Consider the following 57671-nt stretch of genomic DNA (forward strand, 5'->3'; position numbering starts at 1 on the left):
TCTTTAAAATGTAATCTACAGGCCTCCTCGTCCCCGAAATGAGCACTAAACGTAAATAAATTCATAAGCCAAGTGATTTAGGTTCAGTCAAATATAATAAATTATGAGTAATTACGGATATTCAATTATTTTTTAAACCCCGTGAATGTTAACATACTATTATTCACTTTTGAATGGCTACCTTCGGATTTAAATACTTTACTATAATTTTTATATCTATTGAAAAGATTAATTCTCCACTTAAAACACATTTTACTCAATGTTCTTTTTACAAGACAAATTAATTCGATTCTTATTTTGTTTTAATCTTCTCATTCTTGAAATAAAAAAATTTTCCTTTTTGGCCTTCAGTTTATTATAAACAGTTGAGTCAAATGTGATTAACATCCATCAAATTGCACATGTTAGAAATACTCAAAACATCTTCCTATCTTCTCGTATATCCTTATAGAGAGTGCTTCTTAAAAAAACAGTTATTTTTTCAACGCCCCGCTAAAATCTAAAATAACCTTATTGTCAAGCTCATTTAGATTTTTAAATTCTTTGTGAGCAACCAAAATTGCAATAACATCTGCTTCTTTGACTGCAACTGAAACATCGGTTAGTTTAAATACATTGTGATCATCAATATTAGGCTCAACAATATAATAATCCTCGTTATTGGCATCTTGTAAGACACGCTGAACTATGTATTTGGCAGGGGACTCCCTTAAATCATCAATGTTCGGTTTAAAGGCTAAACCTAAAAGCGCAACTTTTGGTTTTCTGCCATGACGTAATTCAAATTCTAGTTTGGTTGAAACAATTTTTTCAGCGCACCAGAAAGATTTATAATTATTTACCTCTCTTGCTTTTCCAATTATTCTAGATTCCATAGGATATTCGGCAACTATGAAATATGGGTCAACGGCAATGCAATGTCCACCAACGCCACATCCAGGTTGTAATATATTTACTCTTGGATGTTTATTGGCCAAGTTAATTAATTCCCAAACATCAATATCGGCCTTATCACAAATAAGAGAAAGTTCATTTGCAAAAGCAATTTGCACATCCCTTGATGAGTTTTCTACTAGTTTACACATTTCTGCGGTTCGAGCATTAGTTTCATGCAATTCTCCGGTAACGTATTTACGATAAAAATCTACAGCTTTTTTTGTACTCTTATCATCTATGCCTCCAATAACACGGTCGTTATTTACAAGTTCATACATGACATTACCAGGTAAAACCCGTTCTGGACAGTATGCAATAAAAATCGCCCCTTTTAATTCGGGTCTTTCCTCATAAATCAAGTTCATCATTTTCTCAGTAGTGCCTACTGGGGAAGTTGATTCTATGATGTATGTGTCACCTTTTTTTAATAGGGGTATTATATTCTTGGTAGCAGATTCCACATAGGAAATATCTGGTTCATGGTTATTTTTAAAAGGGGTAGGTACTACTATCAAATAAGTGTTTGCTATTACAGGTTCGGTACTTGCCTTTAAAAATCCATTTGAAACTGCTTGCGAAACAGCTTCTCCTAAATCGGGTTCTACGATATGTATTTCTCCCCGGTTTATGGTATCTACCACATTTTGGTTGATATCTACACCATGAACTTTTGTACCACCTTGAGCTATTAGTGCCGCAGTTGGCAATCCAATATAGCCTAAGCCAATCATTACTACTTCTGGTTGTTGCATTATGTTAAGTTTGTTATAAATTCTACAATTTTTTTACAGGCTTTACCATCTCCATAAGGGTTATGTAATTTACTCATGGATTTATACCTTTCTACGTCGTTTAGCAAACTATTGGCCTCGCTAACGATTTTATGAGTGTCTGTTCCTACTAAGATAACGGTGCCGGCATCAACTGCTTCTGGTCGCTCTGTAGTATCTCTCATTACCAATACTGGCTTTCCTAAACTAGGTGCTTCTTCTTGTACGCCACCGCTATCGGTAATAATAAGTTCTGCTTTGTTCATTAACCAAACAAAGGCCGGATAAGCCAATGGTTTAATTAGTTTTACATTAGACAGATTTCCTAAAATTTCATGTACAGGTTTGAGTACCTTTGGGTTTAAGTGAACAGGATATACGATTTGCACTTCTGGGTTACTGGCAACAATTTCTTTTAAAGCATTACAGATATTTATAAAGCCTTGTCCATGATTTTCACGTCTATGCCCAGTAACCAGCACAATTTTTTTATCAAAATCTAAGGTTTGTTTTAACTCTTCTATTTCCTTATCCTCCAAGTTTTTCACTTTTGAAGAACTTTCTAAGAGCGCATCAATAACCGTATTTCCGGTAATTAAAATAGATGCTTTAGTTATATTTTCTCTCAATAGGTTCTCTTGAGAAGTAGTAGTAGGGGCAAAGTGGTAGTCTGCAATTCGACCAGTAATTGATCTGTTAATTTCTTCAGGGAAAGGAGCATATTTGTTAAAGGTTCGCAGCCCAGCTTCGACATGGCAAACTTTTGCTCCTGCATAAAAGCCAGCGATACTTGCAGCCATGGTAGTTGTTGTATCTCCATGTACATATACAAAATCTGGCTTAAACGATTCTAATACCGTCTGTAGCTCTGTTATTATTGCTGCTGTTAGTCCGTAAAGATTTTGCCCGGGTTTCATTAAATCTAAATCAAAGTCTGGCGTAATTTCAAAAAAATCGAGTACTTGATCTAGCATTTCGCGGTGTTGCGCTGTTACACAAACCTTAGTTTCAAAAGCATTAGATTTCTTAAACTCTTTTACTAAAGGAGCCATTTTAATGGCTTCTGGTCGTGTTCCAAAAATTATAAGGTTCTTTTTTTTCATGGATGAAAGATTTCTTTTTCTTTTACTAAGAGTTTGTTTTTATTAGTTCTTTTAAACACTATTTTATTTGCGAGCTACTTTTTTAATTTCATTTAAATACTTAAGCGCCAATTTATCTCGATCAAAATGTTCTTTGGCATGATTATATCCATTTAAACCTTGTTCAGTCATATCGTGTTCCCCTCTAAGATAACTTCGGATTTTTTCTGCTATATCATTAGCATTTTCAGGTTCTGCAAAAACACCACATTGCGCATCTTCAATGAGTTCTCTAGAAACACCATCAATTGCCAAAAGGATAGGCCTTTTACAGGACATATAGTCAAATGTTTTGTTTGAATAAATGGTCTTAAAAGTATCAACCTTCTTTAATACTGCGGTACCTAGTTCAGATGCAAGTATATATTTGAAAGCCTTTTCTTTATCTACATATCCTATAAAACGAACATTTTTTAAGTTTCTCTTTTTAACTTCTTTAATTAATATGTCTTTTGTAGGTCCTCTTCCAATAAGTTGTATGAGTACATTGGTGTCAGTAAGCTTTTCAGCTGTGTGAATAAGTTGAATTAAATGGTTTGCGAGACCATGTGCGCCAATATATGTGATTACAAACTTGTCGTCAATCCCCTCTTCTTTTCGGAATTTTTCACGGTTAAAGTTTTGTGCAACTTTTTCTGCTAAACTGAAATCTGCAGCATTGGGAATATAAATTATCTTCTCTTTAGGTATGCCCTTCTTAATTAATTTCTCTCTAAAAGCAGGTGTAAGAACATTGATTAATTTTGAGTTGCGATATATGAAAGCCTCAAATTTATAAGAGAACTTTATTAAAGCAGAATTACTTATCACGCCTGTGTCTATGGCAGATTCCGGCCATAAATCTCGCACTTCAAAAATCAATGGGATTCTTTTTAACTTCGATAATATATAAGCAGTGATTCCTACAAAAAGTGGAGGAGAGGTGACCACAAGGGCATCATATTTACCTTTTACTAAAAATAAACCTGCCCAAGTACTTGAAAAAACGAAAGAAAAATATGCCCATAACCTTCCCAAAAAATTCACATCATATTGCTCTGATACATGACACCTGTAAACGTCTATATTTTTTTCAAAATCTTTTTCTAGATAGAAAAATTTTCCTTTATATCTTGGATCTACTTTTTTTGATCCTTCTAACATCCCAGCTATAACGGATATTTGATGCCCTTCCTCTGCCCAAATTTTGGTCATTTGATTAAACCGGACACCTCCACCTTCATTTTTTCCCAAAAAATATTGATGTATTAATAATATCTTCATTTTGACTTAATTTCAATTGTTGTTTCAAAACTAGTTTCTGACTTATAGGTGTGCCTAATTGAAGATTCTATTTCTCCATAGTAATTAGAACACCATTTTTCTTCAATTATTGGATTAAGAAGGTTTCCATCATAATCTTTACAAATAATATCAATTTGACTATATGTTTTGGGATTGAAATGCCAATAAAGTTGTGCGGTTAAATTTTCAGCATTTTGGAATGAATCTAAAACAGTCCATTTACTCTTACCCTTATTTTTACTTAGGGACCTTTTATGAATAATCTTATTTCCCAATTCAGGGAATCCTTGGAATTGACCAGTAAATGAATAGGAGTTAGTCGATTCTGAAAGGCTAGCCTTTGCTTTTTTAGTCCAATAATTCCAAATAAACCTAATTCCCTTTAACATCTGATTCTTGCCATTAATTGATACTGTATTATGTCCATGGCAACTTGAGAAAAATTGGCTAAATTCTTTTGTGGTATTGTATTTATAGGATCCTGTATCCCAAATATAATTTTCACCATCTACCCATATATCGACGTGCAAATTGTCAGCATCTCCTGGCCTGTCTTTGTATTGTGCACATTTTAGAAAAGTCTTGGTAGAACCGTCATTTATAACAAAATTTCCACCTAAAGGAAAAGAGGCCAAATTGTTATATTCTTGGGTAATTACTTTTGAATTATTCACTCCATACCACTGCTGACTTTCATCATGTTTTGTAACTTCATTATAGAGTATAGCACTTAAATCATTCAATTGTGATGTGTATACCCGGTAATCATCACTGGTTAGCTTGAAAAAAAGTGCGCCATCATTAGCCCCATAATTAGGAAGTTTTCCACTTTCAATATCTTGACATTGCCTTAAAAAGTATAAGGACTTCTTAGCCCTGTCGTAAACAGTTGAATTAAGCCGAGAATTATGAATTTCACCAAGCTTGATTCCCCAGGTGAGTAGTTGAATGGCAACCCGATGGTAATTCATGGAAAACTGCAGGAATGTCCCATCCTCATAAATCTGATAAGCGATTTCTTCTTGTAACCACTTTTTACCTTTTACGGACCATTTTTTGGTATCAGGCAAAAACGGAAATAGTATACCTCCCAAAAAGAGCATAAGTGTTTCGGTTAGAGCGTGGTTATTTCGCACAGCAATTCTAGAGAAGTTGATGTTGTTGTATACATGATGTAACTGCCAGTAGATAGCATTCATGATTGCATTAAATCTTTCCTCTGTTAATTCTTCAGAATTTCTGTAATAATATAGCGCAAAAGTCCAATTGAGAATCCTTAAACTTATCTCCTGACTGCACCTATAGTTGGGCCCCAAATTTATCGGATTATGAACCAGAAATGATTCAATTTCGCTGAATACCAATTTGGAACAGTCTTTATCAAAATGATAATCATAACGAATAATGTCGTATAAGAAAGAAAATCGCGCCTTCTCCCAAACGTATTTAATATCTCCTGCCTGTTTAGAAAGGTCTACTATTTGGGACCAGTGCTTTAATTCATATTGATATCCTGTATCGGGATTAGTAATCCAATCATAGTCTTTTCCCAATGTTAATTTTGTTCTGCTAAAATAAGTGTAGGTGTTATTATGAATTTCGTTAAAGACTTCCTTAAGTTTAGAATGCGGATTCTTAGTAATTTTCAATGATTCTTTAGACTCAAAGAAAAATTTTGGAGCGTTCTTTTTCCATTCATCCAAGGTTACCGAGCAATTAACGAATTCAGGTTGTGTAGGAAATCTGGACTTTAAAAGTCCCGTTCTCCTTCGAAATTCATAGGATGATCGGAATAGGGTATAGCGCATACCCATATTACTAATAGTATTAATTAATGATGAAATTTTCACAGTTTAGGAGATACTTTTTAAAGTTTATTATTTAGTTCATTAAAAAATAAGTGTAAACTTAATTCGGATATAATTAATAACTTAAGAAAACAGATAATAACTTCAAAAAGTTAGATAAACTGATGCGTTTGAACATCAAAACGATAGTTTAGTCTTATATATTGTATAATTTGCTTAGCTCTGAGACAGCTTTTCTTTAAAAAGGAAATTAGATATGGTATTGAAAGGACGAGGAATTTAGAATTAGAAACATATAGTCAAATAGCTTTACAATAAAATTTTATCTGCACGTAATTTATAACGTGTTTAAAGTCCTATCTACTTCAATGATTTGTCATCAGTGGGATTGGGATAAGGAATTTTTTTTTACTTGTTATTAAGAAGTATGGTATTTATTAATTTGGCCTGATATTCGGCATTGTATTTTTCCCTTATAATTTTATTGCAATTACTTCTCATTAATTCTTCTGGTGTGTCTCTATTTTCAATAATCCATTGCTTAGTTTTTAAAGCTAGATCGGAAATAGAATTTCTTTTAAAAAGCATACCGTTAATGCCAGGCTCAATAGATTCATATTCAGGCATTTGATAATTGAAATCATCATGGGACAGAACAGGGATTCCATTACCTAATGCGGACATTGCTGTTAATCCTACTTCACCTGGAGATACACAAAGACTACTTATATTAAATAATAGTTCAAGTTCTTCTTTCTTAAAAGAAGCTCCATAAAAATGGCAATAATTCGTAAGATTTAACTCTTGAGCTAAGCTTTCTAAGTCCTTTCGGGCCTCGCCTTCTCCTACAAAAAGCACATTAACTTTAAAGTCTTCTTCGACCAAAATATGAGCCGCTTGTAGAATCTGATTTAATCTTTTGACATAGGTAAGCCGGCCTACAAATATGATTATAGGCAAATTTGGATATTTAAATAGTTGCTGTTTAGTATGGTTCCTTGTTTCAATAGTAATTTCATTTTTTTTAATCAAATCATCAATTCTTCCCGTTGAGTTGTATATGACATGTAGCTTTCTTTCAGGAAAGCCATTTTTGACCATAACCGCCTTGGCTTTATGACCATATAAGAGAATCCCATCACTAAGTCCATAAAAAACCTTCCTAAGCTTCCATTTCCAATCCTTTTTTGTGGTTATCACGCCATGGGTCCACTGATAAACTTTTTTACCTGTCAGTTTAAGATAAAAGATTGCTAACCATGTAGAAAGGTAGTATGCGTTACCTAAGAAAATAACGCTATCGAACTTTTCTTTACTCAAAAGCGAGAATAAGCCAGATTGCCAAAGAATAGCCTCTTTATATATCCATCTGTTTTTAACAAATTTCCAAAGGAGACCACCATCTTCTATATTTTTACTTGCTAGATCCGGGTTTATTTTCTTAATATCGTTTCCGGAATCAGAGTCTGAAATCAGCGTATATCTAATATCAGTCGATTTCATAAGTTCTTGTAAGACGGGTAATCTATAGTGGGCAAAATAAGGATATATTATCGCCACATTTTTTATTGATTTGTCCAAATGGTTCATGTTTTGGCATTGGTGTTTAAAAGATTAAGACCTTCACAGTTCCTATAACTAAAAACATTCGCAATATAATTATTCAAAATAAAAAGCACATGATAATATATTTTCAAATCCATATTTTTATTGTTTAGGTTTAAGTAGAAAACAGTTTATTATCGTTTAAATTGTAAGAATTCAGCTGTATTTTTCTTTCAAGTTATTTCCCAAAAAGTCATTACTTATATGAGTATATAGCATACAGATAGTATTTTAGAATTGTATTAAAGTAGGTTGAATTAGTTTAATCTTCTTTTGTTCGATAAAACTAGTTTTTAATCTATTAAGTCGGTGTTTCTACCTATTTTTTAATTTATTTTGCATCTTCGATGCTTAATGCCCTTAAATAAATTATGATAAGGACTCTCAATATTATCAATGATTATTCATTATATCTTCTTGTATTTTCTGTTACGTTTGAGACTTGGGACCCCTTTCAATTAGTTGGTACGGTTTCGGTCACATTTCTAACAACAATATTATATTTAGGAACTTGGGTTCCCTTAATATCTAGGAATTTCGACTTTTTACCTTTTAAAAGGTTTGTTATCCCCCTTTTTCTGCTAATCGTGTTTGGTTTTATTTGCTCCGCCATAAACTCGGAGTATATAAACTCATTAATATATGCCTTCAACTACAGAACACTTCTTTTGATTGTATTAATGACATTTATTGCCGCCCATCTCTATTGTAAACCCGAAATTTCACCGATAGTATTAAATACCTACATAGCTAGCATGCTTTTGGTTTTTTTATTGGTGTCACTGGGACAAGGTGTAACTTATTCCAATGGTAGATTGTTGTTGTTTGGTGAGAATCCCAATATGATGGGGGCAAAAGCTGCTATAGCTTTCTTGATTACTATTTCAAAATTGATAAGTGATTTTTCTTTTAAAAGGGCCATAATAATATTGGGCATTTGTATCCCATTTATAAGTCTTACAGCTATTTCTGGCTCGCGTGGTGCTCTTGTATCTATGTTTTTGGGACTTTTTGTTTTGTTGTATTTTAGAAGAACAAGTGTTGTTAATAAATGGGCACTGCTAATTTTTGCTTCGCTAGTCTCCATAATGCTCATAACGTATTTATTGGAAACAAATCCTATTATGGCCGAACGTTTCATGAGTACCGTAGAAACAGGTGATACTGGAAGAAATGGACTATGGGATGCAGCGTTTAATATAATTAAGGATAATATTTTCATTGGCGCTGGTTTTGAAGGTGTCAAGCCCATGATGTTAGCCTATTCTGGAGCGTCTATGAACCCTCATAACATCTTTCTCTATATATTTATTGCATGTGGCCTTCCTGGAATAATTTTATTTCTAATTTTTTTGATCCGTTTGGCAAAATTGCTGTTCTATCATTTTAAGAAGAGCGGAAATTCCTTAAACCTTGTTTTATTTATCATTGTCATCTTTAATATGTCTAAACAGGGTGGGAGCATAGGAAAAATATTGTTCTGGTTCTTTTTTGCAGTTTTAATTGGTTCCACTGTGAACATGTTATCTATAAATGAACTTAAAAAAATACGGAATGAAGATATTAGTAGTATCCAATAACTATCCATCGCTGGAGAACCCTACTCGGGGTGTATTTGTTTACAATTTGATACAACATTTTTGTAGGCTAGGGCATGAGGTATCTGTGATTTGCCCAAAGAATATTTTATCCGAGGGGTCCAAAAAAGTTGAATCGTATGGTATAGAAAGCTGCAAAGTTTATCGCCCGTTTATCTTTTCCGCCTCCAATAAGCAAATAGGCTCCTTCAATACCTATCAGGTTACTGAGTTGGTGCAGATTAAAGGTGTACAAAGGACTGTTAGAAAGCATAATCTAAAATTTGATTTTGTATATGCTCACTTTATGATGAATGGTATTATCGCTGTAAATGCACTTCAAAAGTATAATAAACCTATTTTCGTAGCAATTGGTGAAAGTGATTTAATTGGATTAACTAAGATGTATCCTGAAGATTACTTCAAAGAAAACATCAAAAAAATAAAAGGTTTTATTGCGGTTTCAAATAAGTTAAAAGATCAATTAATTGGTTTTGGGATTTCTCGCAATAAAATATTTATGAAACCTAATGCAGTTGATCTTACTAAATTCTACCAAAGGGATAAAGCGGAAATGAGAAAGAAATATAGGCTACCCACGGAGCTTAAATTAGTTGCATTTGTAGGTAGGTTTTTGCCTCACAAGGGACCTTTACGTGTATTGAAAGCTGTTGAAAATTTAGACAATGTTGGAGTACTTTTTATGGGTACTGGACCTCAGGAGCCGATTGGTTCTTCTGTTGTTTTCAACGAAAGTGTGCCTTCTTATCAAATACCCGAATTATTATCGGCGGCTGACATTTTTGTTCTCCCTACTGAAAGAGAAGGATCATGTAATGCAATTGCAGAGGCTATTGCTTGCGGATTACCTGTTGTGTCTTCAAAAATCCCGGAAGTAATGGATCAATGTCATTCTTCTTTTTCTATTTTGGTAAATCCCTTGGATGTAAAAGCTATAGAAATGGCTATAGATTCGATTCTAAGTGATGAGGAAAAAAGAGAAGAAATGTCTAAGAACGCCTTGGAATACTCAAAGAATTTTGAAATTGGTGAAAGAGCCGCAAGCATTCTCAACTTTATTAAAGAAACAATTGAAGCATAAAATAAACGGACATTAGGTTAAAGAGTTAATAAGACTTTTGGATTAATCACACAAAGCATACTTAATAGCAATTAAATTATAAACGGCTACATACTAGCGCCGTAATTTGAAACGATTTTTGTGTTTATTTGGTCATAGTCTCATTAAAAAGAACTAACTAGTATAAGATAAATTGATATAGCACGTTTATAATGATGTAAATGTAAAAAATGTACTAAACGGATTTGATATTCTCAAGAATTGTTCCAGCATTATTTTTTTAATTACCTCATATTTTAAAGCCTAGGAAAAGGTGAAAAACTTTAAAAATAAAGAATCAAGAAAACCTTATGGAGGAAAGAAAAACTATCATCTATATCATGTCTAATGAACGGTCTGGATCTACTCTTATTGAGAATATACTTTCAAAATCTTCCCAAATAGTTTCGGTAGGGGAAACATATCTTTTAAGTGGCTATATTCATAAAATAGGACCTGGAAGTACTTGGGATTGGAATTGTTCTTGTGGAGATAGTTTATTAGAATGTGATTTTTGGAATAAGGTATATCGAAAACTGAATATTTTAAACCCTCTAGATATAACAAATACTAAGATTGTATACCCTAAATGGAAGAATAAGGATAAGCAAAAATCAGATAATTTCCGGGCTGTTTCTTTGATGAACCAGATTTATAATGCCGTCTTTGAAACCACAAATTGTAACATATTGGTCGACTCTTCAAAGAAACCATTTCATGGTAAATCTCTTTATAAAAATTCTCCCTTTAATTTTAAATTTATCTATTTAAAAAGAGATTTGCGTGCGGTATCAATTTCAAAGCAAAAATGGTGGAAAAGATATGGAAGAGAACATATAAGTCTACTAAGTTTTCTAAAATCTAACTATAAACATCGATTGAAATGTTGGTTGATGCTAAAAAAAGTAAGGAAAGAAGATATTTTCTATCTGAAATACGAAGATTTTTTTGTAAGTCCGCAAAAAGCCTTGGATGATATGTCAAATTTTTTTGGTTTTGATGCATTTGAGATGCCTAAATTTATGGAACTAAACAATGATCACACTATAGCCGGTACACTTAACCGCTTTAAGAAGAGAGAGATTAAATATGATAATCGATGGCATGATATCTCCAAAAAACGTCCCCTCTTTAATTTTTTAGGTTATATGCTTAACAAAATCGGATGAGTGTAAACAGTAAAATTAAGCACGCAGGTAAATGGCAATCTTTCTCCGTCCTTTCCCAAAGTGTTCTTCAGCTACTTTACTTTTCTATAATGACAAGGCTATTATTTAAAGAAGATTATGGTCTAATGGCTATTGTCAACGGAATCATTGGAATTGGGAATATTTTTATTCTAGGAGGTATGGGGGCTGCGTTAATACAGCGTAAAGAAATAAACAACAAACATATTAATGGTGCCTTGCAAACTAGTATTCTAATAGGAGTCCTGTTATATGCCGGATTTTATTTTACATCACCATTTATTGCTTCTGCGTACAATGACCCGAGGTTGGTTGATCTTGTCAAAGTCTCTTCTTTGAATTTCCTTTTGCTAGCACTTAGCAATATTTCGGTCAATTTACTTGTCAAGCATTATTACTTCAAGAACGTTGCACTCGTTTATATTAGTTCAAATATAATTGGCTATGGTACGGGTGTTTATTTAGCTTTAAATGATCACGGGGTATGGTCTCTTGTTATTGCAACCCTTTTGTCATCTTTTCTAAGTGCTATTGCCTTGTTTTACTTAGCACCAATAAAAATAAGCCTAAGGATTCATTACAAAGAAGCTCGTGAGTTGTTTGGGTTTGGTTCTGGAATGATGTTATTGACCTTCAGCAATTTTTTATGTAATAGAGGATTAAATTTAGTTTTCGGGAAAATTTTTGTACAAGATGTATTGGGTATCTACGAGAGAGCCTCTAGGATAAAGGAAATACCCAGTCAATTTCTTGCAAGGATTATTAATAAAGTAATGTTTCCTGTGATGTCCGAAATCCAGGATGAGAAGGAGAGGTCGATAAAAATTTACCAATTTGGCTTGGGCTTAAGCAATTCCATTATGATTCCGACTACAGTGCTACTAGTTTTTTTTTCAGCTGAAATTGTACAAATTCTGATGGGTGCAAATTGGACAGAAGCTGTTGCACCCCTTCAAATTATGTTTCTAATTCTGACGTTCAGCAATTCTGGAAAAATGACAGATGCAGTTATTAGGGCGCAAGGTTTGATTTATAAAAACGTTACCCGTAAGTATATTTTTACGGTAATCATTATAGTACTTTCGGGTACCTTAGGGTATTTGTACGGAATTAAAGGCGCGGCAGTTGGAATAGTTATCAGTCACTTTATTAATTATTTCATGATGATTGTTTTAGTAAAAAATGTTTTTGAAGGGTCTATTGGAGAATATTTTTACAAGCCCTTTAAAGAAGGGTTAAGACTGGGTCTCTATATTGGAATTCTCATTCTCGCATATAAGTATATATTCAATTTATGGGGAAAAACTGATGTTACTATGTTTATTGTATTTGTAGTAGGTTTGCTGGCAGTATCTGCTGGTTTGTTAAAGGTTAAACCTTCTGTATTTGGGCGATATTTAGAACTGGCAATTCTAAATGTGTTGAAAAAAGAGTAAAGTTCTTGTTTGAAAAATAAAAGGATTATAAACATATTGAGTTTTAAATATGAAAGAAAACACACCAATTAATTTCTGGGGCATAGGAGCTCAAAAAGCTGGCACCACATGGTTACACTATAATTTGTCCAAAACACCGGGCTTTGCAATTCCTCCGGTAAAGGAATTTCACTATTTTGACAGGGATGCCAAATATCCCTCACCAAATAAGCTATCCGAGACGAAGCTCAAGAATAGGATTACCAAGGTGACTTTCTTAAAAAAAGCCTCAAGGACAATCATTTCCTCATTGTTTAAGGGAAAAATGAAAGATGTGGCATTTAATTTCAAATGGTACTTTTCAGATTATAGTGATAAATGGTACATATCAATTTTTGCCCCATTTAAGGGAATAAAAGGCGAGATAACACCTAGTTATTCTATGTTAAGCAAAGAAGATATATCTAGAATGTACGCGATGGCTCCCGACGCTAAATTAGTTTTAATGCTAAGAAATCCGGTAGATAGGGCTTGGTCCCATTTTAGGCATACAAAAAAGCGTATTAAAGGATTTACTCTTGATAGCGTTGAAGACAGTGAAATCATTGCATTTATGCAAAGTGAAGGTCAGGAACTAAGATCAAATTATGTGCGTACTATTAACAACTTTACTAGTGTTTTTCCTAAAGAGCAACTGTTAATCGGTTTTTTTGATGCGATAATGGATGCTCCAGAGCAATTGCTTGATGAGGTTATACAATTTATTTCTTCCAATAATAAACCTGAGGAAGAGTCGAAAAAATTATCGAATGTTGACGATTCAGCAATAAAAAAGGTGGTGAATAAATCTATAGAACTAGATTGTCCCCCCGCAGTTTTGACCTTATTAAAGGAAAAGTACCATGATATGAGTTTAGACCTTGCTAACCAATATGGAGGCTATTTTAATAAATGGTATTTTGAAACTTATGGTAAGCCTTGTGAAAATAAGGATGATAGGTTGTTTCCAACAATTCTTGTTTCATAACGGTTGACTTAAATCGAATGATACGTTTTTACAAACCTCATTCGAAGTATTTACTCCCGAATGGCTTTTTTGTTAGAAGAAAGCTTGACATGCCATAATATTCATGAATAAACTCAAAGTTATTGATAAAAAGTATGGTATATTTCATTTGATCATCGTAGTGAAAGCCTTTACCATTCTAATACATTAGGAATGCAACAAGGATTTTCTAATTTTTCTATATTTTAAGACTTACCTGTTGTCCTAACAGGTTTAAATTAAAGAAATCACATTTTACTGACCAGAGTGTTGGCTCATTCCTCCTTCATATTTTAATAATTTGTTAAAGAATTGTGCAGTTCATCGAATAAATAAAACGGCGAAATCCAAAAGTATGATTCATTACGTTTAAGATTTAGTATTAAAAAGGTATTTCGTCGAAAAACCGCTACAATTTGTCGTTTATTATTGAAATTAGGATATTTTTATAATCCAAATCTTATTCGTTAAAATTATATGCTTAACATTATGAAATCTTATGCCCCAAGCTCCCTAGTTATGTTGTTTGTTTTTAGTATTCTGTGCTTTATTTCTTGCAGTAAGGATTCAGATTTATTTGCCGAAGCCATCCTTTTAGATGAAGAAGAAATAGAAGCTATAGAAGAAGCTGGCAGTGATAGTACTGATGGAACAGATGGTTCTGATGGAAGTGAAGCGAAAGAAGGCGATGGTACTAATTTAGTGCGCAATGGAACTTTTGAAAATGACGACGAATGGGTCTTGCGTAATGGTAGTACAATAGATAATGGGATTTTAACAATTATAGCTAACGGTAGTGTTGGCAGTTCAAGAAACAACTGGTCTGCAGAAGTTCAGAACGTGTTAAGCATTCAATATTACGGCACAAGAAGATTTAGATTTACCTTTGATGCCAGACAAATTAGCGGAAACGGGGAATTTCAAATAGGGCAAAGAAACAATGCAGCTTTTGAGCAAGTTATAACAAGTGATTGGACTACATATACGGTTGAAGTTGATGGGAATGTTCCTAACGCAGGAAATGACATTAATATAGGTGGTAGGGATGTAGGAGATGTTTTTGAAGTCGATAATTTTAAGATGGAAATTATTGGGGACACTTCAAACCACAACGTTCCCCAAAAAGGAGGTCAGTTTACTTTCTTTACGGACTTTGAGTTTGAAACGTATGGTTATGACCAATGGACTTCAAGCGGTGGACAAACGCGACACGCAAATGACTGGGAAGTAGACCACGGTTTACCAAGAACTACCGCTCACCCGAATTCGCCCTTAACAACTGGGCGAGATGGCACAGGCTCGGCCATTTGGCTTGGGTCTTATAACAACGACCAGCGTAGAAATGAGGTAGGGAGGGATATTGCCATGGACTTTGAACACGCTATCAGTTTTTCATTTTATGTTCAAAACGAATTGCCTCCCTCAAGACTCTTACTTCAAAATAGAAACCTAGCTCCGGGCGGTAGTAGCACTGTTAACTCAATTTCAATTAGACAGGCCGATACGCCAGGTAAAATGTTCTTTAGTTTATGTACTGACGTTAATGCTGTTGACCAAAGCGCAGCAACACTAGGGGGATGGAACGGTGCAGGTACAGGGACTACATCAGTATATTTTGATTATAATTACCGGGCTTGGAATGATGTTGTGATACTTTATAAAGGCGCGTTCGGGGCAAATTACACAGGGCCCAGTACCTCAGAGTTGGCAGAAGTTTTCGGTTATGACCCTAGGAGTGATGGCTACATTGAAATTTGGGTCAATGGAAATAAAATAGTGGACCACGTCGGAACGACTCTTTATCGCTATGAAAGAAGGGGCGGTGAGATTCGCTCTGGAATTACCCCAAAAATAGGAGCCTATTGGGGTGGTGCCTTTGATCCACAAGGTGATATTTACTATGACAATTATGGGATTTGGAATGGCCCAGATGCAACTTTCTCTATTATGGACCCAAGTAAATAATGCAGGATAATGAGTTATTAAGTAACAACATAAAAAATCCTAACAACGTTGTTAGGATTTTTTTTTCATTGTTTTAAATTAATATTACCAATTAGCAAGATAGTAGTTCTTTAAAAAATGTAATTTGATTTCAAAATCGGTAAGGATATACCATGTAACAAATAATGTTTCTTAAGGTATATCTAGAAAGCCTTAACCGTAATATTAACAATTTTAATATTCTATGATTATTTTTTACCTATTTGGAAATATTCAAATCCATTGGCATGCATTTTTTCAGAATCGTATTGGTTTCTACCGTCAAAAACTATAGCATTTTTTAGTTGTTTTTTCAATTCCTCAAAATCGGGAGATCTAAACTCTTTCCATTCGGTTAGTAATATCATGGAATCAGCACCGGATAGCGTTTCGTATTTAGATTCAAAATATTCCACATTGGGTACATCCTTGAGGTAAAAGTGTTTGGCTTCATCAATTGCCTTTGGGTCATAAGCATTAATTTTTGCTCCTCTCTTGGTTAATTCTTTTATAATATAAATTGCTGGTGCTTCTCGCATATCATCAGTTCCTGGCTTAAATGCAAGTCCCCAGATTGCAAAGGTTTTTCCAGTTAAATCTTCACCAAATCTAGAGATGACTTTTCTTGCAATCACTAATTTTTGAAGATCATTAACATCCTCCACCGCTTTGATTAATTTAGGAGAATACCCATTCTGTTCGGCCGTCTTTTTTAAGGCTTTTACATCTTTGGGAAAACAGGAGCCTCCATAACCACTACCTGGATAGATGAAACTATACCCAATTCTGCTATCTGAACCAATTCCGACACGAACTTTATTTACATCAGCATCCACCAATTCACAAATATTTGCAATCTCATTCATAAATGAAATTTTAGTAGCCAACATGGCATTAGCAACATATTTGGTCATTTCTGCCGATCTCACATCCATAGTAATCAGACGGTCTGTACTACTCCTAAAAAATGGAGAATAAAGGTTCCTCATTATTTTTGTAGCATTTTCGCTATCAGAACCTACTACCACCCGATCTGGTTTCATAAAATCATTGATAGCATCTCCTTCTTTTAAGAATTCAGGGTTGGATACCACGTGGAACTCAATTTCAACTTTTCTTTTTGTTAACTCTTTCGAGATTGCATCCTTAACCTTGTCAGCAGTTCCAACGGGAACAGTAGATTTATCAACAATAACTAATGGAGTAGTCATATGCATTCCAATCTCTTTTGCAACCCCAAGGACATATTTTAAATCTGCAGAACCATCTTCTCCCATAGGAGTTCCTACGGCAATAAAAGCGGCATCACATTTATCTAGATTTTCGGATAGTTTTGTGCTAAATTTTAAGGTGTTGTTTTCAACATTACGTTTCACCATTTGCTCTAGGCCAGGCTCATATATAGGGATAATACCCTCCTTTAGTTTGTCTATTTTATTACTATCAATATCTATACACGTGACTTCATTACCCATTTCAGCAAAACAAGTACCACTTACTAAACCAACATATCCGGTTCCAATTACTGTTAATTTCATTGCTTTTTATTGAATTTATTTCGTTTCTAGATTATTTTATATGTTTCTAATAAAAGGAGACTGCTAATTCCAGTACCATTTTAAATTATAAATATTTCATTGGTATTATTAAAGGCATTCAATGGCTTTAATTGCCAAAATGTTCGTTTTCAAAATTTTAAGCCGCAAAGTTGCGAAAGTTTTTTGTTCATCAACTAAAACAACCATAACAATCCATAAATAACGATGAAATGTAATTTTTACTTTGGGTTCCTACTAAATACGTTGTAAGGAAAAGGGACCAAAATTCAGAGTCATTGTTTTTATGTTTTGTAGAAATTTTTGTACCAGTTAATGAATTCGGCAACCCCTGTTTTAATTGGTGTGCTGGGGGAATATGCATAGTCCCTAATTAATGAATCAACATCGGCCCAAGTTTTTTCGACATCTCCAGGCTGCATAGGCATAAGATTCTTATCTGCCACCATTTCCAATTCATTTTCTATGGCTTCTATAAAATCGTTTAACTTAACGGATTTATTATTTCCTATATTATATAAATTATATTTTTTGCTGCTGTCGTAGGAAGAAGTGTGTTTATTTTCTAGTATCCTGACTACACCTTGAACAATATCATCAATGTAGGTAAAATCCCTTTCCATAGCACCTTTATTAAACACGTTTATTGGTTTTTTATTAAGTATGGCTTTGGTAAATAGAAACATTGCCATGTCCGGGCGTCCCCAAGGACCATAAACCGTAAAAAAGCGTAAGCCCGTGGAACGAAAATCATACAAATGGGAGTAGGTATGGGCCATGAGTTCATTACTTTTTTTGGAGGCAGCATATAAACTTATTGGGTGATCTACGTTATCTGCGGTCGAGAAAGGAACTTTTTTATTCATTCCATAAACACTTGAGCTGCTAGCGTATACCAGATGTTCTACTTGGGAATGTCTGCAGCATTCCAAAATATTTACAAACCCAACAATATTGCTATCAACATAGGCTTTTGGATTTTCTAGGCTATATCTAACACCTGCTTGCGCCGCTAGATTACAGACTACATCAAAACGTTCCTCCTCAAACAGATTTCCTAATGTATTGTCATCCGTTATATCGCTTCGTATGAACCTAAAATTTGTATAATTCTTGCTCTTAACAATCGAGTTAAATTGTTCCGCATTTTTTCGAGTTATTCCCAATTCCTTAATTCGTGCGTACTTTAAATTAATATCATAGTAATCGTTGATATTATCCAGGCCAACTACGGTATGTTTCGAATCCAATAAACTTTTTATCACGTGAAAACCAATAAAACCTGAGGCACCGGTAACCAATATTTTCATTTCTTTTATTTAAAGGTTAGATTCAAGATTATACTCCTTTTTGTAAAAGGTCTCCTTAAACTTTTCCATTTATGATAATTTATAAAGTTTATAATAGGTATTCAAACGATTTTTTTTACTGATTTGCCGAAATATTAGGTTTATTTTATTCCAAATCGGTATTTCAGAGTAATTTTGATTTTAGAACTTGAGCAAAGATACTCGTAGTCTTATTAATTTGAAATATAAATTTGTTGAAATTCTGGAACTCTAATAATTAATCCCAAATTGAATGGACATTAACCTGAAGACCAAAATACAAAGTAAGATTTGGCTTTCCTCTCCGCACATGGGGGAGATGGAACAGTCTTTTGTTAAAGAAGCTTTTGATACGAATTGGATAGCTCCGTTAGGGCCAAATGTTTCAGGTTTCGAGTCGGACCTTGAAGATTACTTGGATGAAGGTGTGCATGTTGCCGCCTTAAGTTCTGGTACGGCTGCCATTCACTTGGGGCTTAAACTTTTAGGTGTAGGTAGGGGAGATGAAGTTTTATGTCAAAGTTTTACTTTTTCGGCATCCGCGAACCCAATAACATATTTAGGTGCTTTACCAGTCTTTGTGGACAGTGAGAAAGAGACTTGGAATATGTCTCCAGACCTTCTTGAAGCTGCCATAATCGATAGGGCCTCTAAGGGAAAAACACCAAAGGCCATAGTTGTGGTTCATTTATATGGTATGCCATATAAGGTGGATGAGATACATGCAATATCTAAAAAATACAATATTCCTATTTTAGAGGATAGTGCCGAAGCTTTAGGTAGTACTTATGAGGGAAGAAAATGTGGAACTTTTGGAGATATTGCAGTTCTTTCATTTAACGGAAATAAAATTATCACAACTTCTGGGGGAGGTGCTCTGGTTTCGCCTAATAAATTTCATAAAGAAAATGCCATCTTTCTAGCTACCCAGGCTAGAGATGATGCACCACATTACCAACATTCTAAAATAGGGCATAACTACCGAATGAGCAATGTTCTGGCGGGAATTGGAAGGGGTCAAATGAAAGTCTTGGATAAAAGGGTTGATGCTAGAAGAAGAAACTATGACTACTATCAACAACAACTCCATGAATTACAAAATATTACTTTTCTTCTGGAACCAAAAGAAATGGTTTCAAATAGATGGCTAAGTTGTATTTTATTTGAAAGTTACGAATTAAGGGAAAAAGTTAGAATTGCCTTGTTGGAGGAGAATATTGAATCACGACCTTTATGGAAGCCAATGCACTTGCAACCAATTTTTGAAAACGAGCTCAGTTTTACAGATGGAACTTCGGAAGATTTATTTCAAAGGGGTTTATGTCTCCCAAGTGGGTCTAATCTTTCTTTGAATGATTTAGAACGCGTAATACACATAATTAAATTTACCTTAGAATGATACAAAGCTATCTAACGAATAAGGTTGAACGATATGCTTCAAAGTGGCTGGTATTGATAATTGACGTTGTCATCGTATTGATATCCTTTGTTCTATCGTACTTAATTCGATTCAATCTTACGTTTAATTTCGACGTTGAAAAATTATTTGTACAGATACCTTGGATAGCTCTGATGTTTCTATGCTCTTTTTTGGTTATCGGTTCCTATAAAGGTGTTGTCCGACATACTGGTGTTCAAGATGTATACAATCTATTCAATGCTATTTGCCTCGCTAGTATTTTGATTATTTTTTTAGTTATTGTTAATAAAGAATATCAGATAGTTGAAAATTTTACTATTCCACTCTCAATAATTATAATTAATAGCCTAATAAGCTTTATTACCTTAATAACTTCAAGATTTCTTTTTAAGACTTTGTTCCTAAATATTTTTAATCAGCATGGGATTAATGCATCAAAAAACGTCCTAATTTACGGCGCAGGAGAGTCAGGTATTTTGACATATGGTACACTTACTAATCACTCCAAGAGTAATGTAAAGATTTTAGGTTTTGTCGATAATGATAAAAAGAAAATAGGCAAAGTAATAAATGGAGTCACCGTTTATGCTCCTGAGGTATTGACCAAGGATTTTATTGTTAGAAAAGGAATATCAGAAATCATATTTTGTATACAAAGTATTTCCCACAAAAGGCTTCAGAATCTTGTTGAAGGATTGGTAGACTTTCCGGTATTGGTTAAAATAGTTCCTCCCGTAGAAGATTGGATTAATGGGGAATTGAAAGTTTCTCAAATAAAAAATATCCAGATTGAGGATTTATTAAATCGTGCACCAATTGATCTCAACAATTCGAATATAGAAAGGGAATTACGCGATAAAACTGTTTTAGTGACTGGGGGAGCGGGTTCCATAGGTAGTGAACTGGTTAGACAAATTTGCAATTTCAAGTATAAATCTTTAATTATTATTGATCAGGCCGAATCGGCCTTGTATGATTTACAGCAGGAGCTAAAACAAAAGGGTTTTCACAATTTCGTTCCTATAGTAGGAGATGTCAGGGACAAGAAAAGAATGGACATGCTTTTTGAGGAATACAAACCAAATATGGTATTTCATGCGGCTGCATATAAGCATGTTCCTTTAATGGAGCAAAATGCTTATGAGGCAATCAAAATAAATATTGCAGGAACCAAAAACATCGTAGATATATCTACCGAACATAAGGTGGATAAATTTGTGTTGGTTTCAACAGATAAAGCAGTAAATCCAACTAATATAATGGGGGCCAGTAAACGTATTGCTGAGATTTATGTGAGCTGTCTTCAGCAGCAGAATGATGATACGAGTTATATTATTACAAGATTCGGGAACGTTCTAGGTTCCAACGGTTCGGTTATTCCATTATTTAGAAAGCAAATCGAAAAGGGTGGACCACTTACACTTACCCATAAAGACATAACACGTTATTTTATGACTATTCCCGAAGCTTCTCAATTGGTTTTGGAGGCTGGTTCTATGGGCGTTGGTGGTGAGATTTTTATTTTTGACATGGGAGAGTCAGTTAAGATTTTCGATTTGGCCAAAAACATGATTAAGCTTTCTGGTTTGAAATATCCAGAGGATATAGATATTATTATTACAGGATTACGACCAGGAGAAAAATTATACGAGGAATTATTGGCAAATGGAGAGAATACACTTCCTACGTATCACAAGAAAATTAAGATTAGTAAGACTAGGGAATTAGAATACGAAAAACTTAAATCTCTAATTGACGAGCTCTGTATTGCCAATACATTTTTCGGTGAGAACACTGTAAAACTGATGAAACATATTGTTCCAGAGTATATATCAAACAACTCGGAATTTTGCGAATTGGATAGGAAAGAAAGTGTTACTTTTGAGGGAAATCAAAAAATTCAATCAGATCAACCCCACAGCGCATTAAATTTATAAGTTTATATTCTTTTTATGAAAAAAAATGATTCGATATTTTTAGTTAAGGCAATGCTTGTATGTATTTTGCTTGTGCTTTCTTCTTGTGCTTCCAGAAAAGATGTGGTCTATTTTCAAGATACCGGAAATTTTGAAACTTTGGTGAACGATAATACTTTTGTTTCAAGGTTTAAAGTTGATGATTTAGTGTCCATTCATATATCTTCATTGAATCCAGAGGCCAGTGTACCTTTTAACCTTTTTAGAGGCGCTTCTGAAGGAGGTTTTAGAGCGGAACAAGTAGATTATTTAGTAGATCAAGCAGGGGAAATTGATTTTCCAGTGATTGGAAAACTGAAAATTGAGGGACTTTCTCCAGACGAATTGCGTGTCCTTTTAAGAGATCGATTATCAGACTACCTTAAAGATCCCATTATTAACATAAGGTTAAGCAATTTTACTGTAACTGTTTTGGGAGAAGTTCTTAGACCTGGCACGTACCCGGTCAATGGAGAACAAATAACAATTTTGGAAGCTTTGGGTCTTGCTGGTGATTTGACCTTAAGAGGAGTTCGAAACAATGTCCTAGTGATTCGGGATTTTAATGGTACCAAAGTATATACCCGAGTTGATTTAACATCTAAGAATATTATAAAGTCGCCGGTGTTTTATTTGACTCAAAATGACGTAGTTTATGTAGAACCCAACAAATCGGGCATTAAAGAAACTTCTCTTGATGGAAGGGCTACAATCTATCTTTCTATTGCAACGACGCTAATTACCTCAACTATTATTTTAATCACACGAAATTAAATTGTGTTTTAACATGCAGACCGAAAAGCAAGTTATCCCCAATAATAACGCCGACCTAAGTAACTTGATCAAACCATATTTGAAGAATTGGAAATGGTTTGTAACTTCAGTTATTCTTGCCATAATCTTTGCCATTTTCTATTTACGGTATACGGTACCTCAGTATGCCATCCGTTCCAAGGTTAAAATATTGAAAGATCAGAATTCTACTTCAGAACTAGGTGCATTCACGGATTTAGGTGTTTTGGGCGGTACCAGCAATAATGTTCAAGATGAGATAGAATCCATAAACTCTAGAACAAACCTTATCGAGGTGGTTAAAGAACTTGGATTAAATAAAAGGATAATAGCTATCGGAAACATTATAAATACGGGATTATATGATAACCCACCATTTAATATTAACTTTTTAGGACCAGACTCTATTGTTCAAAAAACCGAATATGAATTTTACATCAGACTGATTTCAGATACCAAATTTGAATTTGCCAATATTGAGAACGATACGTTTAAAGAATATTCTTTTGGAAAACCGTTACCTTCTTCCTTAGGCGATTTAATTATTACCCCTAACTCCACGTTAGATATTAGTACCTACAGCGAGAGAGAGTATGAAGTCAAAGTCAGTCCACTGGCAATAAGAGCAGAATACTATCAAAAAAAAATAGCAATAACCACTGCAAATGAATTTTCCAACATAATTTCAATAACTCTAAATGACGCTATTAAGCAAAGGGGAAAAGACATAATCAACGCTTTAATAGATAAGTACAATCAAAATGCTGTTGATGATAAAAAAGCAATTGCCGATCGAACCTCTAGTTTTATCAATGATCGAATAACCGATATATATGGAAGTTTGTCAACGGTAGATAAAAGTGCAGAAGACTTTAAATCAGGAAGAGGAATAACAGATATTGCAGCTCAAACGAATGTTAATTTGAATGTCGGAGCGGCTAATCAACAAGAATTGCGTAATTCGACAGTTCAATTGGATATCGCTGCTTCGATGAAAGACCTTGTCGATAATCAAGATGGTTATGAATTGCTTCCAGCCAATGTAGGATTGGCAGACCAAACTATCGCGAACACAACCGCTAGGTATAATGAATTGGCTTTAGAGAGAAAAAGACTTCTCGAAAGTTCGAATGAGAAAAACCCAATCATTGTAAATCTAGATCAACAGTTGGATGGTTTGAAGCGAAGTATGAAATCGAGTTTGAATAGCGTTACCAATAATCTATCGCTTCAAGTTAATAGTCTAAGCAATCAAGTCTCTAGGATTAATTCTCGTATCTATTCTGCCCCTAAAAATGAACGTGCACTTAGAGATATCACACGTAAGCAACAAACAACGGAGTCATTGTATCTATACTTGTTACAGAAACGTGAGGAGTCGCAGATTACATTCGCATCGGCATCACCTAAATCAAAGGTTATTGATAGAGCTTATCTTCTAAGCAAGGACCCAGTCTCTCCTAAGAAACCAATTGTGCTTTTAGCCTCCATTATTCTGGGTTTGTTGGTACCTTTTTCCGTAATATATGCCAAGGATGTTTTGGATAATAAGATCCATAATAAGGTTAATTTAGAAAAACTAACGGGAGATGTTCCGGTCTTGGCCGAGCTGCCCAAAATTTCTAAAAGAGAAGACTCTTTAATAAAGTCTGATGAGCGAACAGTTTTGGCTGAATCTCTCAGAGTTTTGAGAACAAACTTGGATTTTATCCTAAAATCCCGGAAGAATATCAATGAGAAATATGGAAAAACCATTTTTGTAACCTCTAGTTTACCAGGAGAGGGTAAGACTTTAGTTTCCTTTAATCTTTCTATGATTTATGCCAACGCTGGTAAAAGAGTTCTTTTATTGGGTGCGGATATTAGAAATCCTAAAATCTATGATTTTTATAAAGGGGACAATGTTGGAAAATTGTCAAAGTCCACTATGAATAGTGAGAATAGGGGATTAACCGATTTTTTGTCCAATGAATCTTTGAAACCAAAGGAAATAATTTCTTCAATATTAGTGAACGATCAGACTATCGATATAATTTTTGCTGGGACCATACCACCTAATCCTACTGAATTATTAATGGGTGAAAGAACGAATGAATTATTTGAAGCAGTCAAAAATAAATATGATTATATCATTGTTGATACTGCTCCGCTGATGGTGGTTTCCGATACTCTACTTATAAGCGAAAATGCCGATCAGACCCTTTATGTAACTAGAGCTGGGGTTACGGAAACCAATGTTGTTGATTTTCCTATAAAGTTACAAAAAGAAGGTAAGTTAAAGGGATTATCTTTTATTGTAAACGGTGTGAAGTCCTCCAATTTAGGTTATGGCGGAAAGTATGGTTATGGTTACGGCAATAATAAGAAGAAATGGTATCAAGTATTTAGTTAAGTTTATCCCATACTAAATAGTGTTCTATTGTTATGGGTTAGGTACAATAGTTTGGTTGAATAGCGCTTTTTAATTCTAATAGATTTTAAAGACTGTATATGCGTCATGTTGTGAGCATCACTCCCCAAAAAGTCGTATAAATTATTCTCTAATAGTTGCAATGCAGTTTTCTTAACATCCGGGCCATAATATCCCCCAAGGGATAGTAAGTTGAGTTGAAATTTTAGTCCTTGAGACTTTAATTTCTCATAGTTTTTTAGGTTATTATTTAAATACTGGTAGCGTTCGGGATGGGCAAACACTGGGAATATTCCTTTTTTTATAATTTTATCGACAGATTGATTAAAATTGATACTTGGCTGTAAATATGACATTTCAATCAAGATATGATTTGAATTTAAAGATAAAACCCCATTATTCTCTAATAGATGTTCAAAATTATCATCGATCATGTGTTCCGCAGCATAACTTATTTCTATATTATCGATATTATTATTTTTTAACTCTTTTTTTAGAGTCTTAAAGGATTTTTTGATTGACTTAGGAGTGTTGTCATAGTAGTTATGCATGACGTGAGGTGTACATATTAATTTATTTACACCTAACTCTCTAAAACCGTTTATAAGCTCTATTGATTCTTCGACATTTTTTGCTCCATCATCTATTCCTGGCAAAATATGATTATGCATGTCTATAAAACCATTTAAATGGTCAACCAAGAATTCTTTTCTCGTAAAAATATTTAACATATTTATTTTAGTAGATAGCAAAACTAAGTAGAATTATTTTGCCTTTTATAAAGTATTTTGAAATTTGAAGACAACATTAACTAATGTTTTCCATGGATAAACTTGTAATAACAATACGACTAATGCAATTGTTATAACTTAAATGAATCAAGTACATTTGTATAACCAAGAATACTTATGTTATCGTATATTTTTTTTAAGCGAATAGGAGATTTTCTGTCTGCAAGTCTTGGCCTAATTATTTTGATTCCTATTATAGGTACAGTCACTATTGTTTCACTTTTTATATATGATGGTCAACCCTTTTTCTTTCAAAAACGTGCTGGATTCAAAGAAAAGGCATTTTGGATAGTTAAATTCAAAACTATGACCAATGCCTTAGATAAAAATGGAGAATTGCTATCTGACGCTGATAGACTTAATAAGTGGGGAAGTTTCTTAAGAAAATCTTCTTTAGATGAAATACCTCAATTATTCAATGTAGTTAAAGGAGATATGAGCATAATAGGTCCAAGACCTTTAATGATAAATTATTTACCTTATTATTCTTCAGAAGAAAAGAAAAGACATGAAGTGCTTCCTGGAATTACTGGTTTAGCTCAAATTAATGGAAGAAATACAATAGATTGGGACAATAAACTCAAATATGATTGTCAATATGTGAAAAATTTGAGTTTTATAAATGACTTAAAAATTCTTTGGAAAACCGTAATTAATGTAATTTCTTCAAAAGATGTTATTATAGATACTTACACCGTTGAGCCTGATTTTGATGAATATAGAAAAGAACAAAAAAAGAATGAGAAAGTGTAATCTTTTTCGATAAGAATTTGAGTCGAATATATTTAAAATGAGTTCTTTATATAAAACTATCTACTATTATTTTTTCGGAATAACCATTACCCTTTCTTTAAAGCGATAAAACACAGTAGTATCATTTTTTATGCTTTTATCGACATGCATACCTGCCTGAATAATATTGTCGTTCCCAATTTCAACACCTGGCGTAGTAAATGACCGAATGCCAAAAAAGTTATTGTTTCCAACTTTTGTAGACCCTGCTATAACGGTATCAGAAAAGAAGTTATTATCACCCAAAACACAATCATGACTTATAGAACAATAGGATATCATTAAATTATAATTTCCTATTGTTGCGAATTTTTCAAGCATACAAAAAGGACCAATAATATTGCCTTCCCCAATAGTTAATTCTTTTGGCTTTATAACGTTATGATGAAAAAAACTACCAATTCTAGCATTTTTACTCTTAAGCTTTTCAATCATTTTTTTTCTAAAGCTTATGTCCATAACTGCTAAAAGGACCTCTTCATCTGGTTTTGGTTCATAAGAATCAATATCGCAAAGTACAGGTGCTTTAAAACTATATCTGTCATAATGGTCTTTAACATGATCTGCGTAATCTATATAACCCAGAATATTGATTCTTTCGTTTTCTTGTGCTTTTGAGTTATTATCTTCAATAAAAAAAGTTATTTCTGCGGCACAACCTCCAGTACCTAAAATAATTACGTTTTTCATTAGGAGTTTTTTAGTGGTTCTTTTGATTGAATCTAGTTTTTTTATAAAGACGAGCTTCTATAATTAAGTGATGGTTTATAAGTGTTCAGTATACAATATGACCTACTTTTAAGTTACATTTTACTCTCAACAAGCTTTTTTAAATCTAATATGGTTTCCGAATTTTTAACATCTTCAGCCGATACTGCCGCATCATAATTTGAATAACAAAAAGCAATAATCGATAATATTGTAAGTGAGTCCCATGCATCAAAAGAAGCAAGTTCGCTATCATTTTCAACACTTTCTACCTCTAGAATTTCAGCAATGGATTCATTAAAATTTTCCATAATTTCAATTTTAAACTTGTTTAGTAATAAATACAGAAGTAGAATTCAATTTTTTTGTAATTCATTTTGCTGCAAATTTAAGAGTAAAACTCAACTTTTTTTATATTGTTGTGGTATAGTATATTCTAAAGCTTTACGATCTATTTTTCCATTTTGAGTTAATGGAAGGTTTTGCAACACATGAAATCTTCTAGGAACCATGTAGTGGGGTAGATGTTCTTGTAATCCAGACTTGCATTGCTCAATTTGGTTTTGGTTATCTTTATTTTCAAATACTATAAAAGCATGTAGTTGTTTATTTTTAAGCAATACAGCATTACCAGAAACCCCATTTTGCTTACTTAAGCATTGTTCTATTTCCCCTAAATCTATCCGATATCCATTAAGCTTAATCTGGTTGTCTTCACGCCCAAATAAATGCAGTATGCCCTCATTAGTCCAACTCCCTATATCACCAGTTTTATATAATTTAAGTTTTTCCATTGGTTTTAAATGGTCATTGGTAAAAACTTCTTTTGTTTTGTCTGAGTCGCCTATATAACCTCTTCCTACACCTACTCCTGAAACATAAACTTGCCCTTTGGTTCCAATTGGTGCCAACTGGTCGAAGGAATCAACAATATAAATATTTAAGTTTTGTATTGGAGTTCCTACTGGAACCATAGCACTTTTAGGTGCTTCATACATAAAATGGTGTGTGATGTCATCTGAAGCCTCAGTTGGCCCGTAAGCATTAACCAGTGGTATTTTTTTGAAAAAATTGAACCAGGAGTTAACCAACCCAATTTTTAAGGGTTCCCCTGTTACTAATAGATATTTTATATAATCAAAAGCTGTACTGTTAGGTTTGCTTAGCTGAAGAACTATTTTCATGTAGGACGGAACCAATTCTAATATTGTAATCTTGTCTTTTTTAACTTCATTTAAAAAACCGATAATGTCTAGAATTAAGTCATCGGAATAAATTACAGTTTTCGCTCCCACCAATAATCCTGAAATAAGCTGCCAAACAGATATGTCAAAACTTTGTGAAGAATTTTGCGCTATGATGTCCGTATTTACTAATTCTAAATCATTTACTTTAGAAAACAAGTGATTAAGCATTCCTTTATGCTCAATCATTGCTCCTTTAGGCTCTCCTGTTGATCCAGAGGTGAAAATGATATACGCAAGGTTATCTGGTTTTGCGCTACTTACAAAGTTTTTTTCTGCGGTTACATTTTCTAAAAGTTTATCTATCTTTATTAGTGACGATTTATTCCCGTCTTTTTTGATAATATCAAAAAGATTAGATTCATTATCATCATCAGTAATTACAAATTTTGCTTTTGTCTTTTGAAGAATTGTTTTTTTACGACTTTCTGGCCAATCTGGTCTTACAGGAACATAAACACCACCAGCTTTCATAATACCTAATACACAAGCCATCCAAAGGTGGTCTCTTTGCATTACGACAACAACAGCATCTTCTATACTTATATTATTTTTAATTAAATGGTTAGCTACCTTATTGGCTTGATTGTTTAAATCTGAGTAAGTCCATTCATTATCCCCAAATTTTACAGAAACGGAATTAGGATATTTTTGTACTTGTTCTTCAAAAAGGTCTATAAAAGTTTTTTCAATAGGGAAGTCAACCTTATTACTATTAAATTGATCTAATAATTTAAATTTTTCTTCATCCGATAGTATAGATTGTAGTTCATGCGCTGCATTTTCATCTTTAGACATTAAGATGAGTGTACTAATATAGTATCCAGAAATAATTTCTATTTGTTTATGAGAAAACTCAGCTGCATTATAAATTATATTAAGATTTAAAAGTGAATTTTCTGATTGATAAGAAAATGTTGTTTGAAGAGGAAATTCTCTCTCTTCTTCTAATTTTTGTTGGGCGACAGAGTTTTTGTTAGTTAACTCTTTTGTGTCGTTAAAACCGAAGGTTGTTTCAAATAACTCATTAAGTGGAGAGATCTCATTTTCTAATTCTAAAATGGAGTGATTTTTAAAAACGGAAACCTCTTTTTGCTCTTGTTCTGTTTTTTTTATGAATTCCTTCCAATTTCCAGTTCTTAATTTTACTCTATACGGAATTATATTTTGAAATTGATTATCGTTATCTGAGTTTACTTTATAACCCGTTAGAACATCTAAATTTCCAGATAATACGCTTATTACTTTACAATGTGCAGCTAATAAAATGGTATTTAGTGGTGTATTTAGACGTTTATTTAGATCCTTAAGCGCTATAAGCAACTCTTTAGATATTTTGATATTTAGTGAACCTTTTTCTTCTTGTTTTTTAATATCAGATTCATGCCACCTTGGAATTGAAGTAAAAAGTCTATTATTTAACTTTTCTTTCCAATATTTAGAATCTTTTGTTGAGTTGGTTTTTGCTTGCGGAGGTACTTTATTCATGCTCTTTGCCGTTAAGCTTTTTCAATTTGCAATATTTTAATCCTTTTAAAATCAAAATTTAGATATTGTAAAACGTGTTAATGCTTTTGTGATATATTCCAATTAACTACCCTAAAATTGTAGCCAATAAGTTAATTGTCATATAATTTTAGGGTAGCTATTTGAGCTAGTGAATTCTACTTAGCTATTATTTATTTACAGAAAAGTAGTTTAATCTAAATCAGTTCCAATACCTTGTTCAGTTGCTTTTGTATAATAATCTTGCGATATAGCCATGTCAAAAACGGCCATGCCCATAGGATTAAACATAATAATTTTGTTATCAACATCCGTTAGTTTGGATTCAAAATCATCGTAAATATTAAAAACATCTTCTTTTTGTAATCCATGCTCAAGATGCATAAGTTCAATGTCTGTATTTTCTCTACAAATTTCCTCCCAATCATCAACAATCATAACATCCACTGTTTTCATAAATTCTGGACAGTAATCCCTTAGAGAAACATTTAAATGCAATGTACCTTTTCTACCAGGCGTATTTATGTACCTGTCTTTAGAAACCGTGCACGTCATTACAATATCACAATTATCTACAATTGAGTCCCAATCATTAACAATAATTACCTTGTCTCTGTATGCTTCAGGTATATCGGTAATTTCTATTTTTCTTTTATCAAAAAGATAAACTTTATCTACTTTTTCTTTGTTTAAATTAACACTTAAGTCTAGATGTAATCTACCTATTGGCCCAAAACCAATTATACCAATATTGGATTTTTTTGTTGTTTTATCGAAATACTTTTTTAGCATTAATCCAGACACAGATGCTGTTCTTATTCCACTTATAAGTCCTGAGTTAATAATGCAATAAGGTTTTCCAGTATTTACTTCATTAAGAATAACTACTGCATTAGCTCTTTTTTCATTTTTCTTAATATTATCGGGAAAACTAGCAATCCATTTAATACCTGCACTCGCATTTTCCCCTCCAATATAAGCTGGCATTGCAATAATTCTATTGTAGGGTTTGCCATATCGCAAATATGGCTTTACAGGTTGTGAAAAATTTTCTGCTTTTAATTGTTCTACCGAACTTTCAATTACCGAAACAGTGCTCGCCCAATCTATACCAATCTTAGTTAAGTCAGTTTCATTTAAATATTTCATATTAATTTGTGGTTTGCTTTGTATTCCAATATTTTTTAATGGTAGTTATTCACATATGGGGTACCTCTATCTGGGCAAATCATCATAATTTTTACATCGCTGTTATTATACCTTTTTAAAATAGATTGAGCTCCGGCATAGACTGCTCCCGAAGATGCTCCAGCAAAAACAGCATCCTTTCGAGCCATTTTCTTACAGTTTTCAATGATATCTTTTTCCTCAAATATCATTACTTCGTCAACGCTACCATAATTGGTGATAAAGTCCGATTTTCTACTTGAACCTAATCCAGATAATTTTCTTTTTTTGGGCTTATCTTCAAATACCATTGAACCTTTTACATCAACAGCTACAACTTTAATTTTTGGAAAATATTTTTTAATTTCTCTAGAGACACCCGTAATTGTTCCTCCTGTGCTAACCGCTATTACTATATAGTCCAAAGTTTCAACTTGGTCGTAGATTTCTCTAGCCAAATGTTTATAACCTATCCAATTAAATTTATTTTTATATTGGTTGGGATGAAAAACATTTTTATGTTTTGCTTTGTAATTTTCTACAACTTCTAACCTACTTAGCAAATAACCTCCGGTAATATCCCTTTCAGTAACTTCTATTATATCATCGCACAGAAACTCTAGCACTTTCCTGTTAATTTCTGCAATATTAGGGTCAATAACGGGTATGAATTTTAAGCCGAGTACTCGTGAAAATTGAGCTAAAGAAATTCCAAAATTTCCAGAGGTAGACTCAATAATAGTATCTCCCTCTTGTAATATGTTTTCAGCGATTGCGTTGCGTAAAATGGATAGTGTAGCTCGATCTTTTGTGCTACCTGAGAAATTTGAATATTCTAACTTTGCAATTATTCCTTCACTTTCCCCAGTGAAAGCAAGTATGGGAGTGTTTCCAATTAAATGGGATATGTTGCTCAGTTTTTTGGATAAGACGTAATTTGATACTTTTAGTATTCTGGGGGAATTTATTTGCATAGCATTTATTTCATTAAAAACGTGTAAAACCGAATTTGTAATGTAAAATAAATAGGAAATTTTTAGTTGTAGAATTCTTATCGTTAAATGATTACATTAAATTGATTATTGGCATCAATCAAGAATTTGATACCACATTCAGTCCTTTAAGGCTAATCGTTTCTCTAGCTTTAACGTTGTATAACAAAGATTTATGCGATAACGATTTTTTATATAGTCACCTAATGATAGTAATTAAGAAGATTTGATATATCGAGGACCATCATTTGCCAATACAGAAATTGGCAAAGATATTACCCAGCAGGTCATCTGAAGATATTTCGCCCGTTATTTCGCCAAAATAGTGTAAGGCCTGTCTAATATCTATAGAAATAAGATCACTTGAAAGGTTGTTTTCTAGCCCCAATTGTATTTTTTTTATTTCTTGTAAAGCTTTTGAAAGAGAACTATAGTGTCTCGTATTGGTAATGATAGTTTCGCCATTTTTAAGTGCTCCAATATCAATAAGACTTTTAAGTTTACTCTTGAGCTCTTCCACTCCAGTATTTTCTTTTGCTGAAATTAGGTGTAAATCACCAATTTCTTCTTTCAGCTTTTTAGTGGTGTTTTGTTCTAAAGTATCAATTTTATTAGCTAAGGTAATTAATGGCTTTAAAGGGTATTTATTTCTTATTTGTTCGATTTCATTTTTAAAAATTGTGTTGTCCAAAGTATAGTTTTGGGCATCAAACATATAAAGTATAACATTGGATTCTTCTATTTTATCGAATGTACGCTTTATGCCCATTCCCTCAACAATATCACTAGTATCTCGTATACCCGCTGTATCTATAAAACGAAATCCAATACCGTCAATGGTTATTTCGTCTTCAATGGTATCACGAGTAGTGCCTGCTATATTTGATACCAAAGCTCTTTCTTCATTAAGAATTTTATTTAATAAGGTTGACTTGCCCACATTGGGTTCTCCAACAATAGCCACGGGAATACCATTTTTAATAACATTACCAACAGCAAAAGAATCTATCAACCTTTTTAGGACTATCTCAATTTTGGACAGAAGTTCTCTAAACTGTGAGCGATTTGCAAATTCAACATCTTCTTCTGAAAAGTCTAGTTCTAATTCAATTAATGAAGCAAAGTTTAATAGCTCTTGGCGTAATTTTTTTATTTCACTGCTAAACCCCCCTCGCATTTGTTGCATTGCAATTTGATGACTTGCTTCATTATCGCTTGCAATTAAATCAGCTACTGCTTCGGCCTGACTTAAATCTAATTTACCGTTTAAAAAAGCTCTTAGGGTAAATTCCCCTGCTTCAGCGGTTCTGCACCCATTTCTAAGAAACAATTGAATAACTTGTTGCTGAATATAGGTAGAACCATGGCAAGAAATCTCTACAACATCTTCACCTGTGTACGAATTTGGACCTTTGAATACTGATACTAACACTTCATCTAAAATCTTTTTTCCTTCTATAATTTGTCCTAAATGAATTGTATGAGTTTTCTGCTTTTTTAGGTCTTTTCCATGAATAGACTTAAAGCAAGGTGTTACTAATGCAATTGCATCTCCCCCCGAAATACGAATAACCCCAATGGCTCCTGACCCCGAAGGGGTAGCCAATGCTATTATTGTCTCTTGCTGATTCATTTGGCAAAAATACAAATAAGACCTTGCTTGTAACATTTTTAATGAAAATGCTACAAATAGATACATCATCATTAAAATCAATCAAAAATGGAATTAGTTAATCAGCAAGTTTTAAGAAAAGACAATACTCTTTTAGCAATAACACATCTCTCGCAATTATTACATTATGTAACCGGCTTTGGGGGCTTTATAGTTCCGTTAATAATCTGGTTAACATCAAAGAATAATGTTGAGGGTTTGGACGAGCATGGACGCTCCATCGTTAATTTTCAATTAAGTATGCTCTTGTATATAATTCTCTGTATTCCAGGAATATTGTTATTCGGATTAGGTATACTAGGGCTAATCGGAGTAGGCATATTAGGTTTTATTCTGCCAATTGTGAATGCAGTTAAAGCGGCCAACGGAGAATCTCCATCGAACTTTTTGACAATAAAGTTTATCTAAATAAAAAAGGCTAGAAATATTTCTAGCCTATTTTGGTATGTAAAGGTCGATTAGTTTAACTGTTCAACATTACCGGCATTACTAACATGGTAACTTTCTCCCCCTCGTCTAAACCATCCGCCGGAGTTAAAATTCCCGCTCGATTCGGCAGACTCATTTCTAAAGAAACATCATCTGAAGATAAATTGTTTAGCATTTCTACTAAGAACCTAGAATTAAAACCTATCTGCATATCATCACCTTGGTATGCACACGACAAACGTTCTTCGGCTTTGTTGCTATAATCAACATCTTCTGCAGATATATTCAGTTCAGCACCGGCAATTTTTAAACGTATTTGGTGGGTTGTTTTATTTGAGAAAATAGATACCCTACGAACGGAACTCAAGAATTGATTTCTTGAAATTGACAGTACATTAGGGTTCTCTTTAGGAATTACCGCTTCATAGTTCGGATATTTACCATCAATTAAGCGGCAAATTAATTCGGTATCGTCAAAAGTAAATTTTGCATTGCTCTCATTATATTCAATTTTTACTTCAGATTCAGAGCCGGCCAGAATTCCTTTTAACAGATTCAAAGGTTTTTTGGGCATGATAAATTCAGCAACCTCAGAGGCGGTAACATCTGAACGTTGGTATTTAACCAATTTATGGGCATCCGTTGCCACAAAAGTTAGATTTTCAGGTGAAAACTGAAAAAATACTCCACTCATAACGGGACGTAAATCGTCATTACCTGCGGCAAAAATAGTTTTGTTAATAGCTGTTGCCAATATGTCTCCTAAAAGCACCGTAGAACTCGGGTTAGAGAGTTCCACAGCTTTAGGGAATTCAGCGCCGTCGGCGTATGCCAATGCATATTTACCATGGTTTGAACTAATCTCAATGGTATTGTTATCTTCAACAATAAAAGTCAAAGGCTGCTCAGGAAACGTTTTTAAGGTGTCTAAAAGTAATCGTGCCGGTACGGCTATGGCGCCTTCAGAATCAGAATCTACGTTTAATACAGAACTCATGGTAGTTTCTAAATCCGACGCGGATACTGTTAGTTTGGTATTTTTTAAATCAAAAAGAAAATTATCTAAAATAGGTAGCGTATTGCTACTGTTAATTACCCCTCCTAATACTTGAAGTTGTTTTAGTAAATACGTACTGGATACAATAAATTTCATCAAAAGAATTTTAGTGAACGGTGTTTTAAAAATCGTAAGTTGAAGTTTCTAAATCAAAACCGATAAAGACAAAGATATTTTAAAAGTACTTGCTTAAAAAACAATTTTATCAACACTTAGGGGCTAAATCTTTTTTTCCGATAGTAGGCAAAACAAATTCCTAAAAGGCTTATTAAAATTACGGGAGCACCAATGTTTATAAGCTGCCATTTTGATTTTTGCCCCTGCACTTTTCGAGTATCTAAGAGCGGAATAGAAACTTTTTTATTGCGAATGTTTATAAGTCCGGTATCATCAAGTAGGTAATTGATACTATTTACCAAAAACTCCTTGTTGCCATATGTGTTGTTCGTCCATTTATCATAACCTAAAGGCAAGGGTTTTCCGTTTCTTAATTGATTCTTTATTAGGTCTCCATCTGCAATAACCAACATCTTATTACGTACTCCTTTTTCAAGATTACCATTCAGTTTTGTTGGTTTAATTCTATTGGTATAGGCAGAACTAAATTCCCCTTCTACTAAAACTGCTAAAGGTAAATTTCCTTTGTTAAGGTATGATTCCTTATCAGGTTGTTTGCTTAAAAGATTTAAACTTATAGGTCTGGGTGTTCCTTCCGTTTTTGATAAAGGTGACGATTGAAGCAGAATTGTTTTTTTATTACTGTTTGATAAGGTGTCGATGCTATTTGCAAATTGAAACCGAGAGGCTTCTATATTGGTGTTGATAGGATGATTATTTTTTGAAAATACCATAGGATGATATGCCCATGGTAAAGGATTATACTGCGACTCATTGGCTTCACCGGAGGCTAAAACAATTGGGGTATTGTACAGATCATTCAACAAAACCGGATTTATGCGAACACCATATTTAAAGAAGAAATCATCTAAATTCAATTGACGTCGTATCGCCAGGCTACTTCCTTTTTCGTTGAAAAGACTATCCAGTTCCATAGCTACATTATCTATAAGCCAAATGGATCTACCACCATTAACAATGAATTGATCTAGAACATATTTTTCCTCTTCGGTAAAAGCTTCCGTAGGTTTTGCAATTAATGCTAAATCAAAACCTTTGAGTTGTTCAAATACTTTTTGGGCATCGTTAGCAACGGAGTCTAATGTTATTGCTCCAATATTATAGTATTCGCGAATAGAACTTAGGTAATCGGTCAGATAAATATCTTCTAGTTCTCCATTTCCTTTTAGAACGGCCACGCGCTTTTTTTCCGTAATGGCAAGTTTGGTAAAAGCGTCAGTAAATGCATATTCTAATTGTTGTACAGAATTATTGATACGATCTTCCATTGAAGAACCTAACTTGTTTTTGAGCAATGGTACCTTTACCGTTTTATTATTATAATTTACCATTGCCCAAGGGAATACTAATTCTTGTGACACTTTGCCATTTTCCTCAATCGTAACGTTCGCGGGAGTTAAACCTATCTGTTGTAGTTCGGCTACGGTCTGTTCTCTTTGCTCACTACCTTCTAGTGGATCGACAAAATCAAACTTAATGTTGCTGTTTTTTGAGGCAAATTGCTGCAGTAATAAATTAGTTTCGGTCTTAAGCCTAGAAAACTCCGAAGGAAGGTTGCCTTCTAAGAGAATATCTATTATAACTGGCGTCTCAAATTTATTGATCCTCGTGTAAGCTTCGTCTGAAAGGGTATACCTGCTATCTTCGGTCAAATCGAACCTTTTGAAAAAATAACTGCTCAGCACATTTAGAATGACCAAAACAATTAACGCTTTAAGTATTGCTACAAGAAATTCCTTTTTCATTTAGACAAGTTTTTTAAACGAATATTGGTCAAATACAAAAAGAAAAACGTGCACCCTAAAAAATAGATGATATCGCGCGTGTCGATAATTCCTCGTGCAATACTTTCAAAATGGTTTTTCGCTCCAAAAGACTTTATGAATTCGCTTGTTTCGCCCACAGTGTACAATCCACTTAAGGCATTAAAACCATAAAAAATTAAAAATGAGATTGCAATGGCCAGAATAAAGGAAAGAATCTGATTATCGGAAAGAGACGATGCAAAAATGCCAATACTGACATACATTGCTACTAAAAAAAGCAATCCAAAATACGAACCTAATACCACCCCTAAATCATAGTTACCTTCTGTGAGACCGAGGTTTGAGATGGTGTAAACATAAATCAAGGTGGGCAGCATTGCCAGAACGCATAATACAAAAACACCCCAAAACTTTCCAAACACTACTTTGACGGTTGAAATGGGTTTAATTAACAACAGTTCTAAAGTGCCAAGCTTTTTCTCTTCTGAAAAGCTTTTCATGCTTATGGCAGGAATCAGGAATAAGAACACCCATGGTGCCAATAAAAAGAAATTGCTCAAGTCCGCAAAACCATAATCAAAAATGTTGAACGCTCCTTTAAAAACCCAAAGGAATAGCCCATTTAAAACTAGAAATAAGCCTATGATCAAATAGCCTATTGGTGAAGTGAAAAAAGATTGAATTTCCTTTTTAAAAATTGCTAGCATAGTATTAACTCAAAGTAGCTTTTTTGTTTACGCTCCATGCTTCGGGTTTGGCATCGAACAAAATCTTGGTTTTAGCCCAAACAGCTTTAAAGAACTCTGAATTTCGATAGTTTTCAAGTGCTTCTGCATTTTCCCAATAGCTATAGGTGAAAAATACATTGGGTTTTTCAGCTTCTTGGTACAGCTCTAGAAAATTACATCCTTCAAAACTTCTGATCTGTTTTTTGGTTTCTTCAAAAACTTGCTCAAAACTAGAAATATTTTCTTTCTTAAAAGTCAATTTTACGATTCTGACCAACATTTATAAAAAGTTTATGGTTATCATGGCATCATTTGTAAGCCCCAATAGGGTAGAGGCACCGCCTACAGATTTTAAATCGCTTTTGTAGATAGCGATTTCAATATAACCGGAAGAATTAAAAATAGCCAGAAGGTCACTAGGACCATTGCGCTGATTTTCAGGTAATTCATAGTTGATAAAGCTATTATAGCTTTTATGAATGGCTTTTATTTTTTGTCTTCTAGCTATTAGCTCAAAAGGCCGTCCGTTTCTATAGGCTTCAAATAAGGTCTTGGTTATATTGGTTACTACATTGCCATAGTTATCAATATAAATAACGTTGCCTAAAATAGTCTTGCCATCATTGGTTACCCTTGGTTCCAACTCTTTAATTTCCTTTAAGCCAGAGAAGGGCTTGCTTACTACGCCTAGTTTTCCGCCTCTGGCCAAATGGCAGGCCACTCTAACAAACACCTCGATCACCGGAAAAGAATTCACTTGAACATTGGGTAAGGTAATTTGTACAACTTGGTCTAGGTTTAGTTCTTTTGTGATTAATGATATGATACCATTATTGGCTCCGATAAAATAGTGTCCTTCAACCTGCACCACAATATGTCCGTTTTCGATAGACGCTTCAGAATCCATACCTATAATATGAATACTGCCTTCGGGAAAATGAGAATATGAATTTTTAAGAATATAAGCGCACTCTCTGGTGTCTAATGGTGAAATGGCATGCGAAATATCAACAATGGTAGCATCTGGTACTTCTTTTAAAATGTTTCCTTTAATGGCAGCAACAAAATGGTCTTTGTATCCAAAATCTGTTGTTAAAGTAATGATTGCCATGCAGTACTGTTAATATGTTTTTGCTCTTGAAAAGCCTTTTTTAATTATGTTTGTGAACAAGTTTAAGATGTAAAATTAAACAAAAACATTGCGCAATATTTTACAAAATTCTACAAACCCCTAAATAGTAAAATTTCTTTGAACGAACTGGTATTAGAACTCACCGAAATTAGCCCGCGAGATTTTTTTGGGCAGCAGAATGAAAATATAGAATTATTAAAAAAGTACTTTCCAAAGCTTAAGATTGTTGCTCGCGGAAGCAAAATAAAAGTGTATGGAGATGAAGAACTTTTAGAAGAGTTCGATAAGCGTTTCGATATGCTTACGGCCCATTTTGCTAAGTATAATAAATTGGATGAAAATGCCATAGAGCGAGTATTGACGAGTAATGGCGAGCAAGAGAATTCATCAAAATCTAGTGGAGAGGTTTTAGTACATGGCGTTAGCGGTCGTTTAATCAAGGCTCAAACAGCAAATCAACGCAGACTAGTAGATGCTAGTAAGAAGAATGATATGGTTTTTGCCATTGGCCCTGCAGGTACGGGTAAAACTTACACTGGTGTTGCTCTGGCAGTCAAGGCTTTAAAGGAAAAGCAGGTTAGAAAAATCATATTGACTAGGCCAGCTGTAGAAGCTGGTGAAAACCTGGGTTTTTTACCAGGAGATTTAAAAGAAAAGCTAGATCCTTATATGCAACCTTTGTATGATGCTTTGCGCGATATGATCGCGCCTGAAAAACTTGAAAAGTATATCGAAGACGGCACCATTCAAATTGCGCCAATGGCCTTTATGCGTGGCCGAACCTTAGATAATGCCTTTGTGATTCTAGATGAGGCCCAGAACACTACCCATGCCCAAATGAAGATGTTTTTGACTCGTATGGGTAAAAACGCAAAGTTTTTATTAACAGGCGATCCAGGGCAGATAGATTTACCGCGACGTGTAATTTCCGGATTAAAAGAAGCACTTTTGATTCTTAAGAATACCGAGGGTATTAGTATTATTCACCTAGATGATAAAGACGTAATTCGCCATAAACTGGTTAAAAAGGTTATTGACGCATACAAGAATATTGAGCACCAAAACTAGTTGATGATGTCAAACACAATAATGGATACCAATTTCCATTTCGCAGGTCAGAAATCTGTATATAAAGGAAAAGTAAGAGAGGTTTACACTTTAAATAACGATATTTTGGTAATGATAGCGACAGACCGTCTTTCAGCTTTCGATGTCGTCATGCCAAAAGGTATTCCTTACAAAGGGCAGATTCTAAACCAGATTGCAACTAAAATGATGCAGGCTACCGAAGATATTGTTCCCAATTGGTTAATGTCAACCCCGGATGCCAATGTTGCCGTGGGTAAGGCCTGTGAGCCTTTTAAGGTAGAAATGGTAATCCGTGGGTATATGTCCGGTCATGCCGCTAGAGAATATAAAGCGGGTAAACGAATGCTTTGTGGAGAGCCTATGCCAGAAGGTATGAAGGAGAACGATAAATTTCCAGAACCCATTATAACTCCGGCAACAAAAGCAGAAAAGGGAGATCATGACGAGGATATTTCAAAGGTGGATATTCTTAAAAAGGGGATTGTTTCCGAAGAAGACTACGCAGTTCTAGAAAGCTATACAAAAGCTTTGTTTAAAAGGGGGACCGAACTGGCCGCGCAACGAGGATTGATTTTGGTAGATACCAAATATGAATTTGGGAAAACCAAGGATGGTGAGATTGTTTTGATAGATGAAATCCATACGCCTGATTCTTCGCGCTATTTTTATGCAGAGGGCTATCAAGAAAGGCAAGATAGCGGCGAGGCTCAAAAACAACTTTCTAAAGAATTTGTGCGTCAGTGGTTAATTTCTAATGATTTTCAAGGATTGGAAGGACAAATTGTTCCTGAAATGAGCGATGAATATATCAACTCGGTCTCAGAGCGTTATATCGAGTTGTACGATAGTATTATGGGTGAGCCTTTCTTAAAGGCTGATATCACCAATATTCAAGAACGTATTAGCCAAAATATTTGTAAGTATTTAAAAGAATCATAAGCAATCAAATCGATTTTTAAAATTCAAAATAATTACGAAAGCAGTTGCCATCTAATCTTTTAAATGATCTGTAAAGACTGTCTTCACACTACCTAAGTTATTAGATATAAAATCGGCTAAAGCATATATAAACAAACAAATACCTAGCATTTCTAAAGTTTCCTCGACTGTTGTAGAGAGGGCAAATTGCCAAGACAACTGCCCTATCGTAGTAAATATTTTTCCACCGATAAGTTCCATCCCAATGGCACCTATGCAAAAAGTTATACCTGAAATAATGAAGAGCATCCTAGTCTTAGTGGGTAAACTTTTTAAAAAATTTAAATAAAGAAAGACAAAAAGTACACAGCTAATACCGTAGGGAATTACCCAAGCAAAATATAAAAATCCTGAGGTAATATTTGTGAAACTGTGTATGATAGAGATTAATGGTTCATGTATGGAGATTAATTCATCCATTGAGAGAAAGAGAAAAATAAAAGAAAGCCCTCTCCATTTTAAACGAAATTTCTTCTGGAAATCCCGTTTCATAGATATTAAATATAATATCATCGATGAAAAAAAGAGCTGCAGTCCTGAAAATACGGTGGGTACACTTCTTTCTCTATCAAAATAAAAAAAAGAGAGATATCTAGATACTGGCTTATTGTCAAAGCCATATTTCACTATTATATAGGACAAGTTAAATGCTAAGAGTCCTATAATTATGGATAATAATATTCTTCGAATTTTAATTGGTGATATTGTGAGGTTCATTTTTTTGTATTGATAATGATAAACTATTCGTGAATTTTAATTTTAGTTGGTAGATTGGTAGAATTGAATCCGATTCTAGGATAATCGTACCAATACCCTATATAAACAACAAATGACATTTCAAATGATTACTTTTCTGTTGTAAAGCTAAAATATGCGCTACCCTAACATTAAATTAATATTAATAAACATATTATGACTGAATCTGTGCGTCTATATTTGTGTTTTTGTCGATTTTGCTTAAAGTCCCTTTGATTCGTTATCTTTCCATATCAATCTAACCAAATGGAATCCTCCCAACGTAAAAAATACTGGCGCGAGAATTTAAAGTATCTCGCTATTCTACTCCTCATATGGTTTATAGTTTCTTATGGATTTGGAATTTTACTAGTTGACGAGTTAAATACTATTCGCCTTGGCGGCTTTAAACTTGGGTTTTGGTTTGCACAACAAGGGTCAATTTATGTTTTTGTAGTACTCATCTTTGTTTATGTACAATTGATGAATAAGTTGGATAAAAAATATGAGGTAGACGAATAGCAGATGGGGATACAAACTTGGACATTTATTATTGTAGGACTCACTTTTGCATTATATATTGGTATTGCGATATGGTCTAGAGCCAGTTCTACTAAAGAATTTTATGTGGCTGGCGGTGGAGTTTCCCCACTGGCAAACGGTTTGGCAACTGCTGCGGATTGGATGTCCGCAGCATCGTTTTTAGGAATGGCAGGTATAATCGCCTTCTCAGGTTACGATGGCTCGGTGTATTTAATGGGTTGGACAGGAGGTTACGTACTGTTAGCACTACTCTTAGCGCCATACTTAAGAAAATTTGGAAAGTTTACGGTTCCAGATTTTATTGGAGACCGCTATTATTCCAACGTGGCACGTACTGTTGCCGTAGTGGCGGCTTTATTTGTTTCATTTACCTATGTAGCAGGGCAAATGCGCGGTGTAGGGGTAGTTTTTTCTAGGTTTTTAGATGTTGAGGTAAATACTGGTGTTTATATCGGCATGGCGGTAGTTTTATTCTATGCTTTTTTAGGTGGCATGAAAGGCATCACCTATACCCAAGTAGCACAATATTGCGTGCTCATATTCGCCTTTATGGTGCCTGCTATTTTTATCTCGCTTATGGCTACAGGAAATCCGGTTCCACAATTAGGAATGGGTTCTTCAGGTACCGATGGTGTATACCTTTTGGATAAGCTAGACGGATTAATGACCGACCTTGGCTTTACCGCTTATACCGACGGTACAAAGTCCACCACAGATATTTTCTTTATTACAGCTGCTTTAATGTTGGGAACAGCAGGGTTACCACACGTAATTATTCGGTTTTTTACGGTTCCTAAAGTGAAGGATGCCCGTAAATCTGCAGGTTACGCTTTATTATTTATAGCAATTTTATATACCACGGCACCGGCCATTGCAGTTTTTGCACGTACTAATCTCATGGAAACGGTCCAAGATACACCGTATAAAGAGATTCCAGATTGGTTTACAAAGTGGGAAGACACAGGGCTAATTGCTTGGACCGATAAGAATGGAGATGGTAAAATTCAGTATTTGCCCGGTTCAGCGGTTGAAGGAAAAAAACCGATGTTTTCTGAAGCTCGGGGAGCAGTAGGGCAGCGATTAATTACCAACTCAAGTGCAACTAGAAACGAATTGTACGTAGACCGTGATATTACCGTATTGGCCAACCCTGAAATAGCAGGGCTGCCCAACTGGATTATCGCTTTAGTTGCGGCAGGTGGTTTAGCAGCGGCTTTGTCTACTGCGGCGGGCTTACTTTTGGTAATTTCCACTTCTATTTCGCATGATTTGATTAAAAAACAATTTGCACCTAATATTTCTGATAAAAAGGAATTACTGATTGCAAGAGTTTCTTCGTTGTTTGCTGTTGTAGTTGCTGGTTATTTCGGTATTAATCCACCAGGATTTGTGGCCTCTGTGGTTGCATTAGCCTTTGGTTTGGCAGCATCCTCTTTCTTCCCGGCAATTGTGATGGGTATTTTTAGCAAAAGAATGAATAGGGAAGGAGCCATAACAGGTATGGTAGCTGGCTTGGCTATTACTAGTTACTATATCGCACGTTTTAAGTTAGGTTGGATTGGCAATCCAGAGACTAGCACTGCTAATGATTGGTGGTTTGGTATCTCGCCAGAAGGTTTTGGGACTGTTGGGATGTTGGTCAACTTTGTTATTGCAATGGTTATTTCACGCTTTACTGCTCCACCACCAGAAGAGGTGCAAGAAATTGTAGAAATTATTAGAATACCAAGTGGGGCTGGAGATGCCGTTGAGCATTAAAAAATACTTGAAAGTTTATCCCAGTTAGAAAGAACCGAAACCAAAAGAATTCCAATTGAGATTAGTATAGCTAATATTTTCAACCATTTTTCAAGTTTATTATTTGGAGTTTTTCTATCAGAGTTTTTAGTATTAAAATTATTATTGCCTTCGATTATATTTATGTTTTTACTGTTTTTGACATTTATTTTCTTTTTGGGCATATCGTATAACTTTTGGAAGTCTTTGAACTCTTTAAAATTTCTAATATCGTTTTCTAATGTTTGAAACCATTCATATAGATTGGTTGTTCTTTTTGAATTCAATTTTTGTTTCTTCGGGTAACTTTTAATTCTCTCTTTTAGTGAACAGATTAACTCTTTGGTAAATAAAAACCTTCTTGCAAAAAACAATTCCATATTAAGACGTAGTTCTATTTCCTTTAGCTTAAAATCAAAAGAATTAAATTTAGCTGGAATTATAAAGTCTTCTAGCTGGAGATTTGTTTTTGACAGAAACCTTATCAAGTCCACTCGGTTTTGAAATAAATGTGGATTTTTTAATAGAATATGCTCTTCAATTGTCTTTTTTGTCAATGTTATATTTGTTTCCTCCTTATCGTTTACTAAAGAATTCCAGATAAGTTCTGTCCATTGGTTAATCAAAATACTTGTAACTAAAGTTATTTCGGAGTCTGAATAATCTATAATATTCAAATAATAATTACCCATTTTGAGCTTTTTGAAAAGCTCATTTTGAGACATAGATGTTTCTGATTTCTTAATTAATAGTGATTTATAAAAATTTGGTTTTGGCTCAGCCCAAATAGGCGTTAAAACTATCCCAGTGGCTTTAATTCTATTTTTCAAACCATTCTCATCGATAGTTATTTCCATATCTGCATAATTTGCTTCTAGTCTATAAGTAGCTTCTTTAGAGATATTGATAAGTTTTTCCAAATAAACAATTTTAAAATTTCCATCTAAGATACTTTCTAATTATCTATTTTTAGGAGGTTAATTTATTAGTACTAGATGAGCAACTACCATATCAAACATTTAGAAGAATATTTTCAGGTGTATCGTAAATCGGTTCGTAATCCAGAAGCTTTTTGGGAAGAAATTGCCGAGGAGCATTTTATGTGGCGCAAAAAATGGAATTCGGTTTTGGAATATGATTTTACAAAACCAGAGATTAAGTGGTTTGATGGTGCGCAGCTAAATATTACAGAAAACTGTATCGATAGGCATTTACATATTAGAGGAGATAAAACGGCTATTCTTTTTGAGCCAAATAGTCCAGATGAGGAAGCGCAACATATTACCTACAGAGAACTACATGCTAAAGTATGTCAGTTCGCGAATGTTTTAAAGTCGCAAGGCATCAAAAAAGGGGATAGAGTAGTGATTTACTTACCTATGATTCCAGAATTGGCAATTTCTATTTTAGCCTGTGCAAGAATTGGAGCAGTACACTCGGTAGTATTTGCAGGTTTTTCTGCTATAGCTTTAAGTACACGAATTAATGATTGCGATGCTAAAATGGTAATTACTTCCGACGGTAGTTATCGTGGTGCAAAAACCATCGATTTAAAAGGTATTGTTGATGATGCTTTAGAAGATAGCCCAGGTGTAGCAACTGTTTTGGTGGCTAAACGTATCAATTCAGATATTCAGATGAAGGAAGGACGTGATAAATGGTTATTACCACTTTTGGATGCTGAATCTACAGAATGCGAGCCAGAAATAATGGACGCAGAAGACCCTTTGTTTATTTTATATACTTCAGGATCAACAGGGCGTCCAAAAGGAATGTTACATACTACAGGTGGCTATATGGTGTATACCGCTTATACCTTTAAAAATGTGTTTCAGTACAAAGAAGACGATGTGTATTGGTGTACTGCCGATATTGGTTGGATTACGGGACATTCTTATATTGTTTACGGTCCGTTGGCTAATGGTGCTACGACGGTGATGTTTGAAGGGGTTCCTTCGTATCCAGATTTTGGGCGTTTTTGGGAAGTAGTTCAAAAGCACAAAGTGACACAATTTTATACTGCACCAACTGCAATTAGAGCTTTGGCAAAAGAAAACCTAGATTTTGTTACCAAGTATGACCTTTCTAGTCTTAAAGTCTTAGGAACTGTGGGAGAACCAATTAATGAAGAAGCCTGGCATTGGTATAACGACCATGTAGGTGATAAAAAATGCCCCATTGTAGATACGTGGTGGCAAACAGAAACAGGTGGAATTCTAATTTCGCCGATACCGTTTGCAACCCCAACAAAACCGACCTATGCCACCCTGCCTATGCCAGGAATTCAACCTGCATTAATGGATGAAAATGGCAAAGAAATTTTTGGCAATCAGGTAGACGGGCGCTTATGTATTAAGTTCCCCTGGCCTTCAATTGCTCGAACCATTTGGGGAGACCATAAACGCTATAAGGATACTTATTTCTCTGCTTTTCAAGACATGTATTTTACAGGTGATGGCGCCCTACGTGATGAGGTTGGCTATTACCGCATTACAGGTAGGGTAGATGATGTAATTATTGTTTCGGGGCATAATTTAGGTACTGCACCAATTGAAGATGCTATTAATGAACACCCAGCGGTGGCAGAATCTGCAATTGTTGGTTTTCCTCATGATATTAAGGGGAATGCTCTTTATGGTTATGTAATTTTAAAAGAAACTGGTGAGTCTCGTGACCGTGAAAATTTGAAAAAAGAAATCAATCAGGTAATTACGGAGCATATAGGGCCTATTGCCAAGTTAGATAAGATTCAGTTTGTACCAGGGCTTCCAAAAACCCGAAGTGGTAAAATTATGCGGCGCATACTTAGAAAAATAGCATCAAATGATATGGGTAATTTAGGGGATACTTCTACCTTGCTAAATCCTGAAGTGGTAGAGAACATTATCCAAGAGCGTTTATAAACTCAATAACGCCCAATACAAATTTATGCAAGACCCAAATGTGTTCTATAAAGAACAACTTTACAATCTTAAGTCACTGATAAAGAGCGATAAGAAAAGATTGAACTTATTGAGCCTATTAAGGTTGTCCGTTTTTATAGGTTCTGCTTTTCTTATTTATTTCTTTTCTGATTCCCCAAGAATAGCTGCTGTAATTGCGATTATCGGTATAGGAATTTTTATTAAGCTGCTCAAAATTTATGCTTCTCGAAAAACAAGTTATGACTTGAATAAAGCGCTTAAAACCCTTAATAAAGAAGAGCTTCAAATTGCGAAAGGCGATTATTTGAATCGGGAGGATGGTTCTGCATTTTTAGATGCAAACCACTTTTTCAGTGCGGATATCGATCTTTTTGGTAAAGGCTCGTTTTTTCAATATACAAATCGAACAGGCTTAAAAGAGGGCAGACGGTTTTTGGCCGATTTATTGGATTCGAATAAAATCATTGGCATAGAAGAGCGGCAAGAAGCCATAAAAGAGCTAGCTCAAATACCTAAATGGCGACAAAAATATACGGCATTGGCCCGCATGTTGAATTCTGATACTTCAAATGATACGATTACCTCTTGGTTGAAGAATTATCAGTCGTTTATACCCGCTCATTTTAAATGGTTGCCTGCAATTTTTACGGTTATTTCCTTTGCGTTTTTTATAGCATCGTTTTTTAACCTAATCGGATTTCAGCCTATTTTAATTTGGCTTCTTCTTGGGCTGGTAGTGACAGGCTTTTTTGTGAAAAGGGTAAATAAGTTGAGCGCTATTACCAATAGGATAAAAGAAACCATTCAACAATACGCACTATTATTAAGAGAGATTGAGGATTATGATTTTAAAACAATACTCCTTAATTCTGAAAAGGAAAAAATCAAATCGAACCAGCAAAAGGCATCTCAAGTTTTTAAAGATTTTTCGAAACACCTAGATGCCTTAGATAATAGAAATAATGTCTTCGTAGCCTTTTTGGGGAATGGCTTCTTTCTATGGGATATCTATTATTCAATGAAAATTGAAAAATGGATAGTTGCCCATAAAGATTTGGTAAGCCAATGGTTCGAAACCGTAGGGTTTTTTGATGGCTTCAACAGTTTGGCGGGTTTTGCATATAACCATCCAGAATTTACATATCCTCAGCTTTCGAATACAACAGATATGAGGATAGATGCCAAATCCTTAGGACACCCGCTTATTGCTTCGAATGATAGGGTCTGTAGTGATTTGCAGTTAAAAAATAAGGAGTTTTTTATTGTAACCGGAGCCAATATGGCTGGTAAAAGCACTTTTTTGAGAACAGTGTCCTCCTATATCGTAATGGCCAACGTTGGTCTGCCGGTATGCGCTGAAGAAAGTGTTTATAGACCGATAAAATTAATCACTAGTATGCGCACCAGCGACTCTCTCACAAAGAATAGTTCTTACTTTTTTGCGGAACTAACGCGTTTACAGTTTATTATTAAAAATTTGGAAAAAGGAACTTATTTGGTCATACTTGATGAAATTTTAAAGGGTACCAATAGTGTAGATAAGGCAGCCGGCTCTAAAAAGCTCATAGAGAAATTGGTAGCTATGGATGTTTCGGGTATTATCGCTACCCATGATTTAAGTCTATGTGAAATTAGCACCGATTTGCCCGAGGTTAAAAATTATTATTTTGAAACCGAAATCAGAAATGATGAACTCTATTTTGATTATACCTTTAAAGAAGGTATCTGTAAAAACATGAACGCTTCATTTTTACTTAAAAAGATGGATATCACCTGAGACTCTTTTTTTTGGGTTTAAAATCTTTGGTTCTTAAAGCTTTACCAGTCCGCCCGTTTTGAAGGATTTGTAAATGGCATCTTGTACGGCCATGTTTTTTAGATAGTCTGTAATATCGGTTTCAAAGTCTTCATTACTCTTTAGGCTTTGAACAAAATGTAGTTGGGTATGGTAGACGCAGTCCCCGGCAAAATTCTTTTTGTAAAAGGTGTAGTTGTGCTGTTTTTCTTTTTTCCCTAATAATTGAACGGTTATTTTTCCCTCACCATTGAGACGAAGACTACCCTTGTCACCCTCAATTAGCACAGCGCCAAAGGTCAATCTGGGGTCGTCAACGGTATTTTCATTGTAACGGTTTGCATCTATGAACCCTAAAGCGCCATTTTCGAAATTAATATGTACCCATGCAAAGTCTTCTCCTTTTATGTTTTGGTTCAATGTTTTTAGTTTGGCATAAACACTGTCTACCTCTCCAATTAAATACCTAAAGACATCAATAAAATGGATGCCCGTCTCATAGATCAGTAATTTTTCCATTTCCCGAAAATAGGGCTGTCTGTTCATATAAGCATCAGATTGCCAACCATCCCCCATACGCATGCGAAGATTAATAGCATGTGGTTTTCCAATGGTATTGGCGTTGAGCAGTTTTTTAATTTCTCTATGCCAAGGTTGAAATCTGAAGTTTTCGTGTACCATCATTCTTACCTTATTAGACTCTAAGAGCGCCGCAATTTTATGCGCTTCGGTTAAGGTAGGCGCCAAGGGCTTTTGGCAAATAATATGTACATTATTTTTTATGGCCAGCTCACATAATTCATAGTGGGTGTCTGGAGGGCTGATTATATCAATGAAATCTGGCTTATCCTTTTCAAAAACTTCTTCAATGCTATTATAGACCCTGTCAATTTTAAACTTTTCAGCAGCTGTTTCAGCTTTGGCTTTAAATCTATCGTATAATCCAATAATATGAACATCATTTATACGGTTCCATGCCTCAAAATGGAATTGACTAAAATAGCCTGCCCCCAAACACACCCCTTTTAGTTTTTTCATGACTATCTAATCAATCGTTTTTGCGGTTTCATATTCAACCAAAACAATATAGCCAAAATGTTTAGGATTGCACCCACAAAAAAGAAAAGCGTGGTAGAACCCCACCAGGCTGCGAGGTAAGGGAAGATTAAAGCGGTCACAAATGAGCCTATATTTCCGGCCATGTTCATAGTTCCCGAAACGGTGCCGGAAAATTCTTTACCGATATCGACACAAAAAGACCATGAGGGCGCAAGCGTCATATCGGCCCCAAAAATAGCAATACTTAAAAACACGATCGCGCCCACAGCTGTATCCATATAGATACTTCCGATTAATCCAAGTGCGGCGAGTGAAAACCCGAGTACAGCGGGTAAAACTCGCGAGCGTTTCCATCTTCCTTTGCTAAATATTCTATCCACTAATGCTCCTGAAAACCAATTGCCGAAAGCTCCGAATATTAGGGGGATAGAAGTGTATAGACCCGCTTCTACGGCCTCTAGGTTATACTCGCTTTTGATGTGTGGAAATAACCAGGTAAGGGCAAAAAAATTAGTGAAATTACTACAGAAATACTGTCCCATGGCCAACCACATATTTTTAGAACCGAGAACCTGTGCAAAAGGTACTTTGGCTTTGGCCTTAGAGATTTTTTTATCTTGCCTTGAGGCGATAATATATTCTTTTTCTTGATTGGAAATGAGTTTGTGGTCTTCAGGATTATCACGAAAGGCCATATACCAAATAGTCGCCCAAACAAACCCAATGGCACCCAATACATAGAAAGAGTTTCTCCACCCTAAATCATCTATCATAAAAGCCACCAATGGCAGGGCAAAAGCAGCGCCGAGGCGCGAGCCCGAAAAGTTTATGCCTGTCACGATACCACGTTCTTTCAAAGGAATCCAACTGTATATGGCTCTAGACATTCCAGGAAAAGCCCCGGCTTCTCCGGCACCGAACAAAAACCTTGTAATCAATAATGAAATAAAATTCCATATCGCACCAGTCAAAGCTGTGAATACCGACCATATTGCTACTATGACCGTTAATATTTTCCTGGGTCCCAAGCGATCGGATAATAATCCTGATGGGGCTTGTAACAAGGCGTATCCTAATGCAAAGGAAGAAAGTACCCAGCCCATTTGTTTGTCACTTAGTTGCAATGCCTCTGCTATGGGGTCTTTGGCTACCGAAATGCAAACACGGTCTATATAAAGGAGAAGGGCCAAAAGAAAGGTACCCAAAACCATAAAATAGCGCTTGGGGAAAAAACTATGATTTTTCATGATAACTCAAGTATTAGTTGGTGTAGCGCAGTTTCGTCACCCACATTGCCCGGAAATACGATGTAGGGCATTCCAGGAAAAGCACTTTTAGTATCTAAAATCCAAACTGGCACCCCAGGAATTGCCTGACCAGCGACAACTGCCGATTTAACACCTAGACCTTTGACAGCAATATCACTAGACGTTATACCACCTTTTGCAATTAAATATTTTGGTTTTTTGGTGAGGTTTTGAACTACCCCTACCAAACCTGAAGATACCCTGTTTACGATATTTAAGCTCTCTGTTTTGGTAGCTCCGGTAAAGACTTCTCGAGTGGTATATAAAACTACATCTTTACTCATTTTAATGAAAGAATCTATAAGAACGGAAAGGGTTTGAATCTGTTTTTGAAATTCCTCATCTTCATGAATATAATTCACCTTAAATTCTAGAAAGGCTAAATTTTCATTATTGTTTTTTAAATAATTTAATTGAGCTGTTGTTTTTGGTACATAGGATCCTATAATGGTAAGGCCCCCTAAAGTTCTTTCATTTAATGAAAGGGCCGTATTTATTTTAAAAAGCTTTGGTCGAATAGATGATATTGCATTTATAAACGATGCGGCGGTTCTGTAAACAATATCCTTATTCAGTTTTAGGCTGGCCAAAGCAACAACCTGGAGGTCATAGGGGCTTGTTGCATTAATAATAGTAATTTCCTTTTTCGAGAGCTCTTTGGTTACCTGAATAATTCCATCTTTTCTGATTGTTTGAATTGAAACCGAACCAACATTATCTATTTTAATATTGTTTTCCGTTTTTTCTTGAACCCATTCTCTGAGATTAGAAGATTTAAACCCGAAAGTATTATCTTGAGCAAAAGGAGTTTGTGAGACAGGTATAAAATCTTTACCTTCTTTGACGTAATGGATATCATTAAACGTATAGCGACCACCTTCAAAAAAAGCAGGGGTGAATACCTCTTTGCACTGCGCCCAATCTAATCCTTTTTTAAGCCCATCTATCTCGATAGGATAATGCCCTCTCAGGGTAGAATCGCTTCTGCTTATAGGAATGAGGGTTTTGCCCAGTAATTCCGTAATCTTTCTAAGTCTTTTTCCTAAAAGGAAACCTAGATCATAAGCTTCAATAGTATGTAGGCTTCTCGAATTGGTTAGAATAAAAAATATATTATGATTTGATATTGTATGTGAAAGGGTTTCTTCTGACCATTCTGTAATTATTGGAACATCATGAACGGTTTGGGTTCCAGTGGGATCATCGTCCAAAATAACGATTACTCTGGGTTTTTTATAAAACTCAGCTTTTATTTCTTCACTAATATCATCTAATAATTTTCCTTCGGTTATGCTATTTCGAATTTCTTCAGCAATCATACATTTAAATTCTCAGATACTAATACTCTTGCCGGTGCGCCGTCCCCATTTTTATAGTTGAGCGGAAAGGCCATAAGTGTGACTTCATTTTTTTCGATTTTGTCAAGATTGGTCAATCCTTCCAAAATCAGAATATCGTTCTTCATTAAAATCGTATGTATTTTGGTTACTTCTTCGATATTATTGACATCTGCAACGGAAGGTGGTTCTACACCAAGTATGTTTATTTGTTTTTCACCTAACCAATGTGCCAATTCTTCACTGATACGGGGTAATTCATCTCTATATTTTGATTGCCCAATATACTTGCTCCAGCCTGTCTTTAAAAGAACACTATCGCCATGTGAAATCAGATTTCGGTTGGAACCTAAATGGTTTAGCGTAATTTTTTCGCTTGGTGAAATTCCATCTAAATCTATGACCCAGGCCCTTGAGATAAAACGTTCTATGGGAATCTGATCTAAAGTTTGTCTGGTTACATCAAAATGGATAGGGGCATCCATATGTGTGCCGCTATGCGAATACAGGTGCAGGGTAGAGGCGTTCCATCCATCAGTTTCAATAGACTTTGATTGTTCAATACTAACACCGGCCATTGCTTCAGAAATGGGCTGAGTTAAATCTATAATTCTATTTTTAGCCAATTGCGTTCGCTTTTTCAAGAGTTAGAATAGAATCTATAACACTCTGTGCAATTTCAGTGGTCGTTGCCGAACCTTTTAAATCTTTTGTTAGATCACCTTTGGCAGTGGTGGCATTTATTCCTTTCATAATGTCATTTGCAGCCTCAATTTCGCCCAGATGTTCCAACATTATTGCAGCAGACCAAATCTGGCCAATAGGGTTCGCAATGTTTTGGCCAGCGATATCTGGGGCGGAGCCATGAATAGGTTCAAACATAGACGGGTAATTATTCTCAGGATTGATGTTTCCGCTACCTCCAAGTCCAAGACTACCCATAATGGCACCGCCCAAATCTGACAAGATATCCCCGATCATATTGGTCGTAACAATAACATCAAAAACTTCGGGCCTTAAGACAAAACTTGCCGAGGCGTTATCAACGTACATTTTGCTGTACGCAACATCAGGATATTCCTTAGATACTTCTTCCATTACATGATCCCAAAAACCTAAAGAATATATCAAGGTGTTGGATTTTGTAACGTTAGTTAATTTTTTTCTGCGTTTTCTGGCAAGTTTAAATGCATAATGTGCGATACGTTCCACCCCGAGGCGAGTTACCATGCTAGTATCTACTGCAACACCATTGGGAGTATCTGGATAAAGGATTTTTCCATTCTGTACAAATTCACCTTCATTATTCTCCCTGATGATTACAAAATCAATATCATTTTCTGTTTTATCCCTTAGAGGACTTTCTATACCAGCAAATAATTTAACCGGTCTATAATTTACGTATTGTTCTAAATCGGTTCGTACTTTAAAGGTATAATCTTTTGCCGGTAGCGTGTCATCAACTTCTGGAAGACCAACCGCACCAAAATAAATAGCATCAAAAGACTTCAAAGTTTCTATACCGTTCTCGGGCATAAACTCTCCATGTTTTAAATAATGTCCAGCGCCCCATGAGAAATTTTCTTTCGATATAGTAAACCCGTATTTTTTTGCCACAGCCTCAATGACCGATATTCCTGCGGGTACAATTTCTTCACCAATTCCATCACCGTTTACTACGGCTATCTTATAATTTTTACTCATAGAATACAGTATTTTGCATAATTTTGCATTAAAATATGATATAAATGTATTTTTTTAAATTAATATTAGCAAAATAATAGGTTTTTATTTTTATTTATAGATAATTATGTATTTTATACAAAATTTTTGCATAAAATAAATTGAACTTATGACTAAAGTCACTTTAAAGGATATTGCCGATAAGCTTAATATTTCTATCTCTACCGTTTCTAGGGCACTGGATGATAATCCGAATATAAGCGTTCGAACCCATGAAAAGGTTTGGAATGCGGCAAGAGCGATGGGTTATGTTTCCGATACTCATTTTGCTAAAGACGGCTTAAAGCAATCGAACCTTATTGGGGTCATCGTACCAAAATTAAGCTACCATCTTTATGCTATGGTGATTAGCGGCATTGAAAATATTTTGGAGCAAAGGGGTATGCATATCCTTATATGCCAATCTAATGAATCTTTTGAGAGGGAAAAAACATTGATTGAAGAGCTTATCGCTGTAGGGGTAAATGGAGTTATAGTTTCCATTGCCTCTGAAACCAAAGAATTTGGGCATTTTGAAAAATTGAAAAGTAGAAACATTCCCTTGGTATTCTTTAACCGTGAGTGCAATGCAATAAGGACCGATAAGGTAGTAATCGATAACAGAAAAGTGGCTCATGAAGCAGTAAATCATTTGATAGCTATAGGTTGTGAGAATATTGCCTATTTGGGCGGACCGGAATCATTACAAATAAATTTAGAAAGGGCCCAAGGATATAAAGATGCTCTGGAGGAAAATAGTATTCCAATAAAAGAGGAAAATGTGGTGTTTAGTAAGTTCGATAAAGAAAGTATGCTCTCTGCAGCTAGAAAGCTATTATACGCACCCAACTATCCAGATGGTATTTTAACCTTCAGTGACCAAATCGCTATTAACTTAATGGTTGCGGCAAAAGAAAGAGGCATAGCCATACCCGAAAAGTTATCTGTAATCGGATTTAATAATGAACCGGTCGGTGAGCTTATAGAACCTTCTCTTACAAGTATAGATCAACCTGCCTATCAAATGGGCCAAGAAGCTGCAGAACTTCTTTTAAAGCAAATGGAGAATGAGAATGAAAGCTTTGAAAAGCGCATTTTGAAATCCTTTTTGGTGGTAAGAAAATCAACAAATAGAAATAGAACCTAAAAATAATTAGTTAAAAACAAACATTTAAAATGAGTAGCAAAGGAGAATTTATTACATATTTTTTTAGAAAGGTAGGCATCAAGAAAGTAACGGTAGTTTATTGGTTGAAGCTGAAGACTTTAGTAAGCAGACAAAAACCGATATTCGAAAATGGTATGTAGTATCGCCTGAATTTTCATCAAATCTCAAAAGGGAAAACACTCAGTTGCATTTTCAAGGGGCTAGCCAAGAAAGATATTTAGAGATTTTGCCCGATACGAGGATTAACCATAATGAAGAACTTATACCAGGCGAGAATTTTAGTAATGAACCTGGCAAACTGGCCATTCTTCATTATAAAGTTAATATCTCAAATCCTGGCAGGTACTACGTCTGGGTAAGGGCCTACAGTGAAGGTTCTGAAGATAATGGGGTACATGTCGGCATTGATGGTACTTGGCCAGAATCTGGCCAGCGTATGCAATGGTGCGATGGAAAGAAAAACTGGTTCTGGGCCAGCAGGCAACGTACTAAAGAAGAGCATTGTGGAGTTCCCGGTCTTATTTATTTAGATATTGAAAAGGCCGGTGAGCACGATATACAGTTCAGTTTACGTGAGGATGGTTTTGAGATGGATCAATGGCTTATAACTACGGACAAGGATTTCAAACCAAAAAACCCTGAAATAAAAAAGGATATTTCGGACCTTTCATTATGGGAAAAAGTAAAGTATTACCAGCCTTATGCCACGATAATAGATGCCAAAGATTTTGAAAATATAGATAATGGTTTTTACATTGATGGTGATTGGCTTGCAATAAATCCAGAGCAAAGAAAGACCGCAGAAGCCAAAACTATTTTCAATGAAAATTCTGGTCTTTACGATGTGGTTCTTTTTGGAGTGGGAGAAAACGATGGAAGATCTTCATACGCCTTTAGTGTAAATAATTTTGAACAAGGTAGTTTTAGTCGACCTCTGAGCAGAGATACTTTTGAAGAAGGCGCAAAATACGCCAAGAGTTTTTTAGATGTTCAATTGAACAAAAATGATGTTATCAGTGTAAAAGCGAATATAGGTAGTGAAGATGGTAAAGAGTATAGTAGGGGTCGCTGGAATGGGATGGTTATCACCAAAATTGGTCATGGACAGAATCTTCTCACCGAAATGCAAGGTGATGACACTTCTGCAAAAAAGCCAACAATTGATGGCGAGTTAAAGAAGTGGCATAAGGTCACTTTAACCTTTGAAGGTCCTTTTACTTCAGAAAAGGAAGAGTATAATCCATTTATGAACTATAGGTTCAATGTTACCTTTTCGCATAAGTCTTCGGGTAAAGTCTATAAAATACCAGGTTATTTTGCCGCTGATGGTAACGCAGGTGAAACTTCTGGTACTGAAGGTAATAAATGGCGCGTACATTTTTCTCCAGATGAAATAGGGGAGTGGACTTACAATGTCGATTTTAGAAAAGGAAATTGGGTAGCTATCAGTGATAAGAAAAACACCGGTGCAAGTGGTAAGTATATGGACGGTTCAAAAGGAACTTTTAGCATTGAAAATACCGACAAGAAAGGAAATGATTTTAGGGCCAAAGGAAGGTTGAATTATGTTGGTGAACGGTATTTACAGTTTGCGGAAACGGGGGAATATTTTTTAAAGCAAGGGCCAGACGCACCAGAAAACTTTTTATCCTATAAAGATTTTGATGGAACCTTTCATAATGATGGGCATAGAGATAATTTCATAAAATCATGGACGCCGCATCTTCAAGATTGGAAAGAGGGTGACCCAACATGGAAAAAGGGAAAAGGTAAGGCCATGATC

46 protein-coding genes (1 of these 46 running past the window's edge) are annotated in these 57671 nt (G+C 34.8%); 20 read left to right on the forward strand and 26 right to left on the reverse strand.

Annotated features, from left to right (window positions below):
- Positions 1 to 473 precede the first annotated feature (473 nt).
- The 5 genes from wecC to ACFSQJ_RS08995 all read right to left on the reverse strand — a co-directional run bounded on the left by wecC (position 474) and on the right by ACFSQJ_RS08995 (position 7521).
- Complete coding sequence (wecC, locus tag ACFSQJ_RS08975; protein WP_377766620.1) at positions 474 to 1688, reverse strand: UDP-N-acetyl-D-mannosamine dehydrogenase; 1215 nt, start codon at positions 1686 to 1688, stop codon at positions 474 to 476.
- Complete coding sequence (gene wecB, locus ACFSQJ_RS08980; protein WP_377766621.1) at positions 1688 to 2809, reverse strand: non-hydrolyzing UDP-N-acetylglucosamine 2-epimerase; 1122 nt, start codon at positions 2807 to 2809, stop codon at positions 1688 to 1690. The genes wecC and wecB overlap by 1 nt, the downstream gene beginning before the upstream one ends.
- A gap of 63 nt (positions 2810 to 2872) precedes the next feature.
- Positions 2873 to 4111: a glycosyltransferase family 4 protein gene (locus tag ACFSQJ_RS08985; RefSeq protein WP_377766622.1), complete on the reverse strand. Its 1239-nt coding sequence runs from the start codon at positions 4109 to 4111 to the stop codon at positions 2873 to 2875.
- Entirely contained in the window at positions 4108 to 5982 is a 1875-nt protein-coding gene (locus ACFSQJ_RS08990) for a heparinase II/III domain-containing protein (RefSeq protein ID WP_377766623.1), read from the reverse strand. Before ACFSQJ_RS08990 ends, ACFSQJ_RS08985 begins: the two co-directional genes overlap by 4 nt.
- Positions 5983 to 6348: 366 nt before the next feature.
- Positions 6349 to 7521, reverse strand: coding sequence for a glycosyltransferase (locus tag ACFSQJ_RS08995; protein ID WP_377766624.1), 1173 nt, complete (start codon positions 7519 to 7521; stop codon positions 6349 to 6351).
- Positions 7522 to 8300: 779 nt separating this feature from the next.
- On the opposite strand from ACFSQJ_RS08995, the gene ACFSQJ_RS09000 reads away from it, so the two are divergent.
- The 6 genes from ACFSQJ_RS09000 to ACFSQJ_RS09025 all read left to right on the forward strand — a co-directional run bounded on the left by ACFSQJ_RS09000 (position 8301) and on the right by ACFSQJ_RS09025 (position 15854).
- Positions 8301 to 9125, forward strand: a complete 825-nt coding sequence (locus ACFSQJ_RS09000) for an O-antigen ligase family protein (RefSeq protein WP_377766625.1) — start codon at positions 8301 to 8303, stop codon at positions 9123 to 9125.
- Positions 9079 to 10224 (forward strand): glycosyltransferase, encoded by a 1146-nt coding sequence (locus ACFSQJ_RS09005; RefSeq protein WP_377766626.1) that lies wholly within the window; start codon positions 9079 to 9081, stop codon positions 10222 to 10224. Before ACFSQJ_RS09000 ends, ACFSQJ_RS09005 begins: the two co-directional genes overlap by 47 nt.
- A gap of 329 nt (positions 10225 to 10553) precedes the next feature.
- A complete protein-coding gene (locus ACFSQJ_RS09010) occupies positions 10554 to 11411 on the forward strand; it encodes a sulfotransferase (RefSeq protein ID WP_377766627.1) in 858 nt (285 codons plus the stop codon).
- Positions 11408 to 12865, forward strand: coding sequence for a lipopolysaccharide biosynthesis protein (locus tag ACFSQJ_RS09015; protein ID WP_377766628.1), 1458 nt, complete (start codon positions 11408 to 11410; stop codon positions 12863 to 12865). The genes ACFSQJ_RS09010 and ACFSQJ_RS09015 overlap by 4 nt, the downstream gene beginning before the upstream one ends.
- A 49-nt stretch (positions 12866 to 12914) precedes the next feature.
- Positions 12915 to 13871, forward strand: coding sequence for a sulfotransferase (locus tag ACFSQJ_RS09020; RefSeq protein WP_377766629.1), 957 nt, complete (start codon positions 12915 to 12917; stop codon positions 13869 to 13871).
- A 495-nt stretch (positions 13872 to 14366) separates the two neighbouring features.
- A complete protein-coding gene (locus ACFSQJ_RS09025) occupies positions 14367 to 15854 on the forward strand; it encodes a hypothetical protein (RefSeq protein WP_377766630.1) in 1488 nt (495 codons plus the stop codon).
- 227 nt (positions 15855 to 16081) lie between these two features.
- Here ACFSQJ_RS09025 and ACFSQJ_RS09030 read toward each other — a convergent pair whose 3' ends face one another.
- Positions 16082 to 17410: a UDP-glucose dehydrogenase family protein gene (locus tag ACFSQJ_RS09030; RefSeq protein ID WP_377766631.1), complete on the reverse strand. Its 1329-nt coding sequence runs from the start codon at positions 17408 to 17410 to the stop codon at positions 16082 to 16084.
- A gap of 302 nt (positions 17411 to 17712) precedes the next feature.
- Positions 17713 to 18738 (reverse strand): NAD-dependent epimerase, encoded by a 1026-nt coding sequence (locus tag ACFSQJ_RS09035; protein WP_377766632.1) that lies wholly within the window; start codon positions 18736 to 18738, stop codon positions 17713 to 17715.
- A gap of 271 nt (positions 18739 to 19009) precedes the next feature.
- Between ACFSQJ_RS09035 and ACFSQJ_RS09040 the strand changes: the two genes are divergently transcribed.
- From ACFSQJ_RS09040 to ACFSQJ_RS09055, 4 genes are read left to right on the forward strand one after another with little or no spacing between them, the layout of a single operon-like run.
- A complete protein-coding gene (locus ACFSQJ_RS09040; protein ID WP_377766633.1) occupies positions 19010 to 20155 on the forward strand; it encodes a DegT/DnrJ/EryC1/StrS family aminotransferase in 1146 nt (381 codons plus the stop codon).
- Positions 20152 to 22113 (forward strand): polysaccharide biosynthesis protein, encoded by a 1962-nt coding sequence (locus tag ACFSQJ_RS09045; RefSeq protein ID WP_377766634.1) that lies wholly within the window; start codon positions 20152 to 20154, stop codon positions 22111 to 22113. Before ACFSQJ_RS09040 ends, ACFSQJ_RS09045 begins: the two co-directional genes overlap by 4 nt.
- Positions 22114 to 22128: 15 nt before the next feature.
- Positions 22129 to 22905, forward strand: coding sequence for a polysaccharide biosynthesis/export family protein (locus tag ACFSQJ_RS09050; protein ID WP_377766635.1), 777 nt, complete (start codon positions 22129 to 22131; stop codon positions 22903 to 22905).
- A gap of 13 nt (positions 22906 to 22918) precedes the next feature.
- Positions 22919 to 25315, forward strand: coding sequence for a GumC family protein (locus tag ACFSQJ_RS09055; protein WP_377766636.1), 2397 nt, complete (start codon positions 22919 to 22921; stop codon positions 25313 to 25315).
- Between the two features lie 2 nt (positions 25316 to 25317).
- On the opposite strand, the gene ACFSQJ_RS09060 is transcribed toward ACFSQJ_RS09055, so the two are convergent.
- The gene (locus ACFSQJ_RS09060; protein WP_377766637.1) at positions 25318 to 26064 is read right to left on the reverse strand and encodes a tyrosine-protein phosphatase; all 747 of its coding nucleotides are present in this window, start codon (positions 26062 to 26064) and stop codon (positions 25318 to 25320) included.
- Between the two features lie 177 nt (positions 26065 to 26241).
- Here ACFSQJ_RS09060 and ACFSQJ_RS09065 point away from each other — a divergent pair, with 177 nt between their 5' ends.
- A complete protein-coding gene (locus ACFSQJ_RS09065) occupies positions 26242 to 26877 on the forward strand; it encodes a sugar transferase (RefSeq protein ID WP_377766638.1) in 636 nt (211 codons plus the stop codon).
- 66 nt (positions 26878 to 26943) lie between these two features.
- On the opposite strand, the gene ACFSQJ_RS09070 is transcribed toward ACFSQJ_RS09065, so the two are convergent.
- The 6 genes from ACFSQJ_RS09070 to mnmE all read right to left on the reverse strand — a co-directional run bounded on the left by ACFSQJ_RS09070 (position 26944) and on the right by mnmE (position 34166).
- Positions 26944 to 27606, reverse strand: a complete 663-nt coding sequence (locus ACFSQJ_RS09070) for a hypothetical protein (RefSeq protein ID WP_377766639.1) — start codon at positions 27604 to 27606, stop codon at positions 26944 to 26946.
- A gap of 113 nt (positions 27607 to 27719) precedes the next feature.
- On the reverse strand, positions 27720 to 27935 hold the full coding sequence (locus ACFSQJ_RS09075) for an acyl carrier protein (protein WP_377766640.1): 216 nt from the start codon (positions 27933 to 27935) through the stop codon (positions 27720 to 27722).
- A 90-nt stretch (positions 27936 to 28025) separates the two neighbouring features.
- Positions 28026 to 30356, reverse strand: a complete 2331-nt coding sequence (locus ACFSQJ_RS09080; protein WP_377766641.1) for a non-ribosomal peptide synthetase — start codon at positions 30354 to 30356, stop codon at positions 28026 to 28028.
- A 210-nt stretch (positions 30357 to 30566) separates the two neighbouring features.
- Complete coding sequence (locus tag ACFSQJ_RS09085) at positions 30567 to 31523, reverse strand: 2,3-diaminopropionate biosynthesis protein SbnB (RefSeq protein WP_377766642.1); 957 nt, start codon at positions 31521 to 31523, stop codon at positions 30567 to 30569.
- Positions 31524 to 31558: 35 nt separating this feature from the next.
- A complete protein-coding gene (locus ACFSQJ_RS09090; RefSeq protein WP_377766643.1) occupies positions 31559 to 32515 on the reverse strand; it encodes a pyridoxal-phosphate dependent enzyme in 957 nt (318 codons plus the stop codon).
- Between the two features lie 262 nt (positions 32516 to 32777).
- Entirely contained in the window at positions 32778 to 34166 is a 1389-nt protein-coding gene (mnmE, locus tag ACFSQJ_RS09095; RefSeq protein WP_377766644.1) for a tRNA uridine-5-carboxymethylaminomethyl(34) synthesis GTPase MnmE, read from the reverse strand.
- Between the two features lie 87 nt (positions 34167 to 34253).
- Here mnmE and ACFSQJ_RS09100 point away from each other — a divergent pair, with 87 nt between their 5' ends.
- Positions 34254 to 34613: a DUF4870 domain-containing protein gene (locus ACFSQJ_RS09100; protein ID WP_377766645.1), complete on the forward strand. Its 360-nt coding sequence runs from the start codon at positions 34254 to 34256 to the stop codon at positions 34611 to 34613.
- 55 nt (positions 34614 to 34668) lie between these two features.
- On the opposite strand, the gene dnaN is transcribed toward ACFSQJ_RS09100, so the two are convergent.
- From dnaN to ACFSQJ_RS09125, 5 genes are all read right to left on the reverse strand, one after another.
- Positions 34669 to 35787, reverse strand: coding sequence for a DNA polymerase III subunit beta (gene dnaN, locus ACFSQJ_RS09105; RefSeq protein ID WP_377766646.1), 1119 nt, complete (start codon positions 35785 to 35787; stop codon positions 34669 to 34671).
- Between the two features lie 116 nt (positions 35788 to 35903).
- A complete protein-coding gene (gldG, locus tag ACFSQJ_RS09110; RefSeq protein WP_377766647.1) occupies positions 35904 to 37574 on the reverse strand; it encodes a gliding motility-associated ABC transporter substrate-binding protein GldG in 1671 nt (556 codons plus the stop codon).
- Complete coding sequence (gene gldF / locus ACFSQJ_RS09115; RefSeq protein ID WP_377766648.1) at positions 37571 to 38302, reverse strand: gliding motility-associated ABC transporter permease subunit GldF; 732 nt, start codon at positions 38300 to 38302, stop codon at positions 37571 to 37573. The genes gldG and gldF overlap by 4 nt, the downstream gene beginning before the upstream one ends.
- 4 nt (positions 38303 to 38306) lie before the next feature.
- Positions 38307 to 38603, reverse strand: coding sequence for a putative quinol monooxygenase (locus ACFSQJ_RS09120; RefSeq protein ID WP_377766649.1), 297 nt, complete (start codon positions 38601 to 38603; stop codon positions 38307 to 38309).
- Complete coding sequence (locus ACFSQJ_RS09125; protein ID WP_377766650.1) at positions 38604 to 39434, reverse strand: SAM hydrolase/SAM-dependent halogenase family protein; 831 nt, start codon at positions 39432 to 39434, stop codon at positions 38604 to 38606.
- Between the two features lie 138 nt (positions 39435 to 39572).
- On the opposite strand from ACFSQJ_RS09125, the gene ACFSQJ_RS09130 reads away from it, so the two are divergent.
- Together ACFSQJ_RS09130 and ACFSQJ_RS09135 are read left to right on the forward strand one after the other, a co-directional pair.
- Positions 39573 to 40523: a PhoH family protein gene (locus ACFSQJ_RS09130; RefSeq protein WP_377766651.1), complete on the forward strand. Its 951-nt coding sequence runs from the start codon at positions 39573 to 39575 to the stop codon at positions 40521 to 40523.
- A 6-nt stretch (positions 40524 to 40529) separates the two neighbouring features.
- Complete coding sequence (locus ACFSQJ_RS09135; protein WP_377766652.1) at positions 40530 to 41483, forward strand: phosphoribosylaminoimidazolesuccinocarboxamide synthase; 954 nt, start codon at positions 40530 to 40532, stop codon at positions 41481 to 41483.
- A gap of 51 nt (positions 41484 to 41534) precedes the next feature.
- On the opposite strand, the gene ACFSQJ_RS09140 is transcribed toward ACFSQJ_RS09135, so the two are convergent.
- On the reverse strand, positions 41535 to 42014 hold the full coding sequence (locus tag ACFSQJ_RS09140; RefSeq protein WP_377766653.1) for a hypothetical protein: 480 nt from the start codon (positions 42012 to 42014) through the stop codon (positions 41535 to 41537).
- 510 nt (positions 42015 to 42524) lie between these two features.
- On the opposite strand from ACFSQJ_RS09140, the gene ACFSQJ_RS09145 reads away from it, so the two are divergent.
- Both ACFSQJ_RS09145 and ACFSQJ_RS09150 read left to right on the forward strand, forming a co-directional pair.
- Positions 42525 to 42779, forward strand: coding sequence for a DUF4212 domain-containing protein (locus ACFSQJ_RS09145; RefSeq protein WP_377766654.1), 255 nt, complete (start codon positions 42525 to 42527; stop codon positions 42777 to 42779).
- 3 nt (positions 42780 to 42782) lie between these two features.
- Positions 42783 to 44558, forward strand: coding sequence for a sodium:solute symporter family protein (locus ACFSQJ_RS09150; protein ID WP_377766655.1), 1776 nt, complete (start codon positions 42783 to 42785; stop codon positions 44556 to 44558).
- On the opposite strand, the gene ACFSQJ_RS09155 is transcribed toward ACFSQJ_RS09150, so the two are convergent.
- The gene (locus tag ACFSQJ_RS09155) at positions 44555 to 45496 is read right to left on the reverse strand and encodes a hypothetical protein (protein WP_377766656.1); all 942 of its coding nucleotides are present in this window, start codon (positions 45494 to 45496) and stop codon (positions 44555 to 44557) included. The two genes, ACFSQJ_RS09150 and ACFSQJ_RS09155, sit on opposite strands and share 4 nt — an antisense overlap.
- Positions 45497 to 45571: 75 nt before the next feature.
- Between ACFSQJ_RS09155 and acs the strand changes: the two genes are divergently transcribed.
- Together acs and ACFSQJ_RS09165 are read left to right on the forward strand one after the other, a co-directional pair.
- Entirely contained in the window at positions 45572 to 47479 is a 1908-nt protein-coding gene (gene acs / locus ACFSQJ_RS09160; protein ID WP_377766657.1) for an acetate--CoA ligase, read from the forward strand.
- 25 nt (positions 47480 to 47504) lie between these two features.
- Positions 47505 to 49277: a MutS-related protein gene (locus tag ACFSQJ_RS09165; protein ID WP_377766658.1), complete on the forward strand. Its 1773-nt coding sequence runs from the start codon at positions 47505 to 47507 to the stop codon at positions 49275 to 49277.
- A 33-nt stretch (positions 49278 to 49310) separates the two neighbouring features.
- Here the strand turns inward: ACFSQJ_RS09165 and ACFSQJ_RS09170 are convergent, their stop codons facing one another.
- Genes ACFSQJ_RS09170 through ACFSQJ_RS09190 form a run of 5 tightly spaced genes read right to left on the reverse strand, consistent with a single transcriptional unit; the run spans position 49311 to position 54702 of the window.
- The gene (locus tag ACFSQJ_RS09170; RefSeq protein WP_377766659.1) at positions 49311 to 50333 is read right to left on the reverse strand and encodes a Gfo/Idh/MocA family protein; all 1023 of its coding nucleotides are present in this window, start codon (positions 50331 to 50333) and stop codon (positions 49311 to 49313) included.
- A 2-nt stretch (positions 50334 to 50335) separates the two neighbouring features.
- Complete coding sequence (locus tag ACFSQJ_RS09175) at positions 50336 to 51601, reverse strand: MFS transporter (protein ID WP_377766660.1); 1266 nt, start codon at positions 51599 to 51601, stop codon at positions 50336 to 50338.
- Positions 51598 to 52980, reverse strand: coding sequence for a four-carbon acid sugar kinase family protein (locus ACFSQJ_RS09180; RefSeq protein ID WP_377766661.1), 1383 nt, complete (start codon positions 52978 to 52980; stop codon positions 51598 to 51600). Before ACFSQJ_RS09180 ends, ACFSQJ_RS09175 begins: the two co-directional genes overlap by 4 nt.
- Entirely contained in the window at positions 52977 to 53624 is a 648-nt protein-coding gene (locus ACFSQJ_RS09185; protein ID WP_377766662.1) for a cyclase family protein, read from the reverse strand. Before ACFSQJ_RS09185 ends, ACFSQJ_RS09180 begins: the two co-directional genes overlap by 4 nt.
- Positions 53617 to 54702, reverse strand: a complete 1086-nt coding sequence (locus tag ACFSQJ_RS09190) for an isocitrate/isopropylmalate dehydrogenase family protein (protein WP_377766663.1) — start codon at positions 54700 to 54702, stop codon at positions 53617 to 53619. The genes ACFSQJ_RS09185 and ACFSQJ_RS09190 overlap by 8 nt, the downstream gene beginning before the upstream one ends.
- A 148-nt stretch (positions 54703 to 54850) precedes the next feature.
- On the opposite strand from ACFSQJ_RS09190, the gene ACFSQJ_RS09195 reads away from it, so the two are divergent.
- Positions 54851 to 55867, forward strand: coding sequence for a LacI family DNA-binding transcriptional regulator (locus ACFSQJ_RS09195; protein ID WP_377766664.1), 1017 nt, complete (start codon positions 54851 to 54853; stop codon positions 55865 to 55867).
- Positions 55868 to 55967: 100 nt separating this feature from the next.
- Positions 55968 to 57671: the 5' portion of a DUF5060 domain-containing protein gene (locus tag ACFSQJ_RS09200; protein ID WP_377766665.1), read on the forward strand. Its footprint extends 1131 nt past the window's final position; 1704 of the gene's 2835 nt are visible here — the first part of the coding sequence; its start codon is at positions 55968 to 55970; the stop codon falls past the right edge of the window.

This window comes from Croceitalea marina (assembly GCF_042684265.1).
Taxonomy (GTDB): Bacteria; Bacteroidota; Bacteroidia; order Flavobacteriales; family Flavobacteriaceae; genus Croceitalea; species Croceitalea marina.

Bases quoted from the DNA above. Each gene is read 5' to 3' on its own strand.
- ACFSQJ_RS09035 (WP_377766632.1), bottom strand. From the start codon at position 18,738: ATGAAAATATTGGTTACCGGTGCCTCAGGTTTTATTGGTTTTCACGTG.
- gldG (WP_377766647.1), bottom strand. From the start codon at position 37,574: ATGAAAAAGGAATTTCTTGTAGCAATACTTAAAGCGTTAATTGTTTTG.
- ACFSQJ_RS09145 (WP_377766654.1), top strand. From the start codon at position 42,525: ATGGAATCCTCCCAACGTAAAAAATACTGGCGCGAGAATTTAAAGTAT.
- dnaN (WP_377766646.1), bottom strand. From the start codon at position 35,787: ATGAAATTTATTGTATCCAGTACGTATTTACTAAAACAACTTCAAGTA.
- ACFSQJ_RS09070 (WP_377766639.1), bottom strand. From the start codon at position 27,606: ATGAAAAACGTAATTATTTTAGGTACTGGAGGTTGTGCCGCAGAAATA.
- ACFSQJ_RS09165 (WP_377766658.1), top strand. From the start codon at position 47,505: ATGCAAGACCCAAATGTGTTCTATAAAGAACAACTTTACAATCTTAAG.
- ACFSQJ_RS09040 (WP_377766633.1), top strand. From the start codon at position 19,010: ATGGACATTAACCTGAAGACCAAAATACAAAGTAAGATTTGGCTTTCC.
- ACFSQJ_RS08985 (WP_377766622.1), bottom strand. From the start codon at position 4,111: ATGAAGATATTATTAATACATCAATATTTTTTGGGAAAAAATGAAGGT.
- ACFSQJ_RS09140 (WP_377766653.1), bottom strand. From the start codon at position 42,014: ATGAAACGGGATTTCCAGAAGAAATTTCGTTTAAAATGGAGAGGGCTT.
- wecC (WP_377766620.1), bottom strand. From the start codon at position 1,688: ATGCAACAACCAGAAGTAGTAATGATTGGCTTAGGCTATATTGGATTG.
- ACFSQJ_RS09045 (WP_377766634.1), top strand. From the start codon at position 20,152: ATGATACAAAGCTATCTAACGAATAAGGTTGAACGATATGCTTCAAAG.
- ACFSQJ_RS09015 (WP_377766628.1), top strand. From the start codon at position 11,408: ATGAGTGTAAACAGTAAAATTAAGCACGCAGGTAAATGGCAATCTTTC.
- ACFSQJ_RS09020 (WP_377766629.1), top strand. From the start codon at position 12,915: ATGAAAGAAAACACACCAATTAATTTCTGGGGCATAGGAGCTCAAAAA.
- ACFSQJ_RS09075 (WP_377766640.1), bottom strand. From the start codon at position 27,935: ATGGAAAATTTTAATGAATCCATTGCTGAAATTCTAGAGGTAGAAAGT.
- ACFSQJ_RS09055 (WP_377766636.1), top strand. From the start codon at position 22,919: ATGCAGACCGAAAAGCAAGTTATCCCCAATAATAACGCCGACCTAAGT.
- ACFSQJ_RS09000 (WP_377766625.1), top strand. From the start codon at position 8,301: ATGCTTTTGGTTTTTTTATTGGTGTCACTGGGACAAGGTGTAACTTAT.
- ACFSQJ_RS09195 (WP_377766664.1), top strand. From the start codon at position 54,851: ATGACTAAAGTCACTTTAAAGGATATTGCCGATAAGCTTAATATTTCT.
- ACFSQJ_RS09085 (WP_377766642.1), bottom strand. From the start codon at position 31,523: ATGAAATATTTAAATGAAACTGACTTAACTAAGATTGGTATAGATTGG.
- ACFSQJ_RS09050 (WP_377766635.1), top strand. From the start codon at position 22,129: ATGAAAAAAAATGATTCGATATTTTTAGTTAAGGCAATGCTTGTATGT.
- ACFSQJ_RS09080 (WP_377766641.1), bottom strand. From the start codon at position 30,356: ATGAATAAAGTACCTCCGCAAGCAAAAACCAACTCAACAAAAGATTCT.
- ACFSQJ_RS09100 (WP_377766645.1), top strand. From the start codon at position 34,254: ATGGAATTAGTTAATCAGCAAGTTTTAAGAAAAGACAATACTCTTTTA.
- wecB (WP_377766621.1), bottom strand. From the start codon at position 2,809: ATGAAAAAAAAGAACCTTATAATTTTTGGAACACGACCAGAAGCCATT.
- ACFSQJ_RS09065 (WP_377766638.1), top strand. From the start codon at position 26,242: ATGTTATCGTATATTTTTTTTAAGCGAATAGGAGATTTTCTGTCTGCA.
- ACFSQJ_RS09090 (WP_377766643.1), bottom strand. From the start codon at position 32,515: ATGCAAATAAATTCCCCCAGAATACTAAAAGTATCAAATTACGTCTTA.
- acs (WP_377766657.1), top strand. From the start codon at position 45,572: ATGAGCAACTACCATATCAAACATTTAGAAGAATATTTTCAGGTGTAT.
- mnmE (WP_377766644.1), bottom strand. From the start codon at position 34,166: ATGAATCAGCAAGAGACAATAATAGCATTGGCTACCCCTTCGGGGTCA.
- ACFSQJ_RS09190 (WP_377766663.1), bottom strand. From the start codon at position 54,702: ATGAGTAAAAATTATAAGATAGCCGTAGTAAACGGTGATGGAATTGGT.
- ACFSQJ_RS09135 (WP_377766652.1), top strand. From the start codon at position 40,530: ATGTCAAACACAATAATGGATACCAATTTCCATTTCGCAGGTCAGAAA.
- ACFSQJ_RS09025 (WP_377766630.1), top strand. From the start codon at position 14,367: ATGCTTAACATTATGAAATCTTATGCCCCAAGCTCCCTAGTTATGTTG.
- ACFSQJ_RS09125 (WP_377766650.1), bottom strand. From the start codon at position 39,434: ATGGCAATCATTACTTTAACAACAGATTTTGGATACAAAGACCATTTT.
- ACFSQJ_RS09010 (WP_377766627.1), top strand. From the start codon at position 10,554: ATGGAGGAAAGAAAAACTATCATCTATATCATGTCTAATGAACGGTCT.
- ACFSQJ_RS09120 (WP_377766649.1), bottom strand. From the start codon at position 38,603: ATGTTGGTCAGAATCGTAAAATTGACTTTTAAGAAAGAAAATATTTCT.
- gldF (WP_377766648.1), bottom strand. From the start codon at position 38,302: ATGCTAGCAATTTTTAAAAAGGAAATTCAATCTTTTTTCACTTCACCA.
- ACFSQJ_RS09180 (WP_377766661.1), bottom strand. From the start codon at position 52,980: ATGATTGCTGAAGAAATTCGAAATAGCATAACCGAAGGAAAATTATTA.
- ACFSQJ_RS09175 (WP_377766660.1), bottom strand. From the start codon at position 51,601: ATGAAAAATCATAGTTTTTTCCCCAAGCGCTATTTTATGGTTTTGGGT.
- ACFSQJ_RS09170 (WP_377766659.1), bottom strand. From the start codon at position 50,333: ATGAAAAAACTAAAAGGGGTGTGTTTGGGGGCAGGCTATTTTAGTCAA.
- ACFSQJ_RS09030 (WP_377766631.1), bottom strand. From the start codon at position 17,410: ATGAAATTAACAGTAATTGGAACCGGATATGTTGGTTTAGTAAGTGGT.
- ACFSQJ_RS09150 (WP_377766655.1), top strand. From the start codon at position 42,783: ATGGGGATACAAACTTGGACATTTATTATTGTAGGACTCACTTTTGCA.
- ACFSQJ_RS09005 (WP_377766626.1), top strand. From the start codon at position 9,079: ATGAACTTAAAAAAATACGGAATGAAGATATTAGTAGTATCCAATAAC.
- ACFSQJ_RS09060 (WP_377766637.1), bottom strand. From the start codon at position 26,064: ATGTTAAATATTTTTACGAGAAAAGAATTCTTGGTTGACCATTTAAAT.